Origin of the sequence: Limnochorda sp., assembly GCF_047459355.1 — a bacterium.
Classification (GTDB): domain Bacteria; phylum Bacillota; class Limnochordia; order Limnochordales; family Limnochordaceae; genus Limnochorda.
On record NZ_VSCV01000014.1, the window covers coordinates 1 to 57,237 of the forward strand.

The window sequence follows — 57,237 nt, forward strand, 5'->3', positions numbered from 1 at the left end:
CCAGAACCGTGGGGAGGAAGAGACTGTGCGAATCCATCGTGGGTTAGCGCTGGTGTTGGCTCTGGTCATGACCGTCTTCTTGGCTGGCTCTGTCTCTGCCCAGTATCCGACCCGCCAGATCACCGTCGTGATCCAGGCGGCCCCCGGCGGCGTCTCCGACATCACGGCCCGCACCGTGGCCAGCTTGGTGGAGAAGGAGCTGGGGGTGCCCGTCATCGCCGTCAACCGGCCTGGGGCCGCTGGGGCTCTGGCCATGTCCTACCTCTCCCGCCAGGCACCCGATGGGTACACCTTCGGGTATGTCCCGGTGGAGCTGAGCATGGTGCGGACGCTGGGATACGGCGATGTGGGGCCGGACAACCTGGACCTCCTCGCCCAGGCCGTCTCGGTGCCGGCGGCGGTGACGGTCCGGGCCGACTCGCCCTGGACCACCCTGCAGGACCTCATCGACTATGCCAAGGCCAATCCTGGTAAGATCCGCGTCGGCAACGCGGGCCCGGGTTCCATCTGGCACATCGCCGCCGGGGCTTTGGAGCGGGCCACTGGGGTCCGGTTTACCCACGTCCCCTTTGACGGGGCCTCTCCGGCCGTCGCCTCCCTCCTCGGTGGGCACATCGAGATGGTCACGGTGAGCCCCACGGAGATCCTGCCGGCCCTGCAGGCGGGTGAGGTCCGGGTCCTGGCGGTGATGGACCGGGAGCGCTCGCCGGTTATTCCCGATGTGCCCACCCTGGCCGAGGTGGGGGTGCCGGGTGTGGTCGTTTCGGGCTGGGGTGGCTTTGCGGCGCCCAAGGGCATTCCGGCCGATGTGCGGGCCAAGCTCGCGGACGCCATCGCCAAGGCCATCCAGTCGCCAGAGTTTGCCGAGATGGCGGCCAGCCGCGGGATGACCGTGGCCTACAAGCCGGGCGAGGAGTTCGCGGCCTTCGCTCAGGAGCAGTACGAGATGTTCGCAGAGCTGATCCCGGCCCTCGGGATCGTTCAGTAAGAGGGCTCGCGGGCGGTCTCCTCGATGGGGAGGCCGCCCGCCCTTTGGGTCCATCCGGAAAGGGGGAGCGAGCATGCTCAACGCCGACGTGGTTGCGGCGCTGCTCTGGACCCTGCTTCTGGGCGCGACCTACTGGCTGACCCTCGACTTCCCACCGGGTCCGGCGGGGGTTCCGGGGCCAGGGTACGTGCCCAGGCTGTTGGTCGTCGTCGGGTTGGTGCTGGCGGTCTTCCTGTTCCGGAGCGGCCGCCGCGGCCAGGTGGAGGCCGTCAACTGGCGGGCCTTCGGCAAAGATCGGCTGCTCCGGGCGGGAGGGGTGGTCGGGCTCTTGTTCCTCTACACCCTCCTTTGGGGTCGGGTCCACTGGGCGGTCTTGTCGACGGGCTTTCTCTTCCTCGTCGGCCTGGTGCTTAAGCTACGTGCGCCCGTGGCCCTGGCGACGGCCGTCGGGCTTTCGGTCACGCTCTACTGGCTCTTCCGCGGTGTCTTCCACGTGATGCTCTGAGGTGCAAGGGGGGACACACGGTGGCACTCTTGGCGGAAGCGCTCCAGGCGGTCTTTGAACCGACCACGCTACTCTACTTGCTCATTGGGGTCGGAGCAGGCGTCTTGATCGGGGCCCTGCCAGGGCTGACCGCGACCATGGCCGTCGCGATCCTGACCCCCCTCACCTTCTGGGCCCCGCCGGCCCAGGGGCTGGCCATGCTCCTGGGGGTGTACAACTCGGCCATCTTGGCCGGGGGGATCCCGGCCATCCTGATCAACACCCCGGGGACGCCGGCATCCATTGCCAGCACCTTCGACGGGCCGGCCATCGCCCAACGGGGTGAGGCGGGCCTGGTCCTGGGGATCAACACTATCTACTCGGTCTTTGGCGGGCTGTTCAGCACCCTGGCTCTGGCCATCTTCGCCTTTCCCATCGCGCGGTTCGCGCTCCGTTTCGGCCCGGCCGAGTACTTCGCCTTGGCTATTTTTGGCCTGAGCATGATGGTCTCCGTGTCGGGCAAGTCCATCGTGAAGGGCTTGATTGTTGGCGTTTTCGGGTTGCTGCTCTCCATGGTCGGGCTGGATCCCATGCTCTCCTACCCGCGCTTCACCTTCGGCCGCTTTGAACTCCTCGATGGGATCTCCTTTATCCCGGTCATGATCGGCCTCTTCGGCGTGGGGGAGGTCTTGGACCAGATCCTTAAGAGTCGTGAGGAGCAAACACGCATCATCCCGCGAATTGGCCGCCAGCTTCCGACGCGGCAGGAGTTGGCCCGGATGGGTCCAGCGGCCCTCTTTTCCGCGGCGGTCAGCGCCGTTATCGGGGCCATTCCCGGCGCGGGTGGCGATATCGCCTCCATCATCTGCTGGGACCAGACTCGGCGGCTCTCCAAGAAGCCCCAAGAGTACGGGAAGGGCTCCATTGAAGGGCTCGCGGCCACCTGCACGGCCAACAACGGCGTGATCGGCGGCGCCCTCACCACCATGCTCACCCTGGGCTTGCCCGGTGACTCGGTGACCGCGATTCTCTTGGGCTCCCTGATCATGTACGGGCTCCAGCCGGGGCCGCTTCTGTTCCGCGATCATGCGGACATGGCGTATGTGATCATCGCCCTGATGGTGCTGGCCTACGTGGCCATCCTCATCGTGGGGCTGGGCGCCTCGCGCGTCCTGGTCCGGGCCTTCATGGTCCGCAAGGAAGTGGTCTGGACGGCCGTGCTGATCCTCTCCACCGTCGGTTCGTACGCCATCAACAACAACCCGCTGGACGTCTGGTTCATGTTCTTTGCCGGCATCTTGGGGTTGGTCTTCCGCCAGTACGGGTACCCCCTGGGCCCGCTGGTCTTGGCGTTGCTCCTGGGCCCCATGGCCGAGTCCAACTTCCGGCGGGCGCTCACCGCCGCGGGCGACGCGGGCGCCTGGGTCTTCGTCACCCGGCCCATCTCCCTCATCCTGCTCATCTTGGCGGCGCTCTCGCTGGTGGCGCCGATCATCCAGCAGCGGCGGAAGGCCCGCCAGGGCGGGGTCACGGTGCAGCCGTAGCGACGGGAGACCGGACGGACAAGGGGTTGAGTCCAAGGGACGACGCTTCCGCCAAGGGCAAAGGCCAGAGCCAGCCGTACGGCTGGCTCTGGCCTTTTCGGTCTCGAGATGGTCCAAAGGCACCCAGGCTACCAGCCGGCCAGGACCTCCAGCGGGGCGAGGGCGCCCACCAGCAGCTGGGCCCCGTCCGCCTGGGTGAGGGGCGTCTCATCCGCCGCCTCCAGGGCCCGGGCGGGCAGGTAGGCGGCCAGATCCTGGGCCGCTTCCCGGGCGGTCACCGGGGCGGTGGGATCGTCCACCGCCAGGTCCAGCCCCAGGGCCCGGGAGACCATGTCGGCCCAGACGCCCCGGGTGAGGGTGGCGTCCAGGCGCAGGCGGCCGTCGAGGTCTCCCACGTACGCGCCCCGCTCCACCAGGAGGTAGACGTACTGAGCCTGGGGATGATCCAGGTAGTTGGGCACCAGGGACCAGTTGTGGTCCGGCGCCGGGTTGATGGTCCCCCGCTCGGCGATGTACTGGACGATCAGCTCCCGGCTGGCGATACCCGGATCGAGGATGATGCGGGCCTCCTCGCCGGTAGCGGGGAAGCCGCCGCCGCCGTCGGCCCGGTAGTTGTTCGTGGCCAGGATGAACTCCTGATCGGGCCGGACAGGCTCACCCTGGTAGGTGAGGCCGACGATCCGGTCGCCCAGGGGCCGGGTGATGTCGATCCGGTACTGGACGCCGTCGATCTGGTCGAAGTTGTAGCCCCGGAAGTCGGTCAGAAGCGGCTCTTCACCCCGGCCGGGGGTCACCTGGTGGAACTTCTGGGCCGCGTGTTCGAGCCACGCCTTCAGCTCCGCCCCGGTGATCAACAGCGCCTTCAGGGTGTTGTCGTAGATGTAGATGGAGGCCACATCCCCGACGGTGATGGGCCCGGCAGGGATCTCGGTGAAGTCGGTCTCACCGCCCCGGCCGCTCTTGTAGGGGGCCGCCGCGGAGAGGACGGGCAGGCCCTCGTACTCCGTCCCCTGGATGAGCTCCTCCACGTAGGCCATCTGGACCTCGTTGATCAGCTGGGTGACCGCCGTGTCGGTGAGCTGGCTCGCCCGGCTGGAGATGGGCACCAGGGTGTGCCCGATGGGGCTGGTCACGTAGGCGACCGTCGCCTCATGGACCTCCCGGGCCCAGGCGAGCACCTCGGGTGCGGGCTCCACCGGCTCGGTGGGGAGGAGTTTGGCCTCCTTGCGGGTCACCTGCCAGCCGCCCGTGGTCCGCTCCAGCTCCAGGGTGACAACCCCCAGATACTGGCCCCAGAAGCCCGGCTGGACCAGCTGGACGCCGTTCACCTGGCCGTCAGGGTGGCCCGGCAGGCCCGAACCGGGGATCTCCAGGTGGGAGTGGCCGGCGACGATGACGTCGATCTGGGGGAACTCCTGGGCCAGCGCGTAGGCAGCGTTCTCCGTGGAGGCGTCGGGGGAGGCGCCCGTGTGGGCCAGGGCGATGATGAGGTCGACGCCCTGCGCCTCCATCTCGGGGATGAAGCGGCGGGCGGCGTCGAGGATGGTGCCCGTCTCCACCTTGCCGGTGAGGTGGCTCCGGTCCCAGACCATGATCTGGGGCGGGACGAAGCCGATGAGCCCGATGCGGATGGGCTCGCCGTCGATGGTCCGCTCCAGGATCACGTAGGGGGTGAAGTAGGGTTCCTGGGTGCCCGGCCGGTAGATGTTGGCGGCGAGGTAAGGAAACTGGGCGCCAGCCACAGCATTCTCCGCGTACTCAAGGCCAAAGTTGAACTCGTGGTTGCCGAAAGCGGCGGCGTCGTACCCCATCCGGTTGAGAACGTCGATGATGGGGTGGACGTCGCCGGGGCGGGGCAGGCCTTCGTTGACCAGGTAGGAGGCGAGGGGCGTTCCCTGCAAGAGATCCCCGTTGTCCACCAGCAAGGTGTTGGGGTGAGCAGCCCGGATCTCTTTGACCAGCGTGTAAATCTTGGCCAGGCCGACGGTCTCACTGGGTTGGTTGGCGTAGTAGTCCCACGGGTAGATGTTGGCGTGGATGTCGGTCGTGGCCATGATGACCAGTTCAGCCGCTTGAACCCCGGCAGGGAAGGCGACGGAGAGGGCCAGGACCAGAAGCAGTCCCACCAACCGGTTCCGTCGTCCGTGCAGCAACGGAAGACTCCCTCCTTAGGTGCTCAGATCCCTGATCCTCAGATCCTCCGGGTTGTAGCCAGGGCGGCCGCCCGCGGGGTGCTCGGGCCGCCCGGCCTGCCAGGGGAACCATTCTTGTCTCCAAGAAGCCTTCCTGCCCACGCCCTTGACGGCTCATGAGGGGGCGTCCCGGAAGGCATGCTGACGACGGAGGTGACCCCATGGCTGACCTATCCATCAAGGAGCTGGACCAGGTGCTCCAAGGCTGGCGGGGGCGGACCATCCGGGTGGAGAAGGAGGAGCAGGGGAACCGGGACCAGGTGACCTTAGAGCTGGACCGGGTCCGGTATGTCAAGAACGAGAGCATCGACGACTACGTGGGCCACTACGTGCTCGAACTCCACGGGGCCGGCACCGTCGAGCCTGAGCCGGGCGCCCCCCAGGCCAGCCTGCCGGGAGCCACCTTCGAGATCCCCTTGACCACCCAGGACCAGTACCGCCTCCAGCAAGGCCGTCTGGAGCTGCGGACACCCCGGGGCGCCTACCGCCTCTGGCCCGAGCCCACCTCGTGAGGCGCATCGGCCCAGGAGGAGGGATCCTGCAGGCCCCCTGCGAACCTGACCAAGGCCAGTTGGGAGCAGACGTTGCGGCAACGGATGTGGGAGGAGAGGTCATGCTGCGCGCCTTGGTCCTGGACCTGGACGGCACCATCGTGGACACGGAGACGGCCATCTTCCGGGCCTGGGAGGAGGTCTACCGGCGGCGGGGCGCCCGGCTGCCCCAGGAGGAGTGGCTGAAAGCGGTGGGCTCCTCGCAGGCCCGGTTCGATCCGGTGGCCTACCTGGCCCACCAGCTGGGGCAGGCTGTGGACCGGGCTCAGGTGGAGGCAGAGGCGGACGCCCTGGCCGCCCACGAGGTGCGGCAGCTCGGACCCCGCCCCGGGGTGGTGGAGCTGGTCCACGCGGCCCAAGCAGAGCAGCTTCTCCTGGCGGTGGCCTCCAGCTCTCCCCGGGCCTGGGTGGATGCCCGCCTAGAGCAGGTGGGCCTGGCCGGCGCCATCCCCGTTCGGGCCACCGCGGACGATGTGGCCCAGGTGAAACCGGCGCCCGACCTCTTCCTCGAAGCGGCCCGCCGCCTTGGGATCGAGCCTGCCCAGGCCCTGGTGGTGGAGGATTCGGTCCACGGGGCCCGGGCCGCCCTGGCCGCCGGCATGCGGTGTGTCGTGGTGCCCAACCCCGTCACCGAAGGGGAAGCCTTTCCCCAGGGGGTGGCCGTCCTTCCTTCGCTGGTGGGCTGGACGCCTCAAGCTCTCTGGACCTTGGCCTGCGAGGCGTGGGAGGGTCAGGAGGCGAAGGGCTTCACGATGGGCGAGGACCGTGAGGCACGGGCGCGCGGGCCAGGGGCCGGATAAGGCTCGCCCACGACAGGACCCACCAGCAGAACAGCACCCAGGGCCAGGCAGCCCTGACGGATGGAGCGGTGGGGTTGGGCTGGTGGGACGAGCCTTCCGGCCCCGGCCGTCGAGGGACCCCGAGGGGAGGGCCTAATCCTCCTCCTCGTCGAAGTCCTCGTCGTACTCCTCCTCGTACTCGTCATCGTAGTCGTCATACTCATCGTCGTACTCGTCCAGATCGTCCTCGTGATCGTGGGGTGAGCGCATCACCCACGCCGGCGCGGAGACCGTGTGCACCACCTCATCCGTAGCCAGCCAGGACTTGATGCGGGCGTACTCCGCCTGGGCGTCCTCGAACGAGGGGAAATGGGCGACAGCCAGGTCGATCCCGCTGGCGGTCTCGCTCAGAGCGATCTGAAGGAGGCCCTCTTCTTCGCCCTCCTCATCCTCTTGGGACGGCAGGACCTCAATGGAGGTCACCTGTCCCAGGTTGACCAAAACGGCGTCGTCTAGATTGAGCCACTTCACGGCCATCCCTCCTGGATGCGCTGGGCGGTGATCCCCTGAGCGGCCGCCCAGGAGTCCCCCCATGCCCAGCCTGTCTTCCCCGGGCAAGGGTTATGTTCCTGGCTCCCGAGCGCCTCACCCAGGAATTTGTTGGTGGCCGGTTGGCCCCGGCGGCGCCCGTCGCCCCTACGTCCGCTGGGTCACCCGGTTGGGATCCAGGGCGTCCCGGAGGGCATCCCCCACAAAGTTGAAGCCCAGGACCGTGAGCATGATGGCCAGTCCGGGGAAGACCGCGTACCACCAGGCGGTGAAGATGTAGTTCTGCCCCGTGTACACCATGGTGCCCCAGCTGGGGATGGGCTGCTGGATGCCCAGCCCCAAGAAGCTTAAGGTGGCCTCGGTGAGGATGGCCCCGGCGATCCCCAGGGTGCCAACGACGATCATGGGGCTGAGGGCGTTGGGGAGGATGTGGCGGAGGAGCACCTGGTAGGGGCGGAGGCCTAGGGCATGGGCGGCGGTGACGTACTCCAGGTTCTTTACCGCCAGAACCTGGCTCCGCATGACCCGGGCCTCGCTGGGCCAGCCGATGACACCCAGGGCGAGGGCGATGGTGACGACGTTGGGCTCCAGAATGGCCACCACCGCGATGAGGAAGAGCAGAGAGGGGATGGCCATGAAGATCTCGGTGATCCGCATGAGCAGATCGTCCACCCGCCCGCCCAGGAAGCCGGCCAGGGCTCCGATGACGGACCCGATGAGGAGGGCGGTCCCCTCGGCCAGGAGGCCGATGGTGAGGGAGATGCGGGCTCCGTAGATGAGCCGGCTCAGGAGATCCCGGCCCAGCTCATCGGTCCCCAGGGGGTGGGCGGCCGAGGGCGGCTGGAGGCGGGCCCGGAGGATGTCCTGGGCCAGGGGATCGGCCGGCGCGAGGTAGGGGGCGCCCACCGCCGCGAGGACCATGGTGCCCACGATGACCAAGCCCACCAGCCCCAGCCGGTGGCGCCGGAAGGTCCGCCAGAACCGGGCGGCGTTGGCGGGTCCGGAGAGCTCGTCGCCCTGGGAGGTGCGCGCCTGCTGGACCAGGATGTTCTGCACGGGAATCCGCTCCTTCGGGTCACTCATACCGGATCCGGGGGTTGATCAGCGCGTAGACCAGGTCCACCACCAGGTTGACGGTGACGAAGATGAGCGCGCCGAAGACCAAGGTCCCTAGGATCACCGGGGTGTCCCGGCGGTTGATGGCCGTCACCACTGCGCGGCCCAGGCCCGGCCAGTTGAAGATGGTCTCCGTCACCACCGAGCCGCCCAAGAGGTACCCCACGTCCAGGCCGACCACGGTCACCACCGGGATGAGCGCGTTCTTCAACTGGTGGACCAACACCACCCGCCAGCGGTGGAGCCCCTTGGCCACCGCGGTGACCATGTACGGCTGGGGTTTCACCTCGAGCATGGAGGAGCGGGTGATGCGGGCGATGGTGGCCGACAGGTGGGTCCCCAGCACCAGGGAGGGAAGGACCATGTAGATCAGGGCGCCGTCGCCGTAGCCGGCCACGGGGAAAAGGGCGATCCCGTAGGTGTCCTGGGTGAGGAACATCTTGGCCAGGATCCCCTGCCAGAAGACGGGCATGGCCACCCCGACCAGAGCGAAGAACATGAGGGTGTGGTCCACCCAGGTGTACTGGCGCTCCGCGGCCAGGATGCCGGCGGGAAGCCCTATCAGCAGCGCGGCCACCATGGCCCCCGCCATCAGCTGGAGGGTGCGGGGGAAGCGGTAGCTGATCACCTCGGCCACCGGCTGGTCCAGCACGTAGGAGGTGCCCAGATCCCCCCGGACCAGGCGGCCCAGAAACCGGCCATACTGGACGAACCAGGGATCGTTGAGCCCCAAGCGTTCCCGCACCCGCTCAATGGTGGCCGGATCGGCCCGGCGGTAGCTCTCGCCCATGACGGCCCGGACCGGGTCCCCCGGCATCAGGTAGGCCAGGATGAAGATGATGGTGAAGACCCCCAGGAGGGTGGGGATGGCCAAGAGCAGGCGGCGGATCACGTAGCGGGTCACGGTGGTTCACCTTCCCATCCTCGGTGGGTTTCCCGCGAGCGTCCACCCTCGCCTTGCCCAGAAGCAGGGTGGGGCGGCGGGAGCCGGCCTCTCGCCCGGCTCCCGCCCCACGGTCAGCGTTCCAGAGCGACGTACTTCATCGGCACCCGGTACGCCCCGGCCGGGGAGAGGAAGAAGTCCTTCACGTACGGCTTGACCAGCGCCATCACCTTGCTGTAGGAGAGGGGCACCATCGGTACGTCCTCCAAGATCATCTGGTGAATCTGGCGGTAGAGCGCGTTCCGTTCGGCATCGTCGGTGATGGCGGTGGCCCGGGCGATGAGGGCGTCCACCTCAGGGTTGCTGTAGTTGGTATCGTCCCGCCCCTGGTAGAAGAGGTAGTTGAAGACCTCGCTCGGGTCGAGGAAGTCCGCGCTCCAGCCGCTCAAGAAGAGGTGGACGTCGTCGTCCCCCACCCGGGTCCAGTAGGTGGTGTTGTCCTCGGAGCGGAGGACGATGGGGATCCCCACCTCGGCCAGCATGGCCTGGATGGCCGCGTGGTACGGCTCGGCAGCGGCCGAGGCGAAGTAGTAGTAGGTGATGGGCTCCAGGCCCTGGCCGTTGGGGTAGCCCGCTTCCGCCAGGTACTGGCGGGCCAGCTCAGGGTCGTAGCGGTAGCCCTCCACGTCGGCCGCGGGCATGGCTGGGGGCAAGACCCCCTGGTGGGCCGGGAAGCGGGCGCCTTCCATCAGCACGTTCCAAATGGTCTCCTGATCGAGGGCGTGGGCCACCGCAAGCCTCAGGGCCCGGTTGTCCTTGAAGGGACCGGAGGTCCACTTGAAGCCCAGGTAGCGCAGGTTGAGACCGGGGATCTCCACGTACTCATCCGCGAACTCTTGCCGGAGCGCGGCCACCTGGCCCGTGGGGAAGTCGAGGAGGACGTGGAGGGCATCCTGACGGTACTGGAAGAGCTGGGTGGTGGCGTCGGGGACGTTGACGTAGGTGATGCTGTCCAGCTTGGGCAGGCCGGGCTCCCAGTAGTCGGGGTTCTTCACCAGCGTGATGTGGTCGTCCCGGAGCCACTCGTGGAAGAGGAAGGGACCGGTGCCCACCGGGACCTGGGAGAAGCGGCTGCCCAGCTGCTCATACGCCTCCCGGGGGACCACGTAGACGTTGATCAGGTCGAAGAGGAAGCGGTGGTTGGGCTCCTCCAGGGTCACTTCCAAGGTGTAGGGGTCCAAGGCCCGCACACCCTCCACCCGGTCCGCCTCGCCCGCGGTGAAGGCCCGGGCGCCCTTCACCGCCTCCAGGTACTCGGGGTGTTCGGAGATGGCGGTATCGCCGCTGAGGAACATCTCGAAGGACCAGATCCAGTCCTCCGCGGTCACCTCGGGGTCGTCGTAGACCACCCCGGGCACCTGGTGGAAGCGGACGCCCTTCCGGAGATGGAAGGTGTAGGTGAGGCCGTCTTCCGAGACCTCCCAGCGTTCGGCCAGCTCAGGCTTCAGCCCGCCCGTTTGGGGATCAAAGGTGACCAGCGGTTCGTAGACCTGGATCAGGACCGTTCGGGTGGCGACGGTGGTGGAGCGGAAGGGGTTCAGGTGCTCCGGATCGGCGGCGATGGGGTAGCGGAAGTCTCCCGCCGCCCTGGCGGGGGCGAAGGTCAGGGCGAAGAGCAGGAGGCTGCAGGCAACGAGCAGGGCAGCCGAGCGCCTCCGCGGGCAGGCATGCAGGTGGGGCGCTCCTTGCGCGTGCCGGCGGTTGACGGAACCTGCCACCTTGGGGAACCCTCCTTGCGCGGAAGGCCGGGCCAGGGGGAGTGGGTGGACCGATGGGGGGTGTCGGGGCGGCAGCCAGCGCCCGGCCAGACTGGTGATGGCAGGGAGGTTCGCCGCTCGATGGAGTCACTCCTCCAAAAGGGGAGACGGGTCTGAAAGAAGACGATGGAGAAGGACGCGGGTTCGCCTGGGGGCCTCATGGCCAGCAGCTGGCTTTACCGGTTCACCACCACGGTCGCTGGCGTGGGAACGGGGGGACAGGGCGGCGCTTTTCCGGCGGAAGCCGGGACGGCCACGAGGACCAGCGCTCCGGACAGGACGAGAACCCAGATCAGACCACGCACTCGCTGCATCCGCTCCACCTCCTCATTCTCCTCCAGAGCGAACCCGCGTTTGTTCATGATAACGGATTCGGGGCCACCGCCCCGATCCTGGTCAACAGGCGGCCGGGTTTTCGGTGACCAGAGGATGTCCTGTTGACAAAAATCCCGCGGGCGCTGCCGCCCGCGGGGCCTTCGGTGCACCAGATATGGCTTCGTTGAACGGGTTGGTCGGGCTTACGCCTGCTGACGGGCCGCGTGCCAGCCTTCCAGGAACTGCTTGGCCCGCCGGGTGAGGCCCTGATAATCACCCGTTTCGGCCACATCCTGGAGCAGGGGGCTCCCCACACCGATCATGGCCGCCCCGGCCCGGGCCCACTCGTGCAGGTTCTCCAAGGCCACGCCGCCCGTGGGGCACCAGGTGGCCTGGGGCATGGGGGCCCGCAGGGCCTTCAGGTACTTGGGGCCACCCAGGGACGCGGGGAAGAGCTTGAGGATGTCCGCGCCCAGCTGCAACGCCCGGATCGCTTCGGTGGCGGTGAAGACGCCCGGAACCACCGGGAGCCCGTAGAGGTGCCCGGTGGAGATCACCTCGGGCACCAGGCCGGCGCTCAGGATGTACTGGGCGCCCGCATCCACCGCCTGACGAGCCGCCGCGGCGTCGTGGACCGTGCCCGCGCCCACCATCAGCTCAGGGTAACGGTCCCTCAGGGTTTCGATCACTCGGGCGGCCCGGGGAACGGTGAAGGTGACCTCAATGGTCTTCACGCCTGCCTCCAAGACGGCCTCGCACACCCGCAGGGCGACCTCTTCCGAGTTGACCCGCACAATGGGGACCACCCCGACCTCGATCATCTTCTGGACGGTCGCTGCCCGTCCCATCGTCATCGCCTCCTCGATGGTTCAAGCTGAGAAGAAGCAGCGGCAGGGCGACGCAGGAGCCCTGCCGCTGCGGGCCACGTCCACCGGCAGGTCAGGCCGCGGCGGCTGCCCGAGCCTGGCGGCGCTTCCGGTAGAGCGGGTAGAGCCACGCAGCCAGGCAGAGCAGGGCGAGCACGGCGCTGATGGGCCGGGTGAAGAACATGGCGAGCGAGCCCTGGGTCTTGATGACGCTCATCATGAAGTTCTGCTCCATCAGGGGCCCGAGAATGAGGCCCAAGACGATGGGGGCCGTCGGCACCTGAAGTTGCTGGAGCATATACCCCAGGATGCCCATGACCAGCATGACGCCCACGTCGAACATGCTGTTGTTGATGGCGTAGGCGCCCACAATGCAGAAGAGCAAGATGCAGGGCATCAGGATCCGCTTGGGCACCCGGAGCATCAGGAGGCCCGTCCGGGTGGCCACCCAGCCCAAGGGGATGAGGAGCAGGTTGGCCAGGATGAAGGCCAGGTAGATGGCGTAGACCAGGTTACCCTGGTTCTCGAAGATGCCCGGCCCCGGCCGGATCCCCTTCATCATGAGGACGCCCAGAAGGATGGCGGTGATGGAGTCGCCGGGGATCCCGAAGACCAGGGCGGGGATCCAGGTGCCCGCCAGGGCTGCGTTGTTGGCCGAGGTGCCCGAGATGATCGCTTCCTCCGACCCCTTGCCGAACTTCTCCGGCTCCTTGGCGGTGTTCTTACCGAAGCCGTACGAGACCCAGGCGGCAATGTCGGCGCCGGCGCCGGGAAGAGCACCCACCAGGACCCCCGTCAGCCCCGACTGGATGAAGAGACGCACCCGCGCCCGGAGGCCGTCGAGGGCGTTCCGGATCATCTCCACCAGACCGAAGCGGATCTGGGGCGCCTCTTTCCCTTGGAACTCCTCCATGGTGACCCGGATAACCTCGCTCACCCCGAAGAGACCGACCATGGCGGGGATGAAGCTGATGCCGCTCAGGAGGTTGACGTTCCCGAAGGTGAAGCGGGGGATGCCCAGGGTGATGTCGATGCCGATGGTGGCCAGGAAGAGGCCGATCAGGAGGGAGAGGCCGTTCTTGGCCACGGAACCCTGGGAGACGGCCACCGTGGCGCTCAAGCCCAGCACGGCCAGCCAGAAGTACTCGAAGGAGGTGAACCGGCTGGCAAAGCGGGCGAGGGCCGGTGCGGCCAGCATCAGGCCGAGCGCGCCGAAGAGCCCGCCCAGGGCGCTGCCCACCACGTTCAGACCGAGAGCTCGGGCTGCCTTGCCCTGCTGGGTCAGGATGAAGGCGTCATCGACGTAGGCCGCACTGGAGGGGGTGCCGGGGATCCGCACCAGGGTGCCAGGGATGTCACCGGCGAAGATGGCCATGCCCGACATGGAGATGACGGCGACCAGCACGCTCACCTGGTCCATGAAGAAGGTGAAGGGGACCAGGAGGGCCATGCCCATGGTGGCGGTGAGGCCAGGGACGGCACCCATAAACATGCCGAAGACGGCGGAGATGAGCGCGATCAGGATGACTTGCGGTTGAGCCAGCAGCGCGACTGCTCCAACAAGGTTCTCCCACATGGCCTACCACCCCCACGGCCCCACGGGCAGGGGCACCTTCAGCAATGACACGAAGATCCACCGGACGATGATGGTCAAGATGAGAGCGACCGCGACGGAGGTGGTCCAGCGGTTGCCCCGGATCAGCAGCATGCCGGCCACCAGGACGAAGCCGCCCACCACGAAGCCGAGGCGGGGAGCCACGATGATGAAGACCGCCACAGCGATCAGAACTTCGATCATCCGTCGCCAGGCGAACTGGGGCCTCGGCTGGCTGGCCTCATCCCCTTGGCCTGCCTTCTCCGCCCGCCAGGCCCGAAGGCCGTTGATGGTGATGACCACCCCGGCCAGGATGAAGAGGCAGCCGATCAGGCTGGGAAAGAGGCTAGGCCCGGCGTAGGACTGGGGCAGGGAAGGGAGCGCGAGGCTCATGGGCAGGATGGCGGCGCCAGCCAGGATGGCGAGGAGCCCCAGGACCACGTCTGCTCTTGACACGGGTATCACTTCCTCTCCGGAGGCTGCCGGAACGCCCCGGAGGGCGTTCCGGCAGGCACAGCACGTCCAGGAATCCGGTTACTTGGCGACCCCCATCTGCTTCATGAGGGTGCCCATGATCTCGTCCTGCTCGGCCAGGAACTGGCGCGCCTCGTCCGAGGGGAGCCAGAGGATGCCAAAGCCGACGTCGTTCATGAAGGTGACGTACTGGTCGCTGGCCACGGCCTTGGCCACCGCAGCCTCCAGCGTCTTGACCACGTCAGCCGGCGTGCCGGCAGGCACTGCGAAGCCCCGCCAGGTCCCGAGAGACCAGTCGATGCCCTTCTCCTTCAGGGTGGGCACGTCGGGGAAGGCCACCACCCGCTCGTCACCCATGACGGCCAGGGGCCGCACGGTGCCGGCGTGGATCATGGCCGCGCCCTCGCTGATGCTGTTGGTGACCACGTGGACACCACCAGCGATCATCTCCTGCAGGGCCTGGGCCGCGCCGGTGCTGGGGATCCAGGGCAGGTGCCCGTCGGTAAGGCCCGCGGCGTTCAGCCAGCCGACCCGGGCCACGTCCCAGATGGCGCCGGTGCCCGTGCCGGAAGCCCGATACTTGCCGGGGTTGGCCTTGATGTCCTCCATCAGGTCCTCGAGGGTCTGCCAGGGCGAGTTCGCCGCGACCATGACGGACGCCGGGTCCATGTTGACGATGCCGATGGGCTCAAAGTCGGTGTAGTCGATGTTGGTGAGGCCCATCCAGTGCATCATGGCCAGCTCGGCGGTGATCATGGTGATGGTGTAGCCGTCAGGCGCCGCGGTAGCACCCGCCGTGTGGCCCACCGCGCCGCCACCGCCAGCCCGGTTGACCACGTTCACAGGGACGCCCAGCTCGTCCTGCATGAGGCTGGCGAGGACCCGGGCGACTTGGTCGGTGCCGCCGCCGGCCCCGAAGGGAACGATGATGGTGATGGGCCGATCAGGGTAGGCTGCCTGGGCCGCAGCGGGGAAGAGGACCAGGGAGAGCAGGGCGATCATCGAGACGATGGCAAGACCGCGAAGACGCTTCCCAGTGCTCAACACGTCTTTCCCTCCTCGTCGTACATGCAGCCGGATCAGATCCCTTGAGCTTCTTCACATCGCCGCCAGCGCCGGTTTCCACGCTGGGGCGCTCCCAACGGAACCCCTCACGGTCCCGGCCTGACGTCCAGCCTGGACCCCGCCAATCGCTTGGCGTGGGCCCGGTAACCCAGAGCCTCGGAGATGGCCTGGGTCGCCTGCTTGACCAGGCCGGCCAGCTCCTCCAGACGCCCAGGGGGCAGCCGAAGGATGGGCACCGCCACGCTGACCGCGGCGCAGACCCGCCCGGTCAGGTCGAAGACCGGAGCGGCAGCGCAGCGGACACCGGGCTCGTGCTCCTCCCGGTCGTACGCGATGCCCGTCTGCCGGATTTGCTCCAGCTCTTTCTCCAGTTGGAAGAAGTCGGTGATGGTGTTGGGTGTAAAGCGCTTCAAGGGACGCTTCTCCACCAGGCGGCGGCGTTCGGTTGAGGGAAGGAAGGCCATGAGGGCTTTGCCCACGCCCGTACAGTGAGCAGGCGCCCGGCGACCGATCCGGGAGTAGAGCCTGATCGCCTGGGGGCTCTCGATCTTGTCCACGTAGACCACCTCACCCTCGTCGAGGACGCAGAGGTGGACGGTCTCACGGGTCTGCTCCGAGAGCCACTCCAGATGGGGCCGGGCAACCCGGGGAATCTCCAGGGTCTCCAGCACCATCGAGGCCAACTCCAGGGTGCGGATGCCGAGCCGGAAGAGCCCCGTGGACTCCTCCCGCTCCAAGAGCCCCTCGTCCACCAGGGTCTGCGCAATCCGGAGGACGGTGCTCTTAGGAACCTCCACCGCCTGGGCAAGCTGGTTGAGGGTCATGCCGCGCGCCCCAGAGTGCCCCACGGTCCAGAGGATCCGTGCGGCACTCTGGACCGCCTGGACGCGGGGGACGCCGACGGCACCTGAGGAAGCTTGGTTTCTACTCCGGGCCATCGGTCGTCACCTCCCAGCAGGCGCGAAACGGCGTTTCATTCTGCCCTCACCATTGCCTTCGGCTCTGGCCTGACGATTCCTCCCCGCAAAGGGAACATAAGGAGGATCTGCCGCAGGCGAGCACGAAGGGAGTGGCGGAACGGCCCTGCTCGCATGCGGCACGGCCCGTTCTGGCTTTCCGCATTCCGAAACGCCATGCCAAACGAGCGTGGCGGTGTGGAATCTCGTTTCAATCTGTGGAGTCTGAATAGGGACTGGAACTTTCTTAAAGAACCGGGGTGGGCGATGTTGGCAACGGATGACCAAACGACTCGGGCTGCAATCGTCACCTTCGGCGAGGCGATGCTCCGGTACTCGGTGGAGCCGGGGGAGCGGCTCTCACAGGCCGACGTGCTCCGGATTCATCCGGGGGGCGCGGAGCTGAACGTGGGCGTGGGGCTGGCCAACCTGGGTGAGCCGGTCCGGTATGTGACCGCCCTGCCGGATTCGCCACTGGGCCAGCGGATGTGGCGGTTTATCGCCGAGCAGGGCGTCGAAGTGGTGGGCGACCTGGCGGCCCCTGGCCGGATGGGGATCTACTATTTGGAGCCGGGTGTTCCCCCGCGTCCCGGGGTGGTCACATACGACCGGCAGGATTCGGCGTTCAGCCGGTACCCGTGGTCCCAGTTCGACTGGGAGAGGGTCCTGGAGCCAGGCGGCGTCTTCCTGACCACCGGGATCACCGCAGCGTTGAGCGCTGAAGCTTTGGAAGGGGTTCGCCGCTCCCTGGAGACCGCCGCCCGCAAGGGCCTCTTGGTGGTCTTCGACGTCAACTACCGGAGCAAGCTCTGGACGCCGGAGGAAGCCCGGGAGGCTTTGGTGCCTCTGCTCAAGCACGTGAACCTGCTCTTCACCTCCGTCTCCGACGCCACCGTGATCCTGGGCGCGCCGGAGATGGATCCTGAGGAGCTGCCTGCCTGGCTGGCATCCCGCTATGAGCTGGACGGGGTCACCTTGGTGTACACGCCCGAGGCGCCGAAGGAGCCCATCCAGTGGCGGGCCTTCGCCTGGTACAAGGGCGAGACGGCCTCCTATGACCAGCCGGCCGGGGTGGTCACCGTCGACCGGCTGGGCGCGGGCGATGCGTACGCGGCTGGCTTCCTCTGGTCCCTCCGCCAGGGCAAGAGCCTGGCCGATGCGGTCCGCTACGGCAGCGCCATGATGGCCCTGAAGAACACCATCCACGGCGACTTCGGGCCCTTCGGGCCGGAGGAGTTGGAGCACGCCAGCGCCGTCCGGCCCGCCGGCGTCCAGCGCTGAGCGCGCCGGGCGCGAGCCGGTACGAGACGGGAAGCGTGGATCGGGAGGTGTGGGGATGGATCTTTCCTTGAAAGGACGGACCGCCCTGGTAACCGGGGCGAGCACGGGTATTGGCCACGCTACTGCCATAGAACTGGCCGCCCTGGGCGCCAAGGTGGTGGCCCACTACAACGCCTCGCAGGGGCCGGCGGAGGAGCTGGCCGCCCGCATCCGGGAGGCGGGGGGCGAGTGCGAGCTGGTGCGGGCCGACCTGTCCGATCCCGACGGGGCTGAGGCGCTGGCCCGGGAGGTGGCCGAGCGGTTCGGGCCGGTGGACGTCTTGATCAACAACGCCGGCGGCATGCTGGAGCGGAGCGATCCGGAGAAGGTCAGCCGGGAGCTCTGGCAGCGCACCTTTGACCTGAACGTAACCAGCCTCTTCCTCCTGACCCGCGCCTTCCTGCCCGGCATGCGGGCGCGGAAGTGGGGGCGGGTGGTGAACGTCAGCTCCATCGCCGCCCACACCGGTGGCGGGGGTGGGGCGGCCCACTACGCGGCGGCCAAGGCCGCGGTCCACGCCCTCACCAAGGCCTTTGCCAAAGATGCGGCCGCCGACGGGGTGACGGTCAACGCGGTGGCGCCGGGGGTCATCGACACGCCCTTCCACCAGCGCTACTCCACCCCTGAGCGGCTCAAGGCGATGGCGGCCGCCATCCCGGCGGGGCGCCTGGGCACGCCGGAAGAGGTGGCGGCGGTGATCGCCTTTCTGGCCACGCCGGCGGCCAGCTACATCGCCGGCGAGATGATCGAGGTGAACGGCGGCCAGCTCATGGTATAGTGCGGGGTGAGAGGTGAGGTGGATGGCCCGCCTGTTCACCCCGGGCGCCCTGGCCCGTCTTGCCACGCCCGAGCGGCCGCCCTGGAACGAGCGCCTGCGGCCCGTGGATGATGCGGACCCGCGTGACCCCTTCCAGCGGGACCGGGACCGCATCATCCACGCGCGCGCCTTTCAGGCGCTCCAGCACAAGACCCAGGTCTACCTGATCCACGAGGGCGACTTTTACCGGACCCGGCTCACCCACACCCTGGAGGTGGCCCAGATCGGCCGGACCCTGGCCAGGCTCTTGGGCCTGCGGGAGCCGCTGGTGGAAGCCATCGCGCTGGGCCATGACGTGGGGCACACGCCCTTCGGCCATGCCGGGGAGGCGGCCCTGGACGCCGCGCTCCGGCAGGCGGGGGACCCTCAGGGGTGGGACTCCAACCAGCACTCCCTGCGGGTGCTGGACGAGCTCGAACTGATGTACCCCGACGGGCCCGGCCTCAACCTGACCTTCGCCACCCGCCAGGGGGTGGCCCGGCACGCCACCCCGTTTGACGTTCCCGTGCCCGACTTCGACCCCTACCCTCAACCGACCTTGGAGGCGCAGGTGGTCAACCTGGCGGATGTGATCGCCTACGCGGGCCACGACCTGCAAGACGCCTTGGAGGCGGGCCTCCTCGAGCCCGACCAGCTCCGGTCCGAGCCCCGGCTCGAGCCCTGGCAGGCGTGCTGGGACCGGGCCGAGGCGGAGCTGGTCGAAGCAGGCACCTTCCGGGACTGGCCGGCCCGGGAGCGGCACCGCCTGCTGGCCCGCCGGGCCCGGCGGCACCTGATCGACCGCCTCCTCCTTGAGGCGGCGGAAGCCTCAGTGGCCCGGGCTCAGGCCGCCGGCGTGACCACCTTTGAAGCGGCCATCCACCACCGGGAGCCTCTGGTCACCCTGCCGGAGGCGTTGGGCCAGAAGGTGCGGGCACTGGTCGATTTCCTCTTCCAGCACGTCTACCAGCACCCCTTGGTCGTCCGGCAGAACGAGAAGGAGCGGTGGATCCTGACCCAGCTTTTCGATCGTTTATTGGCCAACCCGCGGCTCATGCCGGAGCCGCACTACCGTCGCTGGGAAGCGGCGTCGGAGCCGGAACGGCCGCGCCAGATCGCCTACTTCCTGGCCTCCCTGACCGATCGGGGCGCTTTGGATCTGCACGCTGAACTCTTCGATCCCAGGGCGAGAGCCATGGGCCACCACCTTCACTAGGCAGCGTTCGTGATGCCCCGGGCTGCCTTGGACTCCAACTGACGGCCAACATCGAGCGTGGGAGTGAGAGAGTGAGCCAACCGATCCGTGCTGTCTTCTTCGATTTGGATGGAACCCTCCTGGATACCAAGACAGGTATTGTGGAAGCCTTCCGCCGGGCCTGCCAGGACCTCAAGCTGAGCCCCCTTCCGCCCGCGGACGCCATCGCCCGGGAGATCGGCCCGCCCATCGGCGAGATGGCCAAGGCCCTCGGCCTGCCCCTTCCGCCCGAGGCGGTGGACGAACTCGTCGCCCGCTACCGGGCCCACTACGAGACGATGGGGCCCGAGCACAGCCCGCCCTTTCCGGGGATTCCTGAGGTCCTTGAGGGGTTGGAGAAGCTTCGGGAGGCGATTCCCGGCTTCGTTCTGGGTGTGGCGACCAACAAGCTGACGCCGGTGGCGGAGCGGGTCCTGGACGATGTGGGGCTGAAGGCCTTCTTCGACGTGATCCAGGGGGTCGATCCCGACCTGCGGCCCAAGCCGGCCCCCGACATCCTGGCCCGGGCCCTCCAGCGGGGCGGCGCCCAGGCCGAGACCTCCATCTTCATCGGCGACACCAGGGGTGATCTCCTAACGGCCCGAGCCGTCGGAACCCGCAGCGGCTTGGCCGCATATGGGTACGGCGCAGAGGCTGTCCCACCAACCCTGGTTCCTGACCTGCGTATCGAGCGCCCCCAGGAGCTCTTGGTCTACCTGCACCAGACCCTGGCGGGGTGCGGGGAGGCCCTTTCCTAAAGGGAAGGACCGACCAGAGGCGAAGGTATGGAAGGGCGCGGTTCGGACGCGCCCTTCTTTTGACCGTGCGTGCGCCGGTCCGAGGGGCTGGTTGGCTGACCATTTCTTTTCCGAAAGTGAGGCCGTTGGCATGAGAGTCACCGTGGTTGGCACCGGCTACGTTGGGCTCACCACCGGGGTCGCCCTGGCCTATTTGGGTCACGAGGTGACCTGCATCGACAAGAACCCGGCAGTCGTCGAAAGCCTCCGGGAGGGGCGGCCGCCGTTCCACGAACCGGGGCTTCCGGAGCTGTTGCGGGCCACTTACCGGAGCATGCAGTTCGGAACCCAGCTCACCCCTGAGGCGGCCGGGGCCGATGTCCTCCTCATCTGCGTCGGGACGCCCACCCAGGCCAACGGAGACGCAGATTTGCGCTACGTGGAGGCGGCCGCCACCGAGATCGCCAGCATGATCCCCGAAGGGGCGGACACGGTGGTGGTCAACAAGTCGACGGTGCCCGTCGGTTCCGCCCGCCGGGTGGCGTCCATCATCCAAGATGGGCTGGCCCACCGGGGGGTCCAGGCCCAGGTGGCCGTCGCCTCCAACCCGGAGTTCCTCCGGGAGGGTTCGGCCATCTACGACATGTTCTATCCCGACCGGATCGTGGTGGGGGCCACCAGCTCAGGCCCCATCGACCGGCTCCGGCGCCTCTACGAGGCGATCCTGGAGCAGACCTTCACGCCGCCGTCGGGCATCCCCCGGCCGGACAGCCGGGAGCTGCCCGTCTTCGTCACCACCACGCCCACCAGCGCGGAGCTCTGCAAGTACGCGTCCAATGCCTTCCTTGCCATGAAGATCTCCTTTGCCAACGAGATCGCCGGCATCGCCGACCGGGTGGGGGCGGACGTGACGGAGGTCATGCGGGCGGTGGGCCTGGACAAGCGGATCGGCCTCCGCTATCTGGGGGCGGGCGCGGGGTGGGGAGGCTCCTGCTTCGGCAAGGACGTGCGGGCCCTCTTGGCCCTGGGCGATCAGTACGGGTACGAGATGCCCCTGGCCCGGGGGACCCTGGAGGTGAACATGCGCCAGCGCCGGGTGGTGGTGGAGAAGCTCCAGCAGGCTCTGAAGGTGGTCCGGGGGAGCACCGTCGCCCTGTGGGGCCTGACCTTCAAGCCCAACACCGACGACCTGCGGGATGCCCCCGCCTTGGACGTGGCCCGGCGGCTGGTGGAGCTGGGCGCCCGGGTGCGGGCCCATGACCCGGTGGGGATGGAGCGGTGCCGCCGGGAGCACCCCGATCTGGCCATTGAGTACGCGGAGACGCCCCTGGACGCGGCGCAGGATGCCGACGCGGTGGTCCTCATGACCGAGTGGGAGACCTTCCTCCACGTGGATTGGGGCGCGGTGGCCGAGCGGATGCGGGAGCGGGTGGTCATCGACGGCCGGAACGTCCTCGACCGGGAGATGTTGACCCGGCTGGGCTTCCGCTACTGGGGGATCGGGCGGTGAGCCTTCCCTTCCAGCGGTACCTGGTGACGGGTGGGGCGGGGTTCATCGGTAGCCACCTGGTGGACCGCCTGCTGGGGCTGGGCGCGGAGGTGACGGTGGTCGACAACTTCGACCCCTTCTACGATCCGGCCGTCAAGCGGGCCAACCTGGCCCCCCACCGAGACCATCCCCGCCTCCGCCTGGTGGAGGCCGACATCCGGGACGAGGCGGCTCTGGAGGCGGCCTTCCAGGCCAGCCGGCCTGAGGCGGTGGTCCACCTGGCCGCCCGGGCGGGGGTCCGCCCCTCGGTGGAGGATCCCGTGGGTTACACCGAGGTGAACATCGGCGGGACGGTCAACGTGCTGCAGGCCGCCCGGCGGCATGGGGTGGCGCGGGTGATCTTCGGCTCCTCCAGCTCGGTCTACGGGCGGAACACCAAGGTGCCCTTCGCCGAGGAGGATCCCATCCTGACCCCCGCCTCGCCCTACGGCGCCACCAAAGCCGCGGGGGAGGCCCTCTGCCAGAGCTTCAGCAACTGCTACGGCCTGACCATCGTGGCCTTGCGCTTCTTCACCGTCTACGGGCCCCGCCAGCGGCCCGACCTGGCCATCCACAAGTTCGCGCGCCTGATGCGGGCGGGCCGGCCGCTTCCCCTCTACGGGGACGGGAGCTCGGAGCGGGATTACACCTACGTGGACGATATCGTGGACGGCATCCTGGCCGCGCTGGCCTTCCAGGCCTTCCCGCGGGGCGAGCCGCCCTACCGGGTCTTCAACCTGGGCAGCGACCGGCCCGTCCGGCTGGACACCTTGGTGGAGCAGCTGGCGGCCACTCTGGGCCTTGAGCCCCAGATCGAGCGGCTGCCCGAACAGGTGGGGGATGTGCCCCGCACCTGGGCTGACCTCACCCGCTCCCGGACGGAGTTGGGCTATGCGCCCCAGGTCTCCCTGGAGGAGGGGCTGGCCCGCTTCGCCGCCTGGCTGGATGCCCAGTCCGATCCCGCCTGACCGGCCCGGCAGGGCCCAGGCGGGGGGAGGAGGGGTTCCTGTGGCTGAGCCCGTCACCTTAGCCGTCATCGGTGCCGGCAACCGGGGTGGGGATGTGTACGCCGGCTGGTGCTTGGCCCACCCCGATCAGGCCCGGGTGGTGGCCGTCGCCGACCCCCGGGAGGCGCGGCGGAACCTGGTGGGGGACCGGCACCAGATTCCGCCGGAACGCCGCTTTGCCCGCTGGGAAGACCTCCTGGCCGGGCCCCGTCTGGCCGACGGGGTGATCATCGCCACGCCGGACCAGCTCCACGTGGAGCCGGCCCTGCGGGCCATGGAGCTGGGGTACGACATCCTTCTGGAGAAGCCCATCGCCCCCACCCGGGAGGAGGTCCTGAAGGTGGCCCGGGCCGCGGAGCGCCTTCAGGACCGGGGCGGGAGCGTCACCGTCGCCCACGTGCTCCGGTACACGCCCTTCTTCAGCACCCTCAAGGGGCTCTTGGATGCGGGGCGGATCGGTCACGTCGTTTCCATCCAGTACACGGAGAACATCGGCTACTGGCACTTCGCCCACAGCTACGTCCGGGGGAACTGGCGCCGGGAGGCGACCTCCAGCCCCATGATCCTGGCCAAGTCCTGCCACGACTTGGACATGCTCCGCTGGCTGGTGGGGCGGCCTTGGGTGCGGCTCGCCTCCTTCGGCTCCCTCCTCCACTTCCGGCCGGAGCACGCGCCCCCAGGCGCGCCGGAGCGGTGCATCGATGGCTGCCCCGCTTCGGAGAGCTGCCCCTTCGATGCGGTCCGCTTCTACGTGGAGGCGCTCGCGGACTCGACGGGCTGGCCCGTCTCCGTCATCACCCACGACCTGAGCCGGGAAGGGCGCCTCCAGGCCCTGCGGGAGGGGCCGTATGGCCGGTGCGTCTACCGCTCGGACAACGACGTGGTGGACCACCAGGTGGTCAGCCTGGAGTTTGCCGGCGGGGTGACGGCCGCCTTCACCGTCTGCGCGTTCACCGAGGAGAACACCCGGACCCTGAAGCTGATGGGGACCCACGGTGAGATCCGGGGGCATCTAGAGAAGGGGGAGCTGGAGGTCCGGAGCTTTGTGCCCCAGGGCACCCGCGGCTCGGGCCGGGAGGTGCTCCACGTCCCGGCGGGCGCCGGCCATGCAGGGGGCGATGACGGCTTGATGGCCGCCTTCGTCGGCCGGCTGAGGGCCCGCAAAGAGGGGCGGGTCCCCGAAGAGGCCCTCACCTCCCTGGCCGAGTCGCTGGAGAGCCACCTGATGGCCTTCGCCGCGGAAGCGTCCCGCCGGGAGGGCCGGGTGGTGGAGGCGGGGTAAGGCCGCGTCCCACCGGTGGAGCGGCACCCCGCGCGGTGACCTCCGGCGTGAGCAGGCCCGGGGCGGAGGATCGCCCCGGGCCTCGGCACGCGCACCTCTTTCTTGGTCTGGCGGACCCATCGACCCATCTGCGGCCGTCCCAAGCCGCGGGTCCGTTTAGGCTTGCTCCTGCAGGGCGGCGGCGGTGTAGACGGCCCGGTCCAGCTGGCCGGTGAGGCGGCTGGTGAGGACCCCCGCGGTCATGGACCCGCTGACGTTGACCGCTGTCCGGCCCATGTCGATGAGCGGCTCGATGGAGATCAAGAGACCCGCCAGCCCCACGGGCAGGCCCAGCATGGAGAGCACCATCAACGCGGCGAAGGTGGCCCCGCCGCCCACCCCGGCCACGCCGAAGGAGCTCAGCGCGACGACGGCGATGACGCTGGCGATGAAGCCCGGGGTGAAGGGGTCGATGCCGACGGTGGGCGCGATCATGACGGCCAGCATGGCCGGATAGACGCCGGCGCAGCCGTTCTGGCCGATGGAAAGCCCCAGGGAGCCGGCGAAGTTGGCGATGCCCGCAGGCACGCCCAGCTCCTCCGTCTGGGCCCGGACGTTCAGGGGCAGGGTGGCGGCGCTGGAGCGGGAGGTGAAGGCGAAGCCCAGGACGGGCAGCACCTTGCGCACGTACGCCGCGGGGCTAAGGCCCGCCAAGCCCAGAAGGAGCAGGTGGATCAGAAAGACGATGGCCAGCGCGACGTAGGAGGCGAGGACGAACTTGCCCAAGGCCCAAATGGCGGCGTAGTCACTGGTGGCGGCGACCCGGGTCATGATGGCCAGGACGCCGTAGGGCGTGAGGCGGATGACCATGCGCACAATCCCCATGGTCACCCCGTAGAGGGCCTGCACGAGCCGCTCGAAGGTCTGGGCCGTCTCAGGCTCCCGCTGCCGCAGGCCCAGGTAGCTCAAGCCCACGAAGGCCGCGAAGACGACCACTGCCAGGGTGGAACTCCGCCGCGCGCCGGTGAAGTCGAGGAAGGGGTTGGCCGGCAGGATCTCCAGCAGCTGCTGGGGCAGGCTGGTCCCCTGGAGGGTGCTGCCGAAGGTCTGCTCCAGCCCTGCGGCCCGCTGGAGCTCCGCCTGGCCCGGCTGGATCTGGCCCGCCTCCAGGCCGAAGAGGCCCGTGGTGGCGATCCCCACCGCTGCCGCGATGGCGGTGGTGCCCACCAGGATGATCAGAATGAGCGCGCTCACCTTGCCCACCTGCTGGGTGAGCTCCAGCTTGGTGAAGGCGGTGACGATGGAGATGAAGACGAGGGGGACCACCACCATCTGCAAGAGCCGGACGTAGCCCTGGCCCACCAGGTTGATCCAGTCGATGGTGGTCCGGAGGACCCCGGAGCCGGGCGCGTAGATCAGGTGGAGGAGGACGCCGAAGAGGATCCCGAGGCCCAACCCGGTGAAGACCCGCACGGAGAAGGAGCGGCGGCGGGCCCGCATCCGCACCAGAAGGCCCAGGAGGAGCGCGAAGATGAGGAGATTGGCCACCGTTGCCCACACGGGGCGATCACCCTTTCGACACAAACTGAAGGGATCTCCCACCTACTTTAATCCGAGTATTCCACTCAGTCAACGGTGATTTCGCTGCGGCCGGGGGGTGGGGGGGAGCGAGGATGAGCTCCGGGAGGAGAGCCAGGCCGCCCCGGACGGGGCCAGGTGGCAAGCCAGGACGGTCGGGGGTCCACGAGATCGACTGACATGACTGAGATTTTATGAAGGCTGCAGAGACAGTGTATATTGACTCATATTAGGAATACATGCTACTATGGGCGGCAAGATGGCTCCGCTCCCTCACGCAGGGGCGATCACCAGTCACGGGGGGGTTTCTGTGAAAAGGCGTGAAGGGCGCTCCACACTCGGCTGGCAGAACCCGGTTGGGACGGAGGCGGCCGCCCAGCCCCCGACGCAGGAACGGCAGGTGAGCCGCCGGACGGTGCTCAAGTGGGCCGGCGGCGGGGCCCTCAGCCTGGCCGCGGCGCCGTATGTTTTCGTGCCCCGGGTGAGCGCGCAACGGCAGCGGACCTTGCGGATCATCCAGTGGAGCCACTTCGTCCCCGCCTACGACGTCTGGTTCGACCAGTACGCCAAGGCGTGGGGTGAGGCCCGGGGGGTCCAGGTGACGGTGGACCACATCGCCTTCTCGGACCTGGTACCCCGGGCGAACGCAGAGGTGGCCGCCCAGCAGGGCCACGACCTGTTCATGTTCATCTCGCCCCCGGCCGCCTTCGAACCGTACGTGCTGGACATGGCCGACGTGGTCCAGGAGGTGGAGCGCCGGCACGGTCCCATCCTGGATCTGGCCAAGCGGAGCACCTACAACCCGGTGACGGGCAAGTGGTTCGCCTTCTCGGACAACTACGTGCCCGACCCAGGCTGCTACCTGAAGAGCATCTGGACGGGGATCGGCATGCCCGACGGTCCCTCCACCTGGGAGGACCTCCTCACCGCCGGGCGCCTGATCCGGGAGAAGTACCCCCAGGTGCAGATCCCGGTGGGCATCGGCCTCTCCCAGGACATCGACTCCAACATGGTCTGCCGGGCGCTCCTCTGGTCCTTCGGGGGATCGGTGCAGGATGAGAATGAGCAGGTGGTCCTCAACTCCGAGGCGACCATCCAAGCGGTGGAGTTCATGCGGACCCTCTACCGGGAGGCGATGAGCCCCGCGGTGCTGAGCTGGGACGCCTCCTCCAACAACCAGGCCTTCAACGCGGGCCAGACGTCCTACATCGTCAACTCCATCTCCGCCTACCGGACCGCGCAGGAGAACGGCCTGCCTGTGGCCGACGACACCTTCTTCGTCGAAGCTCTGCGGGGCCCCGCGGGCCAGTGGGCCTGCGAGCACGTGATGGGCGCCTACTTCATCTGGCAGTTCGCCCAAAGCCCCGACCTGGCCAAGGAGTTCCTGATCGATCTGGTGGACAACTACCGGGACGCGGTGCTGGCCAGCAAGCTATACAACTTCCCCTCCTTCCCAGGATCGGTGGCCGATCCCGGGGTGCCCGTGGAAGAGCGGCCGGCCGCCGGCCAGGCCTGGATCGAAGAGGTTTGCGAGGACGACCCCTTCGGCTCCGTCCCGGCCAACAAGCTCGCGCCCCTGAAGCAGGCCCTCAACTGGTCGACCAACGTGGGCCATCCCGGCCCGGCCAACCCGGCCATCGGCGAGGTCTTCGACAGCTTCGTCCTGCCCGACATGTTCGCCAAGGCGGCCACAGGGGCCCTCAGCCCCCGGGAGGCGGTGGCCGAGGCCGACGCCCGGGTCCGCCAGATCTTCGCCAAGTGGCGGGAACGGGGCCTGGTGGCCTGAAGAATGACGCGCTCCGGGGCCCAGCCTCATGGGCCCCGGAGCCGGTGGGACGCGCCGGCCGGTACGGCGGGGAGGGGTGCGGGTGGCACGGGTCGAGTTGGAGAACGTGCGAAAGGACTTCGGCGATGTCCGGGCGGTGGACGGCGTCAGTCTCTCCATCGAAGACGGCGAGCTCCTGGTCCTCCTGGGGCCGTCGGGCTGCGGGAAGACGACCCTCATGCGGATGGTGGCGGGGCTGGAGCACCCCACCGCAGGGGCGATCTACATTGATGGGGTGCTGGTCGACGACCAGGTGCCGCCCCGCCAGCGGGGCGTGGCCATGGTCTTCCAAAGCTACGCCCTCTACCCCCACAAGCGGGCCTACGAGAACGTCGCCTTCCCTCTGCGATCCGCCCGGATGCCGGCGGGGAGGATCGAGACCCGGGTGCGGGAGGGCGCCCGCATGTTCGGCATCAGCCACCTGCTCCAGCGCTTTCCCCGGGAGCTTTCGGGCGGCGAGCGGCAGCGGGTGGCCCTGGCCCGGGCGGTGGTTCGGGACCCCCAGGTCTTCCTGCTGGATGAGCCCCTCTCCAATCTGGACGCCAAGCTCCGGGCCACCGCCAGGGATGAGCTGAAGCAGTTCCAGCGGTCGGTGGGGACGACCACCATCTACGTCACCCACGATCAGGTGGAGGCCATGGGGCTGGGGGACCGCATCGCGGTGATGGAAGCGGGCCGGGTCCGGCAGGTGGGCACGCCCCGGGAGGTGTACGACGATCCGGCCGACACCTTCGTGGCCACCTTCGTCGGCTCGCCGCCCATGAACCTGCTCCCCCTGAATCGGGAAACGCTTGTGGGCTTCCGGCCCGAAAGCTTCCTTCCCGTGGAGGCGTGGCCTGCGGGCAAGGCGCTCCGGAGCTTCTCCTTCCGGGTGCGGCGGGTGGAGTACCTGGGGTCGGACCGGCTCCTCTACGGGCACCTGGAAGACGGGGTGCCGCCGGAGGCCCGGGAGGAGTCGGTGATTGCCAAGCTTCCCTTCACCGTGCCGGCCAGCGTCCAGGAAGGGGAGCTCTACCCCTTCGGGGTGCCCGTGGAGGCCCTCCGCTTCTTCGACCGGGCGACGGGGGTGAGACGACCGGATGAGCGTCAGTAGCCGGCTCTCCCGGGGCGGGACGATCCAGCGGGGCGAGGGGCTCCGGCTGGCCGACCGGTCCGACCGGCTGGGTGCCTTGATGGCTGCCCCGGCCCTCCTCTACGTCTTGGTCCTGGTGGGGATCCCCTTCATCCTCGCCCTCATCCTCGCGGTGAGCGAGAGCACCGCCGGGAGCCTCTCCTTCCAATTTGTCGGGTTGCGGAACTTTGCCCGGGTGGTGGGGGATCCCATCTTCCGCCGGGCCCTGCGGAACACCCTGGTCTTCACCCTGATCTCCCAGGGGATCGTCATGGTGCTGGCCACCACCCTGGCCCGGATCCTGAACACGCCCTTCCGGGGCCGGCGGCTGGTCCGCTTCCTCATCCTCATGCCCTGGGTGGCCCCCGTCGCCTTGTCCTCCATGGCCTGGGTCTGGATCTTCGACTCCACCTTCAGCGTGATCAACTGGACCCTGCGGGCGGTGGGCCTCCTGGGGCCCCGGGAGTGGTTGTACTGGTTTGGCGATCCCACCCTGGCCAGCATCGCCATCGTCACCGTCCACGTCTGGCGGATGCTCCCCTTCTCAACGGTGGTCCTGCTGGCCGGTCTGAGCTCCCTGCCCCGGGAGGTGCAGGAGGCGGCGGTGGTGGACGGGGCCGGCTTCTTCCGGCGGCTCCTCCACGTGGAGCTCCCCTTGCTCTTGCCGGTGCTGACGGTGGCCGTTCTCTTCGGTATGGTCTTCACCGCCACCGACTTGGGGGTGGTCTACCTCCTCACCCGGGGCGGGCCCTACAACACCACCCACGTGCTGGCTAGCTACGCCTTCCAGCAGGGGATCTTGGGGGCGGACCTGGGGCAGGGGGCGGCCATTGCCGTCTTCCTCTTCCCCGTGCTGGTCCTGGTGGCCATCGGCATGCTCCGGGTCGCCCGGGGAACGGAGGTGGGGCACTGATGGCGGTGGCGGTGGTGGCGGCCCGGCAGCGGGCCCGCCGGCGGCCAGGCATCGCCCGGGTGGTGGGGCGGGTCCTCCTCTACGTGCTGGTCTTGGCCTTCACCCTCTTCGCGGTGATGCCCTTCTACTGGATGTTTCTCACCGCGTTCAAGCAGAACCGGGATCTCTACGTGGGGGCGACGGTGGCCGACCACATCCCCTGGATCTTCAACCTGCCGCCCACCCTGGAGCACGTCCGGCTCCTCTTCCAGGGGACGCCCTATCTCCAGTGGCTGGGGAACACCTTCCTGGTGGGGGCAGTGGTGGTGGTCATCACCCTCATCACCGCGGTGCCGGCCGGCTACAGCCTGGCCCGGCTGGTGGGGCGGTGGGGCCAGCGGCTGGGGATCGCCATCTTCCTCACCTACCTGGTCCCGCCCACCTTGCTCTTCATCCCCTTCGCCCGGCTGGTCTCGGTGCTGGGCCTGCAGAACTCCTTGTGGGCCTTGATTCTCATCTACCCGACCTTCACCATCCCCTTCGGCACCTGGCTCACCATGGGCTTTTTCCGCTCCATCCCCCGGGAGCTGGAGGAGCAGGCCATGATCGACGGCCAGAGCCGCCTGGGGGCCATCCTCCGGGTGGTGCTGCCCCTTTCGGTGCCGGGCATCCTAACGGTCACCGGCTTCGCCTTCACCTTGGTCCTCCAGGAGTTCGTCTACGCGCTCACCTTCATCAGCTCGGTGGGGAAGATGACCGTCAGCTTGGGGGTGCCCGTGGCCCTGGTGCGGGGCGACGTCTACTACTGGGGCTCCCTCATGGCGGCCTGCCTCATCACCAGCCTCCCCTTGGCCTTGATCTACAACCTCTTCTTGGACCGGTTCATCGTCGGCTTCACCGCCGGGGCGGTGAAAGGCTAAGGTGGGTCCGGCGCTGGCCCCACCGTGCCCGCGGCCCAAGCTCGACGGACGGGCGCCCCGGCCCGGGTTTCGGACTTGGGACAGGCCCCCCGGTCCTCGCCTGGCCCCGCTCCCTTGAGCGGTCCCCGCCAGGGTGGTACCCTGGCCCTGGGAGCCCCCGCCGGATGAGGTGGGGCGCCACCCAGAGGGAGGAGGGGATCGTCTTGCGGATGGCCGAGAAGGTGGTCCTGGTGGCCGGGGCCGGGGACAACATGGGACGGGCCATCCCCGTCTTGCTGGCCCAGGAGGGGGCCAGGCTGGTCCTGGTCTCCCGGAACGGGGCGGAGCTGGAAGGGACCGCCGAGTGGTGCCGGGAGGCGGGCGGCGAGGTCCAGAGCCTGGTGGGTGATGTGACCCTGGAGGCCGTCGCCCGGGAGGCGGTGGATCGGGCCCTGACCAGCTTCGGCCGTTTGGACGGCTTGGTCTTCGCCGCTGGGGGGTACTTCCAGCCCCAGAGCCAGGTGGAGAACATCCCCGTGGCCCAGTGGGACCAGGCCATGGCCAACCTGATCCGCGGGCTGGTGGTCATGGCCCAGGCGAGCCTGCCCGCCCTGGAGGAGCAGGGGGGCGGGGCGATCGTCGCCCTGGGCGCCGCGCCCCAGACGCGCTTGATGGGCGGCGCGGCCTACGCGGCGGGCAAGGAGGCGCTCAAGGGGCTGGTCCGACGGCTCGCCCGGGAGTTCTGGTCCCGGAACGTGCGGGTCAACCTGATCAGCCCGGGGCTCATCGCCGCCCCCCTGGACGAGGGGCCCATCCGGCCCGTGCGGCGCACCCACCTGGCGGGGTACGGCTCGGCGGTGGACATCGCCTACGCCGCCCTCTACCTGCTCTCCGACGAGGCCTCCTGGGTGACGGGGGCGGAGTTGGTCATCGATGGCGGGGACGACGTCCGCACCACCCCGCCCCGGCGCCAGGACTGAGGACCGTCCAGGATCCACAGGCCCAGTGTCGAACCAGATGTCGGGTGGATGGACGAAGGAGGGAACGGTGTGAAGTTTTTCCTGGATACGGCCAAGATTGAGGAGATCCGCCGGGCCAAAGAGCTGGGCATGCTCGACGGGGTGACCACCAACCCGAGCCACGTGGCGGCGACGGGGAAGGGGTTCCGCCAGGTGGTGGATGAGATCCTCGCGGAGGTCCGGGAGGAGCCCGTCAGCCTGGAAGTGGTGGCCACCGACACCGAGGGGATGGTCCGGGAGGGCCGGGAGCTGGCCAAGCTCGCGCCCAACGTGGTGGTGAAGGTGCCCACCACCGTGGAAGGCGTGAAGGCCATGAAGGTCCTCAGCCAAGAGGGGATCAAGGTGAACGCCACCCTGGTCTTCTCCAGCCTTCAGGCCCTCCTGGTGGCCAAGGCGGGCGCGGCCTACGTGAGCCCCTTTGTGGGCCGGTTGGACGGCATCGGCCATGACGGCATGGGGATTGTGGAGGAGATCCGCCAGATCTATGACAACTACGATTTCGCCACCGAGATCCTGGTGGCCGCGGTCCGCCATCCCCAGCACGTGCTCCAGGCGGCGTTGGTAGGGGCCGACGTCATCACCTTCCGGTTGGAGACCCTGGAGCAGCTCTTCCACCACCCCATGACCGACGTGGGGCTGGAGCGCTTCCTCAAGGATTGGGAGAAGGTTCCCCAGTAAGGCAGGAGGGCGCAGATCTCACCCGGTGTCGGGGCGGGGCGGCCGAAGGGCAGGCCCTCCGGGATGGAGGAGTGCCCCCGCCCCCGGCGAACCATCCTTATCCAACGGATCCAGCGGATCCAAAGGCTTCCACCGGGGCCGGCCTTGGGCCGGCCCTTAGACCACGTTCCGGGCTGGATGGCCCGGGGGAAGGGGGCAGACGGGTGGCGGTTGCGGCCAACTTGGGCTTTCCCCGGATCGGCGCCCATCGGGAGCTGAAGCGGCAGACGGAGCGGTACTGGAAAGGGGAGCTCACCGAGGCGGACCTCCTCAAGGCCGGCCAGGAACTGCGGCTGCGCCACTGGCAGCTGCAGCAGGAGGTGGGGATCGACGTCATCCCCTCCAACGACTTCTCCTTCTATGACCACGTGCTGGACATGGCCTGTGTGGTGGGCGCCATCCCTGAGCGCTTCGGCTGGACCGGGGGCCCGGTGAGCCTGGAGACCTACTTTGCCATGGCCCGGGGCCGCCCGGGGGAGGGGCCGGGCGGGGGCGTGCCCGCCCTGGAGCTGACCAAGTGGTTCGACACCAACTACCACTACCTGGTGCCCGAGTTCCGCCGGGACCAGCAGTTCCAGCTCGCCTCCCGCAAGCCCGTCTACGAGTTCGTGGAGGCCCAGGCCTACGGGATCGTCACCCGGCCGGTTCTGATCGGGCCCGTGAGCTTCTTGATGCTGGGCAAGGCCCGGGGGAGCGCCTTCAACCGCCTGGAGTTGCTGGACCGGCTCCTCCCCGTCTACCAGGAGCTCTTGAGCAGCCTGGCCCAGGCCGGGGTCCGCGGGGTCCAGTTGGACGAGCCGTGGCTCGCTTTGGACCCGCCGCCCGAGGGGCCGCTGGGCGACGCCTACCGGCGGGCCTACGCCGCCCTCGCGGAGGCGGCGGGGCCCATCCGGATCCTGGTGGCCACCTACTTTGAGGGGCTGGAGGAGAACCTGGCGACGGCCCTCCGCCTGCCGGTGGCGGGGCTCCACCTGGATCTGGTGCGGGCGCCGCACCAGCTGGAGCAGCTCCTCCGCCACCCGCTCCCCGACGGGTTCGTCCTCTCCCTGGGGGTGGTGGACGGGCGGAACGTCTGGAAGGCCGATCTGACCGCCTGCTTGGAGGTGCTGGAGCGGGCGGCCCGGGCCTGGGGCCGGGACCGGATCCAGGTGGCCCCCTCCTGCTCCTTGCTCCACGTGCCCCTGGATGTCACCCTGGAGACGAGCCTGGATCCCGAGCTGAAAGGGTGGCTCGCCTTTGCCCGGCAGAAGCTGGAGGAGGTGGCCCTCCTTACCCGGGCCCTCAACGAGGGCCGGGAGGCGGTGGCCGAGGCGCTGGCCGCCAACCAGGCCCAGGTGGCCGCCCGGCGGGCTTCCAGCCGCCTGCGGAATGAAGCGGTCCGGGCCCGCCTGGCCCAGCTCGGGCCGGAGGCGACCCGTCGCCCCACGCCCCACCGGGTCCGCCGGGAGGCCCAGCAGGCCCGCCTGGGCCTGCCGCCCTTCCCGACCACCACCATCGGCTCCTTCCCCCAGACCGCCGAGATCCGCCGGCTCCGGGCCCGCTACCGCCGGGGCGAGATGGACCAGGGGGCGTACGAGGCGGCCATCCGGGGAGAGATCGAGCGGGTGATCCGCCTCCAGGAAGAGCTGGGGCTGGATGTGTTGGTCCACGGCGAGCCCGAGCGGAACGACATGGTGGAGTACTTCGGCGAGCACCTGGAGGGGTTCGCCTTCACCGAGCACGGCTGGGTCCAAAGCTACGGCTCCCGCTACGTGAAGCCGCCCATCATCTACGGGGATGTGGCCCGGCCCCGGCCCATGACCGTCGAGTGGATCCGGTACGCCCAATCCCTCACCGATCGGCCCGTCAAGGGGATGCTCACCGGACCCGTCACCCTCCTCCAGTGGTCCTTCGTGCGGGACGACCAGCCCCGGGAGGAGACCTGCCGGCAGCTGGCCCTGGCCATCCGGGATGAGGTTCAGGATCTGGAAGCGGCGGGGATCGGGGTGATTCAGATCGACGAGCCCGCCTTCCGGGAGGGGTTGCCTTTGCGGCGGGCCCGGTGGCCCGAGTACCTGGCCTGGGCCAGCGAGTGCTTCCGGCTGGCCACCAGCGGGGTGCGGGATGAGACCCAGATCCACACCCACATGTGCTACTCGGAGTTCAACGACATCATCGAGGCCATCGCCGGGCTGGATGCGGATGTCATCTCCATTGAGGCCTCCCGGTCGGGGATGGAGCTTCTGGAGGCCTTCGTCGCCTTCCGCTACCCCAACCAGATCGGGCCCGGCATCTGGGACATCCACTCGCCCCGGGTGCCGGGGGCGGAGGAGATGGTGGAGCTCCTCCGCCGGGCGGTCCGAGTCCTGGAGCCGGACCAGCTGTGGGTCAACCCGGATTGTGGCCTGAAGACCCGGTCCTACGACGAAGTGATCCCCGCCTTGCGCCACCTGGTGGCGGCGGCCCGCCGGCTCCGGGAGGAGGCGGCGGGGCAGGAGGCTTAGCGGCGCCCCGCCCGGGCCTGGGAGCCGAACCGTTCGGCCACGTACTCGTTCAGGATCTCGATGAATTGGGCGACCAGATCGTCGCCTTGGAGGGTGGTCCGGAGGCGTCCGTCCACGTAGACGGGCGCCTTCGGCTCCTCAAAGGTGCCGGGAAGGGAGATGCCGATGTCCGCGTGGCGGCTCTCGCCGGGCCCATTGACGACGCAACCCATCACCGCCACCTTCAGCTCCTCCACCCCCGGGTAGCGCTCCCGCCACTGGGGGAGCTGCTCCTGGAGGTAGGCCTGGATCTCCTGGGCCATCTCCTGGAAGAAGGTGTTGGTGGTCCGCCCGCAGCCGGGGCAGGAGGTGACCTGGGGGCTGAAGGCCCGGAGGCCCAAGACCTGGAGGATCTGCTGGGCCACCTTCACCTCTTCGGTCCGGTCGCCGTCGGGGGCGGGGGTGATGGAGACCCGGATGGTGTCGCCAATCCCCTCAAGAAGGAGGGGCGCCAAGGCCGCGGCGCTGGCCACGATGCCGGGCATCCCCATGCCGGCCTCGGTGAGGCCCAGGTGGAGGGGGTAGTCGCACAGCTCCGCCAGCCGCCGGTAGACCGCCACCAGATCGGGCGCGGCGCTCACCTTGGCGCTCAGGATGATCCGATCGTGGGGCAGCCCCAGCTCTTCAGCCAGGCGGGCGGAGCGGAGGGCGCTTTGGACCATGGCCTCCAAGGTGACGGCCCGGGCGCTCCAGGGCTGCTCCCGCCGGGCGTTGTCCTCCATCAGGGTGGTGAGGAGCTGCTGGTCCAGGGAGCCCCAGTTGACCCCGATGCGGATGGGCTTCTCGAACTCCAGGGCCACCCGGATGATCTGGGCGAAGTTCTCGTCCCGGTGCTTGGTCCCCACGTTCCCAGGGTTGATCCGGTACTTGTCGAGGGCTTGGGCGCAGGCGGGATACCGCGTGAGGAGCCGGTGGCCGTTGTAGTGGAAGTCGCCCACGATGGGCACCTCCACCCCTTGGTCCCGGACCCGCCGGACCATCTCGGGCACGGCCCGGGCCGCCTCTTCGGTGTTGACCGTCACCCGCACCAGCTCGCTCCCCGCTCGGGCGAGGGCCACCACCTGTTCCGCGGTGGCCACCGGGTCGGCGGTGTCGGTGTTGGTCATGGACTGGACGGCGATGGGGTAACCGCTGCCGATGGTGACCCGGCCGACCCGGACCGGTGGGGTGAGGCGCCGCCGGGGCTGGTCCAGCTCGGCCCACGGCTGGCTGGTGGTGCTGGCGATCAACGGCGATCCCTCCTTGGAGGCCCAGGAACCTTTCCGGTGCCAGTGTACCACAGGGCAGCGCCCCGGGCGATGGGGGAAGGGCCGCGCCGGGGCAGGATTCGCAAAGGTGCGAAAGGGCAGGGGAGGGGCCCCAAGCCGAAGGAAAACCGTTACACTTCCAGGAGAGGGAACCGACGATAGGAGCGATGTCTTTGGCAACTCAGATTCTCCTCGTGATCAGCCTCGGCCACCTGGCCCTCGACATGGTGTCGGGAGCCATCCCCGTCCTCCTGCCCTACTGGCAGGAGCTGTACGGGCTTTCCTACACGGCCACGGGGATGCTCCTCCTCATCGGGACGGTGGCGTCGGCCATCCTCCAGCCCACCATCGGCATCCTGGGCGACCGGGTCCGGACCAGCTGGCTCCTCATCGGCGGGCTGGCCCTCTCCACCGCCGCCTTCGCGGTCGCCCTTCTGGTGAAGAACTTCTGGGTCCTGGTGGCCGCCATCGCCCTGCAGGCGGTCGGCTCGGCCGCCTACCACCCCGAAGGCTCGAAGGCGACCTACCTCTTCGGTGGCAACCGGCGGGGGGCGGCCATGAGCATCTTCCAGGTGGGGGGCAACATCGGCTTCGGCCTCAGCCCGGCCATCACCACCTTCCTTCTGGGCTTCGGGTTCCTGGCCCCCGTCCTCGGGTACGGGATCTTGGGGGCGGTGGTGGTCGCCCTGCTGGCCGCCGTCTACGGCACCATCCGGGCCCGGGAGACCGCCCATCGCCGGACGGTGCAGGTTCAGGCGGGGAACGGCGGCGAGGACCGGTGGGGCCCCCTGGCCCTCCTCCTGGGGGCGGTGGTCCTCCGCACCTGGGTCCACATGGGGGTGAACGCCTTCGTCCCCCTCTACTTCGTTTCCCACCTGGGCCGGCCTGCAGCCTTCTCGGGGACCCTGCTTTCGACCTACCTCCTGTCTGGCGCCTTGGGGAGCCTGGCGGGCGGCCCCATGGCCGACCGGGTGGGGCGGAAGCCCGTCATCTTGGCGAGCCTCCTGGTGCCGCCGCTGCTTCTTGCCCTCTTCCCCCGGGTGCCCGACGCTTGGCTCTTCCCACTGGCGGCCGTGGCCGGCTTCTTTGTGACCTCCAGCTTCCCCGTGACCATCGTCTACGGCCAGGAGCTCCTGCCGGGCCGGCTGGGCACCGCGACGGGCCTGATCCAGGGGGCCGCGGTGGGCACCGGCGGCTTCGGCGTCTCCCTCCTGGGCGTGGTGGCCGACCACTGGGGTCCGCCGGCTGTCTGGCCCGTCCTGGCTGCCTTGCCCTTGGTGGCCGCCTTCCTGGTGGCGCTCATTCCCAAGACGTCGGCAGCGGAAGCCGAGGCGGCGGGGAGTCCGGCGCGGCAGTAGAGGCCGGCCCCGGGATCGGAGGATCCCGAGAGCCGGCCTCCCCGTCGACCGAACCAGGCGCGCGTCGGGTCAGAAGGGATTGAGGGCGGGCGCGGCCACGGTCTGCATGGTGGTGAGCAGGCGGAAGATGGTGGGCCCGTAGCCGATGAGGACCAAGAGGGCCCCGCTCACCACCCAGGGCATGAACCGGTCCAGGTACTGGGGCAGGGGCCCTGCCTCGGGCAAGGGCTCCGCCAGGGGGACCTCCACCTCGCCCGCGGGCCGGCGGTTGAGCAACGTGAGGACCAGGTTGAGGAAGAAGAGGATCCCCGCGATGGTCAGAATCACGCCGCCCACGCCCACCAGCTCCAGGGGCTCGTTCCAGGCCGCCTCCCGGTAGGTGGCGGCGCCCAGCATGGTCCGCCGGGGCGCGCCCAGCATCCCCGCCCAGCTCATCCCCCGGGACATGAAGGTCATGCCTACCGCCCACAGGATCACCTGCACCAGGGCCAGGGGCCGGTTCCAGAGGGCCCGCCCGGTCAGGTGGGGGATGAGCCAGAAGCTGGTGGCCATGAAGGTCATCACCACCGCCGCCCCCACCGTCAGGTGGAAGTGGCCGGGGATGAAGAGGGTGTTGTGGACCTCCAGGTTCAGGGTGTAGGAGGCGTTGATCAGCCCGCTCACCCCACCCAGGGCGAAGAGCAGCATGCCCAGGGCCTGGCCCGTGAAGACGGGATCCTTCCAGGGGAGCTTGGTCACCCAGCCCAGGAGGCCCTGGCCGCCCCGGGCCCGCCCACCCAGCTCGAGGGAGGCGAGCACGGTGAAGGCGGTCATCATGCTGGGGATGAAGATGGCGAAGGTGAGGACGGTGTGGATCGCCTTGTACCCCTGGCTCACCCCCGGATCGAGGAACTGGTGGTGGAACCCCACGGGCAGGGAGAGGGGGATGAAGAGAAGGAAGGCCAAACGGGCCAAGGGCTCGCTGAAGAGCCGGCCGCCTGCCTGCCGGGGCAGGAGGAAGTACCAGGAGAGGTAGGCCGGCAGGAGCCAGAAGTAGACGATGGGGTGGCCGCTCTCCCAGAAGAAGGTCCGGGTGAGGAGGGGGTCCACCTCCGCCACCCAGCCCAACGACCAGGGGATGAGGAAGAAGACGAACTCCACCACGATCCCGACGCTGGCCATCCCCCACATGATGAAGGTGACCAGGGCGCCGAAGGAGAGGAGCGGGATCCGCTCGCCGGGCCGTTCCCGCCGCCAGGCCAGGTAGGTGCGGACCAGATTGAGCAGGAGCAACAGGGTGCCCACCACCACCAGGGCCAGGCCGATGTAGTAGGCCGGGTGGGCCTTGAGGGGAGCGTAGGAGGTGTAGAGCACCGTCGCCCGGTTGGCCAGGAGGGCCCAGTCGGTCAGGAGGGCGCCCACCAGCATCACCCAGTAGGTGACCCACCCCAGACGGACGCTGGCCAGGGGCCGCTCAAAGCCGTAGCTGGCCATGTAGCCGAGGAAGCCCACGATGAAGAAGCTGGTGAAGAGCAGGACGTTGAAGACCCCGTGGATGGAGAGGGCCTGGTAGTAGGTCTGGATGACGGGCATCGAGGGGATGAGGTTGATCCCCATGTGCTCCAGGCCCTGGAGCAGCCCCATCAGGATCCCGATCAAGAGGTGCGCAAAGCCTGTGAGGATGAAGACCAGGGCCAGGCGCTTTTCGCTTGGGCTCACCTGGTAGCTCGTCGCGTTGGCAGCCATCACCCATGCCCCCCTAGAGCGTAGCGCTCGGCTCCTCAACGATGAGCCGGCCGAACATGGCCTGGTGGCCGACGCCGCAGTACTCGTTGCAGACGATCAGGTACTCGCCGGGCTGGTTGAAGGTGGCCGTCACCTTGCCCACCTGGCCCGGGATGGCCATCAGGCTCACGTTGGTGTCGAGGATCTTGAAGCCGTGGAGCAGGTCCCGGCTGTGCAGGTAGAAGGTGACGGTGGACCCGGCCGGAACCCGGATCTCCGAGGGCTGGAAGGCCCACATCTGCGCGAAGACGTTGGCCTCGTACCGGCCCGGGCCCAGCTGCCGCACCCAGGGCTCATCGCTGGCGAAGCCGTCGGGGGAGACGGGAGCCAGCCGGGCGCTCAGGCCGGGGATCTGGATGCCCATGGAGAGGCTGCTGACCACGATGGCGACGCCGAAGACCATCAACAGCGCCACCGAGACGATGATCCAGGCGCGCTCATAAGGATGGACGTGCATGGCTCTAGCTCCTTAAGATCAGCTTGATGTACGCGTAGCCCCACAGACCGATGATGACCAAGAGGTACCCGAGCAGGATGGTCAGGGTGCCTCGGGGCGTCATCCGGTCGGCCTCGGGGCTGACCTCAACGGCCGCCTGGCGCCGGACAGCCTCCTCTGGCAACATGATCGTCCACCTCCACGAACGTGGCGTCTTCGCTCCCCCAACCCCTCAAGGCACATAACAGAGGAAGAGATGGGCCCCAGCGAAGAGGAGCCGGCTGGCCCCCCGGGCGTCTGCCTCCTCCACCAAGAGCTCGGCGTCCCGCACCAGCGTCGCCACCGCCGGCGGCCCCGGGCGGCGGGCTCGAACCCTCCCGCCCCCGTCCACCGCGATCACCGTCGGCTGGTAGACGAAACGGAGGGTGCCGTCCACCAGGGCGGGCGGTTCGTAGTACAGGCCAAAGCCCGTCCCCACCGCCAGCTTCACCGCCACGGGCGAGCCGGTCAGGAGGGAGAGGCCTGGGCCTTCACCGGCCGCAGCGCTCATGAACCGGTCCAAGCCCCGCTCCCGGGCGAGCCGGGCCAGCTCCGCCGGCGTGTCGTGCTCGGGATCCAGGGTGATGAAGGCGAGCTCCACCCGGCGTCCCAGCCAGCCCCGGTCCGTGAGGGCTTGGGCGGTGGCCGCCATCGCCTCCAACAGGGGCCCGGTGCGCTCCCGGTCCCGGCCCATCCCCAGAAAGTAGAAGACGATCCGCCCGTCCCGCTCGTGGGAGCGGAAGGGCTCGCCCCCTGGGCCCATCAGCTCAAAGACGGGCGCTGGCTCGCCCAGGGGCAGGACCTTCACCGGTTGGAGGATGGCGAAGGCGATGATCGCCGCCGCGAGGGGTCCAGCCAGCCCCAGGGCCACCCAACCCCACGGAACCCGACGGGGCTTCGCCGCCCCCGGTGCCCTCCAAACCATGCCGCCTCACAGGCCCGACCCCGGGGCCGGAGGCGCCTCGCCTGGCGAGAGGACCGGCACCGCCAGGGTGATGGGATCCAAGCCGTCGAAGAGGAGGGTGAGCTCGAACCGGTCGCCCCCGGAGAGGGCCTGGGTGAGGTGGACCAACATGACGTGCAGCCCGCCAGGCTCAAAGAGGAGCCTCTCGCCCGGTGCCAGCTCCAACAGGCCTGCATCTTCCATCCGCATCACCTGGTGGGTCTCACCGCCGGCGCCCGCCCGCTCCTCCAGGACCGTCCGGTGGAGGTGGGTCTCCTGGGCGACGGCCGTCTGAGCGCCCACCAACCGCAGGGGCTCCTCGCCCCGGTTGGTCACCACCATGTAAACGGCCGAGGTGCCGCCCGGAAAGCCGGGACGGGCCCAGGCCGCCTCGATGGCCACCGAACCCGCTTCCACGCCGCCGGCGGGGCGGGCCTCCGCCGCCACGCCGCCCGTCCCGCCGGCCAAGGCGAGGCAGGCGAGGAGGAGCCCCGCCAGGAACCGAGCGGGTGGGGATCCAAGCTGGGGAGGCACGGTGATCATGAGCTCCACCCTCCTCAAAGCTCGGCGATCAGCCGCCGCAAGTCACTGGCCACCGCCTCGGGCGGGGTGCCGAAGGGCAGCTGCAGCCGCAGCTGGCCCTCGCCGTCAATGACGTAGCTGGAGGAGGTGTGGGTGATCCAGTACCCGGTGGGCGACTCCTCCGCGGGGGTCTTCTCCACATAGACCCCGTAGGCGCGCAGGATGGGCTCCAGCTCGTCCGGTCTTGCCCAGAGGCCGAGGAAGTCCGAATCGACGGGGCCGATGTAGGCGGCGAGGCGCTGGGGGGTGTCGAATTCGGGATCGACGGTGACAAAGGCGAACTGGACGTGCTCGGCCTGCTCCTCCAGCAAGAGCTTCACCCGTTTGAACTGGCCCAGGGTGGCCGGGCAGACGTCGGGACAGTTGGTGTACCCGAAGAAAAGAACGACCACCTGCCCCCGGTGGCCGCTAAGGCTGAAGGGCCGTTGATGGTGGTCGATGACGGTGAAGTCGGGGGCAGGGAGTGGGGGATCGATCACCCGTCCGGCAAAGCCAGCCGCGGCCCCTGGGGATGTTGTGCTGAAAAAGGCTCCGCCGGCCAGGCGGCCGACCAACCCCACTCCCACCGCGAAGGCTGCGACGAGGAGAGCGACGAGAAGAACGGCCCGCTGCTTCGTTGCCAGCACCCCCGACGGCACCAGAACCGGACAGCCCGGCCCAAGCACGGGCCGTCCAGAAGGGTCTTGGTCCGTGAAATAAGGACCATTCTCATTCTCATCAGGAAGAATGCTGAACGAAAGGGACGAAGTTCCCGAAGAGGAAAGGACATATGTCCCACTCAACCAGCCCGAAAGGGTCATGGGGCGCGCCGGCTCGCCTGGGCCCGCCAGGCGCTCCGGCGCAGGGCCTGGATGGAGACGGGCGGAGGAAGGCCTGCCTCCACCCACGCTCGCCGGAAGAGGCGTTCCAGGCTGGCCGCACTCAGGGCGGCGCCCCGGGCGCTCAGGAAGAGGGGGCCGTGGGGGGCGTCATGGCTCAGCCGACCGGCCGCCGCGAGCTGGGGTCGCTCCCGCTGGAGGTAGCGCCGGAGCACCCGGAGGGTGTGGCCGTCTAAGGGCACCACCCGCGGCTCCCGCGGCCCGGGGAGGCTGAGGCGGGGCTCGTTAGGGGCCAGGTCGCCTAAGGTGATCTGGACCAGCTGGCTGATCCGGCAGCCGGTGGCCGCCACCAGCTGGAGCGCGCTCCGGTCCCGCCAGGGGTAGGGGGAGAGGCGCTGGCAGGCGGCCAGGAGCCCCTCCACCGCCGCAGGGGAGAGGCCAGGGGCCGGCTGGTGGGCGGGCCGGGGCTGAACCAGCCCCGCCGTTGGGTCGTGGGGGAGACGCCAGCCAGGGTCCTGCTGGAGGAAGCGGAAGAAGGAGCGCAGACAGGCCAGGTGCCGGGCGATGGAGTTCGGCCGGAGGGCCCGCTCCCGGCGGAGGTAGACCAGGTAGGCCCGGACATCGGGCCGGTGGATGGCCTCGGGCGAGGTGGCCAGGGGCTCCGCGCCCCGTTCGGAGAGGAACCGGCAGAAGCTCCGGAGATCCCGCTGGTAGGCCCGCAGGGTGTTGGGGCTGGCCTGGCGCTCGAGCCGGAGGTGGATGAGAAAGTCGGCGACCGCGTCCACCAGAGCGGGGCGGCGGGCCCTGAGCGGGCGGCCTCGGAGGACAGGTTGAGCCAGGGGAATCGCCTCCTTGGCTCCCCCTGGGCAGACGGTCTGGAACGGATGTCCATCGGAAACGGATAGCCCTTGGAAACGGATGGACGAACGGATGGATTTGGAATTCGCTGCCAGGGGCCGGGATCCTCCCCGGGAGACGAACGGCCAGGCCCGCCCCGATGGGGCCCGGCCTGGCCGTGGCTGCTTGTGCTGTGGCCTTTGGGAGGCGCCGCCCGGGAGGCCTCAGCCGTACCGGTAGGCGATGCCCGTCCCGCCCGTCGGGTAGCGCCAGTCGATGTTCTGGTGGGGGCAGGCGATCCGGCAGGTGCCGCACTCCAGGCAGTTCTCGAAGGCTACATGCATCCGTCCCTCGCCTGCCTGCCACTCGTAGACCCGGGCGGGGCAGAAGGTTTCACAGGGCCGCTCGCAGGCGGCGCAGACGGCCTGGTCCCGGATGGCCAGGTGGGGGGCGGTGTCCGCCTTGTAGCGGATGGTGAAGAGCTTGGCCTCCAGGTTGACCGTCACCGGGGCCGCCTGCTTCCCATTCTGAGTCTGCACGCTCATCCGTTGATCGCCCTCCATCCTCGCCAAGCGAGCCTCAGGAGGCCGCCGGGGCCGCCCGCCGCTTGGATCAGGTCCTGCATGATCTCCTTGTGGGTCTGGGCCTTGGGCCGGCTGTCCACGGTGAAGAAGCGGAAGGCCGCCTCGTTGAGGGCCCCGATCAGCCCGTCGAAGAGCTGCTTGGGGTCCTGGCTGGCCAGGAACTCGGGCATCCGCTGGATCTTCTTCAGATCCTTGCCGACGAAGGACTCCCGGACCCGCCGCTCGTAGGCGGCCAGGGCCTGGGCGCTCAGGTCCCCGTTGGCCTTGGCCTCGACGATGGTCTCGCCGGCCATCCGGCCCGAGGCCATGGCCAGGTTGGTCCCCTCCCGGTGGACGAAGTTGACCATCTGGGCCGCGTCGCCGCAGATCACCCAGCCGTCGCCGGCCAGCTTGGGCATGGACCGCCAGGCCCCCTCGGGGATCATGTGGGCCGAGTACTCCTTGGTCTCGCCGCCCTTGATGAGGCGCCGGATCATGGGGTGGGCCTTCACCGACTCCAAGAGCTCGTAGGGCTTCACCCCGCTCCGCATCAGGTCGCTCACCATGACGCCGATGCCGAGGGAGATGCTCTCCCGGTTGGTGTAGAGGAAGCCCAGTCCGGTCATGCCCTGGCTGGTGGCGCCCAGGAACTCGATGGTGGTCCCTTCTCGGCCCTCGAGGTTGAAGCGCTCTTCGATGGTCTCCCGGGGGAGGGCGATCACTTCCTTGACGGCCAGGCTCACCTCATCGGGCCGCCAGGTCCGGTGGACCCCCAGCTCCTCCGCGAGGAGGCTGTTCACCCCGTCGGCGATGACCACCACGTCCGCGTAGAGGTCGCCGTCCTCCCGGTCGGTGTGGACGCCGATGACCCGACCCGAGCGGTCCCGGATCAGCCCCGTGGCGACCGTCTGGTAGATGGGAAGGGCCCCGGCCTCTTCCGCCTTGCCCGCCAGCCACGGGTCGAACTTGACCCGGAAGGTGCTCCAGGCGTTGTACGGCTCACTGTTGAACCGCTCGTGCTTGTGCCCGATGGAGACCACCGATTCGGGCCCCAAGAGCCAGTACCGCTGCTCGGTGATGTGCCGTTCGACGGGGAAGGTCCGCTCCTGGGTGCACCCGGGGATGAGCTCCTCCAGCTCGTGGCGGTAGATGATCCCGCCGAACATGTTCTTGGCCCCGGGGAACTCGCCCCGGTCCAGCAGGACGACGGACAGGCCGGCCTTGGCCATGGTGTAGGCGGCCGCCGCCCCTGCTGGCCCGGCGCCGACCACCACCGCATCGAAGTGCTCCTTAGCCACGCGCCACCGCCTCCTCTCCCACCAGCGCCCGCCGGCGGGCCTCCTCGATCAAGGCCGGGACGATCTGGTGGACGTCGCCCACGATCCGGTAGTCGGCCACCTGGAAGATGGGGGCGTCGGGATCTTGGTTGATGGCGACGATCACCTGGCTCCCCTCCATGCCCACCACGTGCTGGACCGCGCCGCTGATGCCGCAGGCGATGTAGAGCTTGGGCCGGACGGTCTGGCCCGTCTGGCCGATCTGGTGCGCCCGGTCGATCCAACCGGCATCCACCGCCGGCCGGGTGGCGCCCACCTCGCCGCCCAGGAGCCGGGCCAGCTCCCGGAGCATCTCGAAGCCCTCGGGGCCGCCCATGCCCATGCCGCCGGCCACGATGACGGGGGCGTCCTCCAAGTTGACCCGGTTGGGATCCCGGATGAACTCGAGCACCCGGGCCGCGATCTCCTCTTCCCGGATGGTGACCGGCACCCGCACCAGCTCACCCTGCCTGGACGGGTCCTTGGGCAGAGCCTCGAAGACCCCCGGGCGGGCGGTGGCCATCTGAGGCCGGCGCTGCTTGCAGAGGATGGTCGCCATCAGCTTCTCGCCCATGGCCGGCCGGCTGGCCAGAAGGAGGCGGGACGGTGGCGGCTCCACGTCGATCTGGGTGCAGTCGGCGGTGAGGCCCGTCTCCACCAGGGTGGCGATGGCCCCGGCCAGGTCCCGGCCGGTGTAGGTGGCGCCCACCAGGCAGATCTCAGGCTTGGCCTCCCGGATCACCTCGACGGCCGTGTGGGCGTAGGGCTGGGTCCGGTACTGCTCCAGGACAGGATCGTCGGCCAGGTAGACCACGTCGGCGCCGTAGGCGATGGCCTCCTGGGCCACCTCTTCCACCTGATGTCCCATGACCAGGGCCATGAGCCGGGTCCCCAGCTTGTCGGCGATCCGCCGGCCCTGGCCGAGGAGCTGCCAGCTCACGCTCTTGGCCTGGCCGCCGTGCTGCTCAACGATGATCAAAACCCCTTCGTGGTCCGTGGGAACCTGCACCTCTTGGGCTTTCCCCTTGGCCATCACGCAACACCCCCATTCACCGGGCTCCCATCGGGCGTGCCGGCGCCCCCATCGCCGGCCGGAACCGGGGCCACCGCCCAGCCGATCTGGGCCGGCAGCTCCGTGGCCAGGAGCCGGTCGAAGAGCTGGCGGGCCACCTCGGCGGGCGTGCCCGGGCCCTCCTCGCCGTCCTGGCCCGTCAAGGTCTCGCCCGCCCGGCTGACGGGCTCAGGGACCCACGCCTTCCCCACCACCGTGGGAGACCCCTTGAGGCCGATCCGGGTCCGGTCGATCTCGGGGAAATCGTCGACGGTCCAGGTGATGGGCTCGTACCGGACGGCCCGCAGCATGCCGGGCATGCTGGCCCGGCGGACCTGGTTGATCCCCTCCACCACGGTGACCAGGGCGGGGAGGGCGGTCTCCACCACCTCCACACCGTCCTCCAGGTGGCGCTCGACGGTGATCCGCCGGGCCTCAGGATCGATCTGGCGGATGCGCTCCACGTAGGTGAGCTGCTCCAGCTTCAAACGGGTGGCGATCCCCGGCCCCACCTGGCCCGTGTCGCCGTCCAGGGTCTGCTTGCCGCAGATGACCAGATCCACGGGCCCCCACTGGTCCGCCACCTTGCGGATGGCCTCGGAGAGCACGTAGGACGTGGCCAGGGTGTCCGCCCCGGCGAAGGCCCGGTCGCTGACCAGCACCGCCTCATCCGCGCCCAGGGAGATGCACTCCCGCAAGGCGGCCACCGCCGACTTGGGCCCCATGCTGACCACCGTCACCCGGGTGCCAGGGAACTGCTCCTTGATCCGGACCGCCTCTTCGACCCCGTGGAGGTCGAAGACGTTGACGATGGACGGCACGCCCTCCCGGATCAGGGTGTTGGTCACCGGGTCGATACGGATCTCCCGGCTATCGGGGACCTGCTTGACACAGACGACAACATGCAAAAAAGCTCATCCTTTCCAGGCTGGTGAGCTTACGAGGGGTGCACCGAAGGAACAAGAATGTGAGCACGTTCACAATTAAAGTCTTCGAGCCCCAGAACGCGACTCCTCTCATTTCCTCTCTGGCAGAAGCCTCTGGTGAAGGAAAGGCCTGCAAGCCCGGGAGGAGCACGGTGGGGCAGGGACCAGGCGAGGCACGGCCCCAGGGCGCCCGGGAAGGAGCCCCCGGAAGAAGGGCCGGGCCCCCCGAAGGGCCCGGCCCATATTTCGCACGGTGAGGCGCCTTTCCTGCTGGGACCGCCGCCTCGGCCAACCGAGGCGGGCAGCGCGGGACTACTTGGTCACCAGCATCAAGGGCACGGGGATGAAGGGGTCCACCGCCTGGCCCTGGAGGTACGCGATGGCCGTCTGGACGGCCAGCTCGCCCATCAGAATGGGCTGCTGGGCCACCGTGGCCGCCATCCGGCCCTCCTCCACCGCCCGGACCGCATCGTCGGTGGCGTCGAAGCCCACCACCATGATCTTCCGGCCCGACGCCTCGATGGCCGTCAGAGCACCCAGGGCCATCTCGTCGTTGTGGGCGAAGACCGCGTCGATCTCGGGCTGGGCCTGGAGGATGTTCTCCATCACCGACAGGCCCTGGGCCCGGTCGAAGTTGGCCGTCTGGCGGGCGACCACCTGGATGCCGGCGTGCTGGCCGATCACCTCATTGAAGCCCTGGCCCCGATCCCGGGCGGCCGACGCGCCGGGGATGCCCACGAGCTCCACCACTTTGCCGCTACCGCCCAGCTGCTCGACGATGTACTCGCCAGCCATCCGGCCACCGGCCACGTTGTCGGAGGCGATGTGGGAGACCACCTCGCCATCGTCAGTACCCCGGTCGACGGTGATGACGGGGATGCCCGCGGCGTTGGCCTGGAGGATGGCGGGGACCACCGCCGACGAGTCGGTGGGGTTGACGATGATCAGGTCCACGCCCTGGACGATGAAGTTCTCGATGTCAGCCAGCTGCCGGGCGGGGTCGTCCTGCGCGTCGCCGACCACCAGCCGGACGCCTGCCTTCTGGGCGGCCGCCTGGGCCCCATCCCGCAGGTCCACGAAGAAGGGGTTGTTCAGGGTCGAGATGGAGAGCCCGATGGTCTGGGCCCACGCCGCCGCCGTCGAGCTCAAGAAGAACGCCACCAGCAGAACAGGGACGATCCAGCTTCTTCTCACCGTTCACCCTCCTCGATGGTGATGCTTCAGCCTGATGCCCTCAACGACACGACATGAGGGAGGCGGCCCAACGCCGCACGCAGGATGGATGCCCCGCATCACCTCCTTTGCAAGCGTCCCCAGAGTCCCTGGCTGCGCCGGGCGACTCCCGGGCCCGCGGCCTCGCCGGCGGGCCCGGCTCCACCCAACCGGGGGGCCGCACCGCAGCCGGGCAGCGCCCGGTCAGCCGGGGAAGATCCCCTGGGTGCTGGAGAAGAGGATCACATTGGCATAGGGCGTGCACTCCCCCGTCCGGATGACGGCCCGCACCGAAGGGAGCCGCTCCTTGAACCGTTGGTGGGGCACGTACTCGATGGGGACCTGGAGCCGGCTTTGCACCTCCCGCCAGAGCGTCGGGTTGGCCTCTTGGATCTCCTGGGCGAGGAGGGCGCCCTCGATGCTCAGCTCGGCCAGGATTCCGTCCAGGACCGTCAGGAACGAGGGGACACCCGGCAGGAAGGCCAGGTCCACCCGCTCCACGCCTTTGGGGATGGGCAGCCCCGCATCGGCCACGACCAGCCCGTCGGTATGGCCCATCTCGCTGATGATCCGACTGATCTGGGGATGGAGGATCCCCTGACGCCGCATGGTTCCATCGCCTCCTAGTGGCTGGCCAGCGCGGATGGGTCGGGCCCGCTTCCTTCGCCCGGAGCCGTCTCCTTGGCGGCCGGGCGGAGGCCCAGCGCGCCCGCCCGGTGGAGGGCCCAGTCGAGGAGGACCGCCCCCAGGATGACCAGGCCCTTGGCCACCTCTTGGTAGAAGGGGGAAACGTTCATCAGGTTGAGGCCGTTGTCCAGGACGCCCATGATGAGCGCGCCCACCAGCGTCCCCAAGATGCTCCCCCGCCCGCCGGCCAGGCTGGTCCCGCCGAGGATGACGGCGGCGATGGCGTCCAGCTCGTAGCCGGCGCCGGCGGTGGGCTGGGCCGAGACCAGCCGGGCCGTCAGGACCAAGCCCGTCAAGCCGGCGAAAAAGCCCGACGCGGTGTAGACCAGGGTCTTCACCCGGGGCACGGGAATGCCGGCCAGGCGGCAGGCCTGCTCATTGCCCCCCACCGCGTAGATGAGCCGCCCCCACCGGGTCCGGGTGAGGAAGATCCAGAGGACCAGGTAGGTGACCAGAAGGATGACCACCGGAACGGGGAGGGGGCCCAGGTACCCGCCGCCGATGAAGCGGTAGGCCGCATCCCGGATCAGGATGGGGCGCCCGTCGGTGTAGACCAAGGTGAGGCCCCGGGCCCAGGCCATGGTGGCGAGGGTGACGATGAAGGGGGGCAGGTTGGGGTAGGCGACGAAGAGGCCGTTGATGAAGCCCAGGACTGTCCCCACGGCCAGGGCCGCCAGGATGGCCCAGGTCAGGTCGCCGGTGGCGGCCAGGGTTCCGGCGGAGACGGCGCCCGCCAGGGCGAGGACCGAGCCGACGGAGAGGTCGATGCCGCCCGTCAGAATCACCAGCGTCATCCCCGCGGCCAGGAGGCCGTTGATGGCCGCCTGGCGGGTGACCACCAGCAGGTTGGCGGTGGTGAAGAAGCGCTCGTGCATCAGCCCCAGGATCAGGCAGAGGAGCACGAGGATGGCGAACATGCCGTACCGTTGCATCCACGCGACCCAGCGGTTCTGGGTCATGGCGTTTCACCTCCCACTGGTCGGCCCGGAGCGGTGGCCTGGCCGGCCCGGGCCAGGCCCGTGGCCAGCCGCATGATCTCCTCCTGGGAGGTCTGCTCCGGGTCCAGCTCGCCCTGCAGGCGACCGTTGGCCATCACCAGAATCCGGTCGGAAAGGCCCAGGATCTCTGGCAGCTCCGATGAGATGAAGAGGACCGCCCGGCCTTGCCGGGCCAGCTCGTCCATGATCTGGTAGATCTCGCTCTTGGCGCCCACGTCGATCCCCCGGGTGGGCTCCACCAGGATGAAGAGCCGGGGATCGGTGGCCAGCCACTTGGCCAGGACCACCTTCTGCTGATTCCCGCCCGACAGGTACCCCACTTCCTGGTGGAGGGAGGGAGTGCGGATGTTCAAGCGCTCCACGAAGGAGGCGGCCACCGCCTTCTGGCGGCCCCGCTCGAGGAAGCCCGCCCGGGTGAAGCGCTCCAGGGAGGCCAGGGTGGTGTTGGCCACCACATCCTCGCCCAGGATCAGCCCTTCGTGTTTCCGGTCCTCGGTGACCAGCGCGAGGTGGTGCGCGATGGCCTCCCGGGGGCTGGTGAGGCGGACAGGCTGGCCGTTGAGGAGGATCTCTCCCTCAACACCCCGGACCGCGCCGAAGAGGGCCCGGGCCAGGACCTCCTGCCCGGCTCCCATGAGGCCGAAGAGCCCCACGATCTCATGCTCGTGGAGGGTGAAGCTGATGTCGAAGAGCTTGCCGGGGAGGGAGAGGTTCCGCACCTCCAGGAGGGGCCGGCCCCGGGCGCCGCGCCGGGGCGGGAACCGGCCGGCCAGCTCCCGGCCCACCATGCGGGCGATGACCTGATCCTTGGTCCACTGGTCCGCGGGGCCGCTGCCCACCTGGCGGCCGTCCCGGAGCACGGTGATCCAGTCGGCCAGGGCGAAGACCTCATCCAGCTTGTGGGAGATGTAGACCAGGGCCACCCCTTGGGCCCGCAGGGTGCGGAGGAGGGTGAAGAGCCGCTCCACCTCCGCCTGGGTCAGGGCGGCGGTGGGCTCATCGAGGATGAGCACCTGGCAGTCCCGGGCCAGGGCCCGGGCGATCTCCACCATCTGCATCTCGGCCACGGTCAGGCTCTCCACGGGCCGGGTGACATCGATGGCCACCCCCAGCCGGTCGAGCACTTCCTGGGCCCGCCGCCGCATCTCCTGGATCTGGAGGAAGCCCCGCCGGGTGGGCATCTCGGCCAGGAAGAGGTTCTCCGCCACCGAGAGCGGCCCCACCAGGTTGAACTCCTGGTGGACGATGGCCAGGCCCCGTTCCCGGGCCTCGGCCGGCGAGCGGAGCTCGACGGGCTGTCCGTCCCAGAGGATCTGGCCTCCGTCGGGCCGGTAGATGCCGCTCAGCACCTTCATGAGGGTGGACTTGCCGGCGCCGTTCTCGCCCACCAGGGCATGAATCTGGCCCGGATACAGGTCGAGATCCACGCTGTCGAGGGCGACGACGCCGGGAAAAACCTTCCGGATCCCCCGCACCGCCAGCCGGGGCGTGGGGGCGTGGACGTCCGGACGGGCGCCTGGACTCACGGGTAGCTCACCCCCTGCTGGGTCAGGAACGCCAGAACCTCCTCCCGGGCGGGCAGGCTGGCCTGGGCGCCGGGCCGGGAGACGGTCAGGGCCCCGCAGGCCGCGGCGAACCGCAGGGCCTGGGCCACCTCGGTACCCCGGACCAGCTCGGCGGCCAGGCCGCCCACGAAGGCGTCGCCGGCGGCGGTGGCATCGACGGCGGTGACGGGGAAGGCGGGGACCCAAAGTTCCTGCCCGTCGAGCCAGGCGAAGGCGCCCCGGCGGCCCAGGGTGAGGATGACGTACCGGGGGCCCTGAGCGGCCAGCCGGCGCGCCGCCTCCCGGATCGCCTCATCCTGGTCAAGGGAGGGGAGCCCGGTGAGGGCCATGGCCTCCGTCTCATTGGGCACCAGGTAAGTGACCTGGGCGAGGAGTTGGGCGGAGACGGGCCGGGCGGGCGCCGGGTTGAGGAGGACGGGGATCCCCAGGGACGCGGCCTGGGCCGCCGCCCGCTCCACCGTCTCGACGGGGACCTCGTGCTGCAGGACCAGGATCCCCGCCCGTTCAAACCAGGGTGCGGCCGCCTCCACATCCCCGGGGGAGAGGTTGGCGTTGGCGCCCGGAGCCACCACAATGGTGTTCTGGCCCGACTCCTCCACGGTGATCAGGGCCACACCGGTGGGGGCCTCACTGTCCTCGATGAGCCCGTCGGTGGCCACCCCGCCTTGGGCCAGGGACTGCCGAAGCGCCTCGCCGTACGCGTCCCGGCCGACCCGGCCCACCATGCGGGTGGGCGCTCCGGCCAGGCTGGCGGCCATGGCCTGATTGGCTCCCTTCCCGCCGGGCGAGGTGCGGAGCCTCTGGCCCATGACGGTGGCACCCGGGGCAGGCAGGACCTCCACGTGGACCGTCAGATCCATGTTGAGGCTGCCGATGACCAGCACTTCCGGCCCCTGACGGTCACCGGCTGGGGTGAAAGCGCTTTCGGCTGATGCGGACTGGGTCGTGTTCATCTCTCATGCCTCCCTGTGGACCACGGTGGTCTGCCGCAAGACCAGCCGGGGCTGAAGGACCAGCCGGCGGGGGGCCTGCTGGCTGTCGGCAAGCCGCTCAACCAGGAGCTGCGCGGCGAGTCGTCCCATCTCGTACTTGGGCTGGGCGATGGTGGTGAGGGCCGGCCGGCTGAGGGCCGCGAAGGCGATGTCGTCGAAGCCGATGAGGGCCACCTCGTCGGGCACCCGGATCCCCGCCTCCTCCAGATAGCGGAGAACACCCAAGGCCATCATGTCGTTTTGGGCAAAGATGGCGGTGGGCGGGTTGGGGCGGGAGAAGAGGATCCGGGCGGCCTGATACCCGCCCGACTCCTTGAAGTTCCCTTCGATGATCAAGTCCGGATCGAGGCTGACACCCCGCTCGGCGGCCGCCTGGTGCGCGCCCACCAGCCGGTCCCGCGCGGTGCGGACCCGTTGGGGCCCCGTCACCACCGCCAGGCGGGTGTGGCCCAGGTTGAGCAGGTGCCGGACGGCGAGGGCGCCGCCTTCCACGTTGTCGGTGAGGACCGCATCGACGGGCACGTCGTCCTCGTCGACCAACCGGTCCACCAAGCCCACCGCGACGCCCCGAACGAGCCACCCTTCCAGCAAGGGCGCGCCCAGGTTGGCGCCGGCGAAGAGGATGCCGTCCACCCGGCCGGCCTGGAGGCTGGCCACGTAGTGCTGCTCGCGCAAGGGGTCGCCGTCGGTGCTGCCGATGAGGAGGGTGTACCCGGCTTCGGCGGCCGCGTCTTCCACGCCCCGGGCGATCTCAGCGAAGAAGGGGTTGGCAATGTCGGGGAGGAGCAGGCCCAGGGTGGCCGTCCGCTGGCTGCTCAGGCTCCGGGCCGAGTAGTTGGGCGCGTAGTTGAGGGCCCGGGCCGCTTCCAGCACCCGTTGCCTCAGCTCCGGAGAGACCCGATGGTTGCCGTTGAGCACCCGGGAGACGGTGGCGGGGGAGACCCCCGCGCGCCGGGCCACATCGTAGATGGTCGCCGAGGCCAGCGTTATCACCCTTTGAGAAACCGCTTTCTGCACGCAGGGGTACCATTCTTTGCAGGGCTCTGAAACTCCTGCCGCTCCCGTCAATTCCAGGGAAGACGCCGCGCCTGGCGAAGGGGTTCCTGGGACCCGCCGGGGGCTCAGCTCTTCGGGGCCGGGCCCCGAGTTCATCGGGGTAGGGAAGAAGGAGTGAGGCCATGTCCGCCTGGGAGCACTTGGACGCGCTGACCCGTCGCTTCGAGCACCGGAGCTCCACCACCGCCCACGAGCGGGCGGCGGCCCGTTGGCTGGCCGACCGCCTCCGGCAGCTCGGATACCAGGTGGGGGAGCACCCCTTCCAGGCGCCCCGCGAGACCCTCTACACGGGCCCGCCCCTGGTCGGCGGCGCGATCCTGCTCCTGGCCTGGCTCCTGGAGCGGCTCCCATCCCCGTGGAGCTGGCTGGCCCTCGTCGGGGCCGGGGCGGCCCTGGTGCCGCTCATGGGGGAGCTCCTGGGCTCGGGGCCCAACCTGGACCTGATCCTCCCCTTGCGGCCGTCCCAGAACGTGGAGGCGATCCGGCCGGCTGCCGCGCCCGCCCGGCGCACCCTGGTGATCACCGCCCACTACGACACCCAGCGGGCATCGCCCCTCTTCGCGCCGTGGTTTCGGCCCCTGGTACGCCCCTTCCTGACCCTGGCCTATGGCGCCATCCTGGGCGTCCCCCTGGCCATGCTTCTCCGGCTGGCGGCGCCCGAGCTGGGGTGGGTGGCGCCCGTCCTGCGGGGACTGATGGGGCTCCTGGCGGCGACCATGGGCTTCCTCCTGGTCTGCAAGGGGCTGGCCCGGGACATCAACGGGGCCAACGACAACGGCTCTGGGACCGCCATCGCCCTGGCCCTGGCCGAGCGCATGGCCCCCGCGGGCACCGGCGGCGCCGCCTCCGGGGCGGAAGAGACCTCCATTCCCGTGCCGGACGATGTGGAGGTCCGCTTCCTTTTTACAGGGTCGGAGGAGGTGGGCCTGCGGGGGATGGCCGCCTGGATGAAGGGGCCGGGACGGGAGCTCCTGCCCGGGACCGTCTTCATCAACTTGGACAACCTGGGGGGCGGCCAGCTCCGGTTCATGACGTCTGAGGGGATGCTCATCCCCTTCGCGGCCGATCGGGGGCTGGTGGAGCTGGCCCGGGAGCTGGCCGCCGAGCTCCGGGCCGAGACGGGACGGGAGCTCCTCAGCGCCTGGGAGCCCCTCCACTACCTCCCGACCGACGCCCTCATCCCCATCCGGAAGGGTTTTCCCGCCATCACCTTCATCGGCCGGGACGAGCGGGGACAGATCCCCAACTACCACTGGGTGAGCGACACCTTGGACCAGCTGGATCCGGCCCATATCGGGGACGTGGAGATGGTGCTGGCCCGGTACGTCGCCCGGGTCTTGACGGCACGCCCCGCGCCGGAGGCGTAAGGGGAGAGGTTCCACCAAGGGAACGGGCTCCCGGCGAAGGGCCTGGGCGGGGGTCCCGGTCAAGGGGCCCGGCCCGCTCCCTCGGGTCACCGGGCCCGGCGCCCTCGCCCGACGAGCCACCAGGTTGCCAGGAGCAGGGTGAGGGCCGCGACCAGGCCCGCCTCGGGGCCGAAGGACCCCCCGGTGGCGAGGACGGGCCCCGTGAGGTGGGTCTCGAGGAACCGGGCGGTCCGGAGGCCGCTCAAGGGCAGGCCGAGCATGGGCCCTTCCATCAGGTTCCACCCGATGTGGAGGCCCGTGGGGAGCCAGAGTCTTCCGGTGCGGGCGTAGGCCGCGGCGAAGAAGAGGCCGGCGCAAAAGATGCCCGCGGTGGAGGCCACCCCGGCATGGGGGTTGGCCAGGTGGGCCAGGCCGAAAAAGGCGGCCTGGACGGCGGCTGCCGCCGGGAAGGGCCAGCGGGCGGCCAGGCTCTGCAGGAGGAATCCTCGGGCGATGAGCTCCTCTTGGGCGGCGAAGAGGCCGAACCCCACCGCCAGGAGGAGGATCCCCCATCCCCGGGGGACCGCCTCGGGCGGCGCCGGCGCGGGCCACGTCGCCCACCCGGCGAGACAGAGGATGCCAACCACCAGGGCCATGACGCCCCCACCCAGGAGCGTCCCGACCAGGAGCTCGCGCCCGGCCCCAGGACCGGCCAGACCCAAATGGCGGAGGCCTCGCCCGCCTCTCCAGAGGCCCCGCTGGAAAAGGTCAGTGAGGAGCGCCACAGCCAGCAGGCCCGTCAGCCCCCGGAGGGCGAAGAGCCCCGGCTGGCCACCGACCGGCCCCCCAACCGTCTCGGGGAGGGTTCCGGACCAGGGCGGCACGCCCAGCCAACGGGCGAGGAGAGGCCAGAGGCTCTGGGCCGCCGCCTCGCCCGCGGCGGTGGCCAGGGGGACGGCCACCACGTAGAGGAGGACGAAGAGCCCGATCCTGGCCCCCGAGGGTTGGGGCCCCGTCGGGCCCGACGGGCCCCGGGGCAGGCCGGCGCCGCAGGGGAAGGGGGCTCGCTCAGGTCCCATGGCGGCTTCGCAGGTGGGCGACCAGCCCTTCCAGGGCCAGCTCATACCCCAAAGGACCCAGGCCCGCCACCAAGCCCAGCGCGGCTCCGGCGGTCAGGAGGCGGTGCCGGAAGGGCTCCCGGGCGTGGACATTGGTGAGATGCACCTCGATCACCGGCAACGGCGACCCGCTCAGGCAGTCCCGCAGGGCGATGCTGGTGTGGCCGTACGCGCCCGGGTTGAGGATGATGCCATGGTGGGTCGTCTCCGCCGCCTCGATCCGGTCGATGAGGGCTCCTTCGTGGTTGGACTGGAACGACTCCACCTGGCACCCCAGGCGCTGGGCCCGGGCCTCGAGCCGGCGCTCGATGTCGGCCAGGGTCTCCCGGCCGTAGATGGCCGGCTCCCGCCGTCCCAGGCGGCCCAGGTTGGGGCCGTGGATCACCAGAATCCGCTCGTTCATCGGGTGGACCTCCTCTCCTGCCACGGCCGGGGGGACGACCGAAGCACCGGCCGGAGCTCCGGATGGAGCCTCTCAGGCGCCTCGTAGGCGGCCACCCGGCCCCCCTTGGGCCCCCAGCCGACCAGGTGGCCGGGGCAGCGGCAGTCACTGGCGCCGAACCGGGGAGGGCGGAAGGCGCCGGGGAGGCTGGCCGCCAGGCGGGCGGCCAGCTCGCACTCCGCCTCACGCGGGGCCTCCGGCCAGACGTCCGCGCCCACCACCTGGGCCTCGGCCCGCAGGTAGTCGACATGCCAGTGCCGGGCCGAACCGCCGGCCAGGTGCCGGCCCAGGCGGGCGGGGAGGGCCCGCTGCGCCGAGCCGGTGTACGCGTAGAGCCCGGCGGGAAGCCACAGGCCGGGCGGAGGCACGGGGAGATGGCACCCGTGGGGGAGCCACAACCACACCACATACACTCCTCTGGCCGGCAGGCCCATCCTCTGGCCCCAAGGGTACGGGCCAGGAGGCGGGGTGCCCCGACCGGGCCGTAGACCCCTTCCCCGAGGAAGGTTCCCAGCGGTCCCGGAGCCACCTTCCATCGGCTCACCCTCCCATGGAGCACCAAGGCCGGAAACAACCATCCCGCTCCTCTCTCCATTCGGGCTCTCCAGACCAACTCCCTGGCCCATACCGGCGAGGCCGGCCCTGGGATAGGCTGGGCCTCAGGCCCCAGGATGGCCCGGCCGGGCCGGGGGACCGGGAGAGGAGCACCAGGGCTTGGGGAGGAGGGAGTGCCGGAGGTGCACGGTGCTCCAGTCCCGGTTCCTCCAGACCTAGGCGAGCGTAGGATGGCATCGGCCGTGGGGACGGGCTCGATGCCAGGGCCTGTTCCTGCGGGGTGAACGTTATCCTCGAGAGGGTGATCAACGTGACAGACCTGGGCAAGACCAGCTGGATGCAGGAACGGCTGGCCTCAGGGTTTGGCACCCAGCAGGTCCCCTCCTGTCCCGGCGGGCAGCTCTACACCGTCCGGTCTGGGGACACCTTGTTCCGCATTGCTCAGCGGTTTAACGTCTCTCTGGACGCCCTGATCCGGGCCAATCCCCAGATCACCAATCCCGATCGCCTCCAGGTCGGCCAGCGCATCTGCATCCCGGGTGTAGCCCCCCCGACCTGCCAAGGCGGGACCCTCTACACCATCCGGCAGGGGGATACCTTCTTCCGCCTGGCCCAGCGGTTCGGCGTCACCGTCGACCAGCTGATCGCCGCCAACCCAGGGGTGGATCCCGATCGCCTCCAGATCGGCCAGCAGATCTGCATCCCGGGTGTGGCCCCCCCGACCTGCCAAGGCGGGACCCTCTACACCATCCGGCAGGGGGATACCT

At 69.4% G+C, this 57,237-nt stretch carries 54 protein-coding genes; 22 read left to right on the forward strand and 32 right to left on the reverse strand.

Features of this window, described 5'->3' with window-relative positions; translation table 11 throughout:
• The first annotated feature begins 25 nt into the window (after positions 1-25).
• The 3 genes from FWJ67_RS06425 to FWJ67_RS06435 all read left to right on the forward strand — a co-directional run bounded on the left by FWJ67_RS06425 (position 26) and on the right by FWJ67_RS06435 (position 3,016).
• The gene (locus FWJ67_RS06425) at positions 26-988 is read left to right on the forward strand and encodes a Bug family tripartite tricarboxylate transporter substrate binding protein (protein ID WP_414481883.1); all 963 of its coding nucleotides are present in this window, start codon (positions 26-28) and stop codon (positions 986-988) included.
• Positions 989-1,061: 73 nt separating this feature from the next.
• Positions 1,062-1,493, forward strand: coding sequence for a tripartite tricarboxylate transporter TctB family protein (locus tag FWJ67_RS06430; protein WP_414481882.1), 432 nt, complete (start codon positions 1,062-1,064; stop codon positions 1,491-1,493).
• A gap of 20 nt (positions 1,494-1,513) precedes the next feature.
• The gene (locus tag FWJ67_RS06435) at positions 1,514-3,016 is read left to right on the forward strand and encodes a tripartite tricarboxylate transporter permease (protein WP_414482647.1); all 1,503 of its coding nucleotides are present in this window, start codon (positions 1,514-1,516) and stop codon (positions 3,014-3,016) included.
• A 128-nt stretch (positions 3,017-3,144) separates the two neighbouring features.
• On the opposite strand, the gene FWJ67_RS06440 is transcribed toward FWJ67_RS06435, so the two are convergent.
• A complete protein-coding gene (locus FWJ67_RS06440) occupies positions 3,145-5,169 on the reverse strand; it encodes a bifunctional 2',3'-cyclic-nucleotide 2'-phosphodiesterase/3'-nucleotidase (protein ID WP_414481880.1) in 2,025 nt (674 codons plus the stop codon).
• Between the two features lie 200 nt (positions 5,170-5,369).
• Here FWJ67_RS06440 and FWJ67_RS06445 point away from each other — a divergent pair, with 200 nt between their 5' ends.
• Both FWJ67_RS06445 and FWJ67_RS06450 read left to right on the forward strand, forming a co-directional pair.
• The gene (locus tag FWJ67_RS06445) at positions 5,370-5,720 is read left to right on the forward strand and encodes a hypothetical protein (protein WP_304174072.1); all 351 of its coding nucleotides are present in this window, start codon (positions 5,370-5,372) and stop codon (positions 5,718-5,720) included.
• Positions 5,721-5,821: 101 nt separating this feature from the next.
• Positions 5,822-6,559: an HAD family hydrolase gene (locus FWJ67_RS06450; protein WP_414482648.1), complete on the forward strand. Its 738-nt coding sequence runs from the start codon at positions 5,822-5,824 to the stop codon at positions 6,557-6,559.
• Positions 6,560-6,691: 132 nt separating this feature from the next.
• Here FWJ67_RS06450 and FWJ67_RS06455 read toward each other — a convergent pair whose 3' ends face one another.
• The 9 genes from FWJ67_RS06455 to FWJ67_RS06495 all read right to left on the reverse strand — a co-directional run bounded on the left by FWJ67_RS06455 (position 6,692) and on the right by FWJ67_RS06495 (position 16,155).
• Positions 6,692-7,069 (reverse strand): hypothetical protein, encoded by a 378-nt coding sequence (locus FWJ67_RS06455; protein WP_304174068.1) that lies wholly within the window; start codon positions 7,067-7,069, stop codon positions 6,692-6,694.
• A 165-nt stretch (positions 7,070-7,234) separates the two neighbouring features.
• Positions 7,235-8,143 (reverse strand): ABC transporter permease, encoded by a 909-nt coding sequence (locus FWJ67_RS06460; protein WP_414481878.1) that lies wholly within the window; start codon positions 8,141-8,143, stop codon positions 7,235-7,237.
• A 19-nt stretch (positions 8,144-8,162) separates the two neighbouring features.
• Positions 8,163-9,107 (reverse strand): ABC transporter permease, encoded by a 945-nt coding sequence (locus FWJ67_RS06465; RefSeq protein WP_304174064.1) that lies wholly within the window; start codon positions 9,105-9,107, stop codon positions 8,163-8,165.
• Between the two features lie 113 nt (positions 9,108-9,220).
• On the reverse strand, positions 9,221-10,864 hold the full coding sequence (locus tag FWJ67_RS06470; RefSeq protein ID WP_414481877.1) for an ABC transporter substrate-binding protein: 1,644 nt from the start codon (positions 10,862-10,864) through the stop codon (positions 9,221-9,223).
• Positions 10,865-11,421: 557 nt separating this feature from the next.
• The gene (locus FWJ67_RS06475; RefSeq protein ID WP_304174060.1) at positions 11,422-12,066 is read right to left on the reverse strand and encodes a bifunctional 4-hydroxy-2-oxoglutarate aldolase/2-dehydro-3-deoxy-phosphogluconate aldolase; all 645 of its coding nucleotides are present in this window, start codon (positions 12,064-12,066) and stop codon (positions 11,422-11,424) included.
• Between the two features lie 91 nt (positions 12,067-12,157).
• Complete coding sequence (locus FWJ67_RS06480; protein WP_414482649.1) at positions 12,158-13,660, reverse strand: tripartite tricarboxylate transporter permease; 1,503 nt, start codon at positions 13,658-13,660, stop codon at positions 12,158-12,160.
• Between the two features lie 3 nt (positions 13,661-13,663).
• A complete protein-coding gene (locus tag FWJ67_RS06485; protein ID WP_304174056.1) occupies positions 13,664-14,134 on the reverse strand; it encodes a tripartite tricarboxylate transporter TctB family protein in 471 nt (156 codons plus the stop codon).
• A gap of 78 nt (positions 14,135-14,212) precedes the next feature.
• Positions 14,213-15,199 carry a Bug family tripartite tricarboxylate transporter substrate binding protein gene (locus FWJ67_RS06490; protein WP_414481875.1) on the reverse strand — a complete coding sequence of 329 codons (987 nt, stop codon included), beginning with the start codon at positions 15,197-15,199 and terminating at the stop codon, positions 14,213-14,215.
• A gap of 104 nt (positions 15,200-15,303) precedes the next feature.
• Positions 15,304-16,155, reverse strand: coding sequence for an IclR family transcriptional regulator (locus FWJ67_RS06495; protein WP_414481874.1), 852 nt, complete (start codon positions 16,153-16,155; stop codon positions 15,304-15,306).
• 288 nt (positions 16,156-16,443) lie between these two features.
• Between FWJ67_RS06495 and FWJ67_RS06500 the strand changes: the two genes are divergently transcribed.
• The 7 genes from FWJ67_RS06500 to FWJ67_RS06530 all read left to right on the forward strand — a co-directional run bounded on the left by FWJ67_RS06500 (position 16,444) and on the right by FWJ67_RS06530 (position 24,077).
• Entirely contained in the window at positions 16,444-17,454 is a 1,011-nt protein-coding gene (locus FWJ67_RS06500; protein WP_414482650.1) for a PfkB family carbohydrate kinase, read from the forward strand.
• 55 nt (positions 17,455-17,509) lie between these two features.
• Entirely contained in the window at positions 17,510-18,271 is a 762-nt protein-coding gene (locus FWJ67_RS06505; RefSeq protein ID WP_304174049.1) for an SDR family NAD(P)-dependent oxidoreductase, read from the forward strand.
• Between the two features lie 22 nt (positions 18,272-18,293).
• Positions 18,294-19,505 carry a dGTP triphosphohydrolase gene (gene dgt, locus FWJ67_RS06510; RefSeq protein ID WP_414481873.1) on the forward strand — a complete coding sequence of 404 codons (1,212 nt, stop codon included), beginning with the start codon at positions 18,294-18,296 and terminating at the stop codon, positions 19,503-19,505.
• A 71-nt stretch (positions 19,506-19,576) separates the two neighbouring features.
• Positions 19,577-20,281: an HAD family hydrolase gene (locus tag FWJ67_RS06515; RefSeq protein WP_414481872.1), complete on the forward strand. Its 705-nt coding sequence runs from the start codon at positions 19,577-19,579 to the stop codon at positions 20,279-20,281.
• 130 nt (positions 20,282-20,411) lie between these two features.
• Positions 20,412-21,770 carry a UDP-glucose dehydrogenase family protein gene (locus FWJ67_RS06520; protein WP_414482651.1) on the forward strand — a complete coding sequence of 453 codons (1,359 nt, stop codon included), beginning with the start codon at positions 20,412-20,414 and terminating at the stop codon, positions 21,768-21,770.
• Positions 21,767-22,756 (forward strand): SDR family NAD(P)-dependent oxidoreductase, encoded by a 990-nt coding sequence (locus FWJ67_RS06525; RefSeq protein WP_304174039.1) that lies wholly within the window; start codon positions 21,767-21,769, stop codon positions 22,754-22,756. Before FWJ67_RS06520 ends, FWJ67_RS06525 begins: the two co-directional genes overlap by 4 nt.
• A 40-nt stretch (positions 22,757-22,796) precedes the next feature.
• On the forward strand, positions 22,797-24,077 hold the full coding sequence (locus FWJ67_RS06530; protein WP_304174037.1) for a Gfo/Idh/MocA family protein: 1,281 nt from the start codon (positions 22,797-22,799) through the stop codon (positions 24,075-24,077).
• A gap of 156 nt (positions 24,078-24,233) precedes the next feature.
• Here the strand turns inward: FWJ67_RS06530 and FWJ67_RS06535 are convergent, their stop codons facing one another.
• Entirely contained in the window at positions 24,234-25,556 is a 1,323-nt protein-coding gene (locus FWJ67_RS06535; RefSeq protein ID WP_369686583.1) for an L-cystine transporter, read from the reverse strand.
• A gap of 478 nt (positions 25,557-26,034) precedes the next feature.
• Here FWJ67_RS06535 and FWJ67_RS06540 point away from each other — a divergent pair, with 478 nt between their 5' ends.
• The 7 genes from FWJ67_RS06540 (at position 26,035) to metE (ending at position 34,580) form a co-directional block, all read left to right on the forward strand.
• A complete protein-coding gene (locus tag FWJ67_RS06540; protein ID WP_414482652.1) occupies positions 26,035-27,420 on the forward strand; it encodes an extracellular solute-binding protein in 1,386 nt (461 codons plus the stop codon).
• An 82-nt stretch (positions 27,421-27,502) separates the two neighbouring features.
• Positions 27,503-28,552 (forward strand): ABC transporter ATP-binding protein, encoded by a 1,050-nt coding sequence (locus FWJ67_RS06545; protein ID WP_304174031.1) that lies wholly within the window; start codon positions 27,503-27,505, stop codon positions 28,550-28,552.
• The gene (locus FWJ67_RS06550) at positions 28,539-29,483 is read left to right on the forward strand and encodes a carbohydrate ABC transporter permease (protein WP_414481870.1); all 945 of its coding nucleotides are present in this window, start codon (positions 28,539-28,541) and stop codon (positions 29,481-29,483) included. Before FWJ67_RS06545 ends, FWJ67_RS06550 begins: the two co-directional genes overlap by 14 nt.
• A complete protein-coding gene (locus tag FWJ67_RS06555) occupies positions 29,483-30,382 on the forward strand; it encodes a carbohydrate ABC transporter permease (protein ID WP_304174027.1) in 900 nt (299 codons plus the stop codon). Before FWJ67_RS06550 ends, FWJ67_RS06555 begins: the two co-directional genes overlap by 1 nt.
• Positions 30,383-30,546: 164 nt before the next feature.
• Positions 30,547-31,341, forward strand: a complete 795-nt coding sequence (locus FWJ67_RS06560; RefSeq protein ID WP_304174025.1) for an SDR family NAD(P)-dependent oxidoreductase — start codon at positions 30,547-30,549, stop codon at positions 31,339-31,341.
• Between the two features lie 69 nt (positions 31,342-31,410).
• Complete coding sequence (gene fsa / locus FWJ67_RS06565) at positions 31,411-32,058, forward strand: fructose-6-phosphate aldolase (RefSeq protein WP_304174023.1); 648 nt, start codon at positions 31,411-31,413, stop codon at positions 32,056-32,058.
• Between the two features lie 203 nt (positions 32,059-32,261).
• The gene (gene metE, locus FWJ67_RS06570) at positions 32,262-34,580 is read left to right on the forward strand and encodes a 5-methyltetrahydropteroyltriglutamate--homocysteine S-methyltransferase (RefSeq protein WP_304174021.1); all 2,319 of its coding nucleotides are present in this window, start codon (positions 32,262-32,264) and stop codon (positions 34,578-34,580) included.
• On the opposite strand, the gene ispG is transcribed toward metE, so the two are convergent.
• Positions 34,577-35,848 (reverse strand): flavodoxin-dependent (E)-4-hydroxy-3-methylbut-2-enyl-diphosphate synthase, encoded by a 1,272-nt coding sequence (ispG, locus tag FWJ67_RS06575; protein ID WP_304174018.1) that lies wholly within the window; start codon positions 35,846-35,848, stop codon positions 34,577-34,579. The genes metE and ispG overlap by 4 nt on opposite strands.
• A gap of 191 nt (positions 35,849-36,039) precedes the next feature.
• Between ispG and FWJ67_RS06580 the strand changes: the two genes are divergently transcribed.
• Positions 36,040-37,224 carry an MFS transporter gene (locus FWJ67_RS06580; RefSeq protein WP_414481868.1) on the forward strand — a complete coding sequence of 395 codons (1,185 nt, stop codon included), beginning with the start codon at positions 36,040-36,042 and terminating at the stop codon, positions 37,222-37,224.
• Positions 37,225-37,293: 69 nt separating this feature from the next.
• Here FWJ67_RS06580 and FWJ67_RS06585 read toward each other — a convergent pair whose 3' ends face one another.
• The 17 genes from FWJ67_RS06585 to FWJ67_RS06665 all read right to left on the reverse strand — a co-directional run bounded on the left by FWJ67_RS06585 (position 37,294) and on the right by FWJ67_RS06665 (position 52,946).
• Positions 37,294-38,949, reverse strand: a complete 1,656-nt coding sequence (locus FWJ67_RS06585; protein ID WP_304174014.1) for a cbb3-type cytochrome c oxidase subunit I — start codon at positions 38,947-38,949, stop codon at positions 37,294-37,296.
• A 13-nt stretch (positions 38,950-38,962) separates the two neighbouring features.
• Positions 38,963-39,445: a cytochrome c oxidase subunit II gene (locus FWJ67_RS06590; RefSeq protein ID WP_304174012.1), complete on the reverse strand. Its 483-nt coding sequence runs from the start codon at positions 39,443-39,445 to the stop codon at positions 38,963-38,965.
• 4 nt (positions 39,446-39,449) lie between these two features.
• Positions 39,450-39,611, reverse strand: coding sequence for a hypothetical protein (locus FWJ67_RS06595; protein ID WP_304174010.1), 162 nt, complete (start codon positions 39,609-39,611; stop codon positions 39,450-39,452).
• 45 nt (positions 39,612-39,656) lie between these two features.
• The gene (locus FWJ67_RS06600; protein WP_304174008.1) at positions 39,657-40,388 is read right to left on the reverse strand and encodes an SCO family protein; all 732 of its coding nucleotides are present in this window, start codon (positions 40,386-40,388) and stop codon (positions 39,657-39,659) included.
• Between the two features lie 6 nt (positions 40,389-40,394).
• A complete protein-coding gene (locus FWJ67_RS06605) occupies positions 40,395-40,949 on the reverse strand; it encodes a copper chaperone PCu(A)C (protein WP_304174006.1) in 555 nt (184 codons plus the stop codon).
• 14 nt (positions 40,950-40,963) lie between these two features.
• Positions 40,964-41,614, reverse strand: a complete 651-nt coding sequence (locus FWJ67_RS06610; RefSeq protein WP_304174004.1) for an SCO family protein — start codon at positions 41,612-41,614, stop codon at positions 40,964-40,966.
• 170 nt (positions 41,615-41,784) lie between these two features.
• Positions 41,785-42,591, reverse strand: a complete 807-nt coding sequence (locus tag FWJ67_RS06615; protein ID WP_304174001.1) for a tyrosine-type recombinase/integrase — start codon at positions 42,589-42,591, stop codon at positions 41,785-41,787.
• A 276-nt stretch (positions 42,592-42,867) separates the two neighbouring features.
• Positions 42,868-43,188, reverse strand: coding sequence for a ferredoxin family protein (locus tag FWJ67_RS06620; protein WP_304173999.1), 321 nt, complete (start codon positions 43,186-43,188; stop codon positions 42,868-42,870).
• Complete coding sequence (locus FWJ67_RS06625) at positions 43,185-44,504, reverse strand: FAD-dependent oxidoreductase (protein ID WP_304173997.1); 1,320 nt, start codon at positions 44,502-44,504, stop codon at positions 43,185-43,187. The genes FWJ67_RS06620 and FWJ67_RS06625 overlap by 4 nt, the downstream gene beginning before the upstream one ends.
• Positions 44,497-45,555 carry an electron transfer flavoprotein subunit alpha/FixB family protein gene (locus tag FWJ67_RS06630; protein WP_304173995.1) on the reverse strand — a complete coding sequence of 353 codons (1,059 nt, stop codon included), beginning with the start codon at positions 45,553-45,555 and terminating at the stop codon, positions 44,497-44,499. Before FWJ67_RS06630 ends, FWJ67_RS06625 begins: the two co-directional genes overlap by 8 nt.
• A complete protein-coding gene (locus FWJ67_RS06635) occupies positions 45,555-46,481 on the reverse strand; it encodes an electron transfer flavoprotein subunit beta/FixA family protein (RefSeq protein WP_304173993.1) in 927 nt (308 codons plus the stop codon). The genes FWJ67_RS06630 and FWJ67_RS06635 overlap by 1 nt, the downstream gene beginning before the upstream one ends.
• Before the next feature lie 330 nt (positions 46,482-46,811).
• Positions 46,812-47,666: a ribose ABC transporter substrate-binding protein RbsB gene (rbsB, locus tag FWJ67_RS06640; protein ID WP_369686582.1), complete on the reverse strand. Its 855-nt coding sequence runs from the start codon at positions 47,664-47,666 to the stop codon at positions 46,812-46,814.
• A 249-nt stretch (positions 47,667-47,915) separates the two neighbouring features.
• Complete coding sequence (gene rbsD, locus FWJ67_RS06645; protein ID WP_304173989.1) at positions 47,916-48,320, reverse strand: D-ribose pyranase; 405 nt, start codon at positions 48,318-48,320, stop codon at positions 47,916-47,918.
• 14 nt (positions 48,321-48,334) lie between these two features.
• Entirely contained in the window at positions 48,335-49,357 is a 1,023-nt protein-coding gene (locus FWJ67_RS06650) for an ABC transporter permease (RefSeq protein ID WP_414481867.1), read from the reverse strand.
• A complete protein-coding gene (locus FWJ67_RS06655) occupies positions 49,354-50,922 on the reverse strand; it encodes a sugar ABC transporter ATP-binding protein (RefSeq protein WP_304173985.1) in 1,569 nt (522 codons plus the stop codon). The genes FWJ67_RS06650 and FWJ67_RS06655 overlap by 4 nt, the downstream gene beginning before the upstream one ends.
• Positions 50,919-51,914 carry a ribokinase gene (rbsK, locus tag FWJ67_RS06660; RefSeq protein ID WP_304173983.1) on the reverse strand — a complete coding sequence of 332 codons (996 nt, stop codon included), beginning with the start codon at positions 51,912-51,914 and terminating at the stop codon, positions 50,919-50,921. Before rbsK ends, FWJ67_RS06655 begins: the two co-directional genes overlap by 4 nt.
• 3 nt (positions 51,915-51,917) lie before the next feature.
• Positions 51,918-52,946, reverse strand: a complete 1,029-nt coding sequence (locus FWJ67_RS06665) for a LacI family DNA-binding transcriptional regulator (RefSeq protein ID WP_304173981.1) — start codon at positions 52,944-52,946, stop codon at positions 51,918-51,920.
• 185 nt (positions 52,947-53,131) lie between these two features.
• On the opposite strand from FWJ67_RS06665, the gene FWJ67_RS06670 reads away from it, so the two are divergent.
• Complete coding sequence (locus tag FWJ67_RS06670) at positions 53,132-54,376, forward strand: M28 family metallopeptidase (RefSeq protein ID WP_304173979.1); 1,245 nt, start codon at positions 53,132-53,134, stop codon at positions 54,374-54,376.
• A gap of 86 nt (positions 54,377-54,462) precedes the next feature.
• Here the strand turns inward: FWJ67_RS06670 and FWJ67_RS06675 are convergent, their stop codons facing one another.
• The 3 genes from FWJ67_RS06675 to FWJ67_RS06685 are packed head-to-tail and all read right to left on the reverse strand — an operon-like array spanning position 54,463 to position 56,319.
• Positions 54,463-55,434, reverse strand: coding sequence for a lysostaphin resistance A-like protein (locus FWJ67_RS06675; RefSeq protein WP_414481866.1), 972 nt, complete (start codon positions 55,432-55,434; stop codon positions 54,463-54,465).
• A complete protein-coding gene (gene aroQ / locus FWJ67_RS06680) occupies positions 55,424-55,876 on the reverse strand; it encodes a type II 3-dehydroquinate dehydratase (RefSeq protein WP_304173975.1) in 453 nt (150 codons plus the stop codon). Before aroQ ends, FWJ67_RS06675 begins: the two co-directional genes overlap by 11 nt.
• On the reverse strand, positions 55,873-56,319 hold the full coding sequence (locus FWJ67_RS06685) for a GIY-YIG nuclease family protein (protein WP_304173973.1): 447 nt from the start codon (positions 56,317-56,319) through the stop codon (positions 55,873-55,875). The genes aroQ and FWJ67_RS06685 overlap by 4 nt, the downstream gene beginning before the upstream one ends.
• 452 nt (positions 56,320-56,771) lie before the next feature.
• Between FWJ67_RS06685 and FWJ67_RS06690 the strand changes: the two genes are divergently transcribed.
• Positions 56,772-57,237: LysM peptidoglycan-binding domain-containing protein (locus FWJ67_RS06690; RefSeq protein ID WP_414482653.1), on the forward strand; the 466-nt coding region annotated here is incomplete at its 3' end.

Coding starts and splice junctions, on each gene's coding strand:
- FWJ67_RS06430 (WP_414481882.1), top strand. CDS start 1,062: ATGCTCAACGCCGACGTGGTTGCGGCGCTGCTCTGGACCCTGCTTCTG.
- FWJ67_RS06445 (WP_304174072.1), top strand. CDS start 5,370: ATGGCTGACCTATCCATCAAGGAGCTGGACCAGGTGCTCCAAGGCTGG.
- FWJ67_RS06450 (WP_414482648.1), top strand. CDS start 5,822: ATGCTGCGCGCCTTGGTCCTGGACCTGGACGGCACCATCGTGGACACG.
- FWJ67_RS06475 (WP_304174060.1), bottom strand. CDS start 12,066: ATGGGACGGGCAGCGACCGTCCAGAAGATGATCGAGGTCGGGGTGGTC.
- FWJ67_RS06480 (WP_414482649.1), bottom strand. CDS start 13,660: ATGTGGGAGAACCTTGTTGGAGCAGTCGCGCTGCTGGCTCAACCGCAA.
- FWJ67_RS06495 (WP_414481874.1), bottom strand. CDS start 16,155: ATGGCCCGGAGTAGAAACCAAGCTTCCTCAGGTGCCGTCGGCGTCCCC.
- FWJ67_RS06505 (WP_304174049.1), top strand. CDS start 17,510: ATGGATCTTTCCTTGAAAGGACGGACCGCCCTGGTAACCGGGGCGAGC.
- dgt (WP_414481873.1), top strand. CDS start 18,294: ATGGCCCGCCTGTTCACCCCGGGCGCCCTGGCCCGTCTTGCCACGCCC.
- FWJ67_RS06520 (WP_414482651.1), top strand. CDS start 20,412: ATGAGAGTCACCGTGGTTGGCACCGGCTACGTTGGGCTCACCACCGGG.
- FWJ67_RS06535 (WP_369686583.1), bottom strand. CDS start 25,556: ATGCGGGCCCGCCGCCGCTCCTTCTCCGTGCGGGTCTTCACCGGGTTG.
- FWJ67_RS06550 (WP_414481870.1), top strand. CDS start 28,539: ATGAGCGTCAGTAGCCGGCTCTCCCGGGGCGGGACGATCCAGCGGGGC.
- FWJ67_RS06555 (WP_304174027.1), top strand. CDS start 29,483: ATGGCGGTGGCGGTGGTGGCGGCCCGGCAGCGGGCCCGCCGGCGGCCA.
- FWJ67_RS06560 (WP_304174025.1), top strand. CDS start 30,547: ATGAGGTGGGGCGCCACCCAGAGGGAGGAGGGGATCGTCTTGCGGATG.
- FWJ67_RS06585 (WP_304174014.1), bottom strand. CDS start 38,949: ATGGCTGCCAACGCGACGAGCTACCAGGTGAGCCCAAGCGAAAAGCGC.
- FWJ67_RS06590 (WP_304174012.1), bottom strand. CDS start 39,445: ATGCACGTCCATCCTTATGAGCGCGCCTGGATCATCGTCTCGGTGGCG.
- FWJ67_RS06595 (WP_304174010.1), bottom strand. CDS start 39,611: ATGTTGCCAGAGGAGGCTGTCCGGCGCCAGGCGGCCGTTGAGGTCAGC.
- FWJ67_RS06600 (WP_304174008.1), bottom strand. CDS start 40,388: ATGGTTTGGAGGGCACCGGGGGCGGCGAAGCCCCGTCGGGTTCCGTGG.
- FWJ67_RS06605 (WP_304174006.1), bottom strand. CDS start 40,949: ATGATCACCGTGCCTCCCCAGCTTGGATCCCCACCCGCTCGGTTCCTG.
- FWJ67_RS06620 (WP_304173999.1), bottom strand. CDS start 43,188: ATGAGCGTGCAGACTCAGAATGGGAAGCAGGCGGCCCCGGTGACGGTC.
- FWJ67_RS06630 (WP_304173995.1), bottom strand. CDS start 45,555: ATGGCCAAGGGGAAAGCCCAAGAGGTGCAGGTTCCCACGGACCACGAA.
- rbsD (WP_304173989.1), bottom strand. CDS start 48,320: ATGCGGCGTCAGGGGATCCTCCATCCCCAGATCAGTCGGATCATCAGC.
- FWJ67_RS06650 (WP_414481867.1), bottom strand. CDS start 49,357: ATGACCCAGAACCGCTGGGTCGCGTGGATGCAACGGTACGGCATGTTC.
- rbsK (WP_304173983.1), bottom strand. CDS start 51,914: ATGAACACGACCCAGTCCGCATCAGCCGAAAGCGCTTTCACCCCAGCC.
- FWJ67_RS06670 (WP_304173979.1), top strand. CDS start 53,132: ATGTCCGCCTGGGAGCACTTGGACGCGCTGACCCGTCGCTTCGAGCAC.
- FWJ67_RS06675 (WP_414481866.1), bottom strand. CDS start 55,434: ATGGGACCTGAGCGAGCCCCCTTCCCCTGCGGCGCCGGCCTGCCCCGG.
- aroQ (WP_304173975.1), bottom strand. CDS start 55,876: ATGAACGAGCGGATTCTGGTGATCCACGGCCCCAACCTGGGCCGCCTG.